61 protein-coding genes (1 of these 61 cut by a window edge) are annotated in these 53,947 nt (G+C 65.6%); 20 read left to right on the top strand and 41 right to left on the bottom strand.

What is annotated here, in order from left to right; genetic code table 11:
* From ACFOOR_RS05715 to ACFOOR_RS05705, 3 genes are all read left to right on the top strand, one after another.
* Positions 1-512, top strand: the end of a protein-coding gene (locus tag ACFOOR_RS05715) for a S41 family peptidase (protein ID WP_343165362.1). 793 nt of this gene lie to the left of the window's left edge; only the last 512 of its 1,305 coding nucleotides appear in the window; the start codon falls outside the window, past its left edge; the stop codon is at positions 510-512.
* 124 nt (positions 513-636) lie between these two features.
* Entirely contained in the window at positions 637-1,875 is a 1,239-nt protein-coding gene (locus ACFOOR_RS05710; protein WP_343165361.1) for a divergent polysaccharide deacetylase family protein, read from the top strand.
* Positions 1,872-2,366 carry an RNA pyrophosphohydrolase gene (locus ACFOOR_RS05705; protein ID WP_343165360.1) on the top strand — a complete coding sequence of 165 codons (495 nt, stop codon included), beginning with the start codon at positions 1,872-1,874 and terminating at the stop codon, positions 2,364-2,366. The genes ACFOOR_RS05710 and ACFOOR_RS05705 overlap by 4 nt, the downstream gene beginning before the upstream one ends.
* Positions 2,367-2,384: 18 nt before the next feature.
* Here ACFOOR_RS05705 and ACFOOR_RS05700 read toward each other — a convergent pair whose 3' ends face one another.
* Positions 2,385-4,304 (bottom strand): hypothetical protein, encoded by a 1,920-nt coding sequence (locus tag ACFOOR_RS05700; RefSeq protein WP_343165359.1) that lies wholly within the window; start codon positions 4,302-4,304, stop codon positions 2,385-2,387.
* A 222-nt stretch (positions 4,305-4,526) separates the two neighbouring features.
* Positions 4,527-6,026 carry an amidohydrolase family protein gene (locus tag ACFOOR_RS05695; protein WP_343165358.1) on the bottom strand — a complete coding sequence of 500 codons (1,500 nt, stop codon included), beginning with the start codon at positions 6,024-6,026 and terminating at the stop codon, positions 4,527-4,529.
* Positions 6,027-6,461: 435 nt separating this feature from the next.
* On the opposite strand from ACFOOR_RS05695, the gene ACFOOR_RS05690 reads away from it, so the two are divergent.
* Positions 6,462-7,169 carry a helix-turn-helix domain-containing protein gene (locus ACFOOR_RS05690; RefSeq protein WP_343165357.1) on the top strand — a complete coding sequence of 236 codons (708 nt, stop codon included), beginning with the start codon at positions 6,462-6,464 and terminating at the stop codon, positions 7,167-7,169.
* Here ACFOOR_RS05690 and ACFOOR_RS05685 read toward each other — a convergent pair.
* From ACFOOR_RS05685 to ACFOOR_RS05650, 8 genes are all read right to left on the bottom strand, one after another.
* Positions 7,120-7,371 (bottom strand): CBU_0592 family membrane protein, encoded by a 252-nt coding sequence (locus ACFOOR_RS05685; protein WP_343165356.1) that lies wholly within the window; start codon positions 7,369-7,371, stop codon positions 7,120-7,122. The two genes, ACFOOR_RS05690 and ACFOOR_RS05685, sit on opposite strands and share 50 nt — an antisense overlap.
* A 71-nt stretch (positions 7,372-7,442) precedes the next feature.
* Positions 7,443-7,847 (bottom strand): F0F1 ATP synthase subunit epsilon, encoded by a 405-nt coding sequence (locus ACFOOR_RS05680; protein ID WP_343165355.1) that lies wholly within the window; start codon positions 7,845-7,847, stop codon positions 7,443-7,445.
* Positions 7,848-7,916: 69 nt separating this feature from the next.
* Entirely contained in the window at positions 7,917-8,765 is an 849-nt protein-coding gene (locus ACFOOR_RS05675) for a hypothetical protein (RefSeq protein ID WP_343165354.1), read from the bottom strand.
* Between the two features lie 40 nt (positions 8,766-8,805).
* Entirely contained in the window at positions 8,806-9,045 is a 240-nt protein-coding gene (locus ACFOOR_RS05670) for a DUF7660 family protein (protein WP_343165353.1), read from the bottom strand.
* A gap of 122 nt (positions 9,046-9,167) precedes the next feature.
* Entirely contained in the window at positions 9,168-10,613 is a 1,446-nt protein-coding gene (gene atpD / locus ACFOOR_RS05665; protein ID WP_343165352.1) for a F0F1 ATP synthase subunit beta, read from the bottom strand.
* A gap of 28 nt (positions 10,614-10,641) precedes the next feature.
* Positions 10,642-11,529, bottom strand: a complete 888-nt coding sequence (locus ACFOOR_RS05660) for a F0F1 ATP synthase subunit gamma (protein WP_343165351.1) — start codon at positions 11,527-11,529, stop codon at positions 10,642-10,644.
* Between the two features lie 25 nt (positions 11,530-11,554).
* Entirely contained in the window at positions 11,555-13,087 is a 1,533-nt protein-coding gene (atpA, locus tag ACFOOR_RS05655; RefSeq protein ID WP_343165350.1) for a F0F1 ATP synthase subunit alpha, read from the bottom strand.
* A 6-nt stretch (positions 13,088-13,093) separates the two neighbouring features.
* Positions 13,094-13,639 carry a F0F1 ATP synthase subunit delta gene (locus tag ACFOOR_RS05650; RefSeq protein WP_343165349.1) on the bottom strand — a complete coding sequence of 182 codons (546 nt, stop codon included), beginning with the start codon at positions 13,637-13,639 and terminating at the stop codon, positions 13,094-13,096.
* Positions 13,640-13,909: 270 nt separating this feature from the next.
* Here ACFOOR_RS05650 and solA point away from each other — a divergent pair, with 270 nt between their 5' ends.
* A complete protein-coding gene (solA, locus tag ACFOOR_RS05645) occupies positions 13,910-15,028 on the top strand; it encodes an N-methyl-L-tryptophan oxidase (protein ID WP_343165348.1) in 1,119 nt (372 codons plus the stop codon).
* Here the strand turns inward: solA and ACFOOR_RS05640 are convergent.
* From ACFOOR_RS05640 to ACFOOR_RS05630, 3 genes are all read right to left on the bottom strand, one after another.
* The gene (locus tag ACFOOR_RS05640) at positions 14,999-15,745 is read right to left on the bottom strand and encodes a TerC family protein (RefSeq protein ID WP_343165347.1); all 747 of its coding nucleotides are present in this window, start codon (positions 15,743-15,745) and stop codon (positions 14,999-15,001) included. The genes solA and ACFOOR_RS05640 overlap by 30 nt on opposite strands.
* A gap of 25 nt (positions 15,746-15,770) precedes the next feature.
* Entirely contained in the window at positions 15,771-17,936 is a 2,166-nt protein-coding gene (locus tag ACFOOR_RS05635) for a primosomal protein N' (RefSeq protein WP_343165401.1), read from the bottom strand.
* Positions 17,937-18,019: 83 nt separating this feature from the next.
* Positions 18,020-18,583, bottom strand: a complete 564-nt coding sequence (locus ACFOOR_RS05630; protein WP_343165346.1) for a hypothetical protein — start codon at positions 18,581-18,583, stop codon at positions 18,020-18,022.
* Positions 18,584-18,816: 233 nt separating this feature from the next.
* Here ACFOOR_RS05630 and ACFOOR_RS05625 point away from each other — a divergent pair, with 233 nt between their 5' ends.
* The 5 genes from ACFOOR_RS05625 (at position 18,817) to ACFOOR_RS05605 (ending at position 22,045) form a co-directional block, all read left to right on the top strand.
* The gene (locus tag ACFOOR_RS05625) at positions 18,817-19,449 is read left to right on the top strand and encodes a DUF484 family protein (RefSeq protein ID WP_343165345.1); all 633 of its coding nucleotides are present in this window, start codon (positions 18,817-18,819) and stop codon (positions 19,447-19,449) included.
* A complete protein-coding gene (locus ACFOOR_RS05620; RefSeq protein ID WP_343165400.1) occupies positions 19,389-20,378 on the top strand; it encodes a tyrosine recombinase XerC in 990 nt (329 codons plus the stop codon). The genes ACFOOR_RS05625 and ACFOOR_RS05620 overlap by 61 nt, the downstream gene beginning before the upstream one ends.
* A gap of 68 nt (positions 20,379-20,446) precedes the next feature.
* Positions 20,447-21,055 carry a hypothetical protein gene (locus tag ACFOOR_RS05615; protein ID WP_343165344.1) on the top strand — a complete coding sequence of 203 codons (609 nt, stop codon included), beginning with the start codon at positions 20,447-20,449 and terminating at the stop codon, positions 21,053-21,055.
* A 70-nt stretch (positions 21,056-21,125) separates the two neighbouring features.
* On the top strand, positions 21,126-21,743 hold the full coding sequence (locus tag ACFOOR_RS05610; protein WP_343165343.1) for a hypothetical protein: 618 nt from the start codon (positions 21,126-21,128) through the stop codon (positions 21,741-21,743).
* Complete coding sequence (locus tag ACFOOR_RS05605; protein WP_343165342.1) at positions 21,740-22,045, top strand: winged helix-turn-helix domain-containing protein; 306 nt, start codon at positions 21,740-21,742, stop codon at positions 22,043-22,045. Before ACFOOR_RS05610 ends, ACFOOR_RS05605 begins: the two co-directional genes overlap by 4 nt.
* Here the strand turns inward: ACFOOR_RS05605 and ACFOOR_RS05600 are convergent, their stop codons facing one another.
* Both ACFOOR_RS05600 and lpdA read right to left on the bottom strand, forming a co-directional pair.
* Entirely contained in the window at positions 22,046-22,609 is a 564-nt protein-coding gene (locus ACFOOR_RS05600) for a GNAT family N-acetyltransferase (protein WP_343165341.1), read from the bottom strand.
* Positions 22,610-22,781: 172 nt separating this feature from the next.
* Positions 22,782-24,188 (bottom strand): dihydrolipoyl dehydrogenase, encoded by a 1,407-nt coding sequence (gene lpdA, locus ACFOOR_RS05595; RefSeq protein ID WP_343165340.1) that lies wholly within the window; start codon positions 24,186-24,188, stop codon positions 22,782-22,784.
* A gap of 143 nt (positions 24,189-24,331) precedes the next feature.
* Between lpdA and ACFOOR_RS05590 the strand changes: the two genes are divergently transcribed.
* Positions 24,332-24,589, top strand: a complete 258-nt coding sequence (locus ACFOOR_RS05590; RefSeq protein ID WP_343165339.1) for a hypothetical protein — start codon at positions 24,332-24,334, stop codon at positions 24,587-24,589.
* Here ACFOOR_RS05590 and ACFOOR_RS05585 read toward each other — a convergent pair.
* Positions 24,586-25,035, bottom strand: a complete 450-nt coding sequence (locus ACFOOR_RS05585; RefSeq protein WP_343165338.1) for a hypothetical protein — start codon at positions 25,033-25,035, stop codon at positions 24,586-24,588. The genes ACFOOR_RS05590 and ACFOOR_RS05585 overlap by 4 nt on opposite strands.
* A 227-nt stretch (positions 25,036-25,262) precedes the next feature.
* Here ACFOOR_RS05585 and ACFOOR_RS05580 point away from each other — a divergent pair, with 227 nt between their 5' ends.
* On the top strand, positions 25,263-26,396 hold the full coding sequence (locus ACFOOR_RS05580; RefSeq protein ID WP_343165337.1) for an Acg family FMN-binding oxidoreductase: 1,134 nt from the start codon (positions 25,263-25,265) through the stop codon (positions 26,394-26,396).
* Between the two features lie 19 nt (positions 26,397-26,415).
* Entirely contained in the window at positions 26,416-26,907 is a 492-nt protein-coding gene (locus ACFOOR_RS05575; protein WP_343165336.1) for a MarR family winged helix-turn-helix transcriptional regulator, read from the top strand.
* Here the strand turns inward: ACFOOR_RS05575 and odhB are convergent.
* The 7 genes from odhB to ACFOOR_RS05540 form a co-directional block, all read right to left on the bottom strand.
* On the bottom strand, positions 26,904-28,481 hold the full coding sequence (gene odhB / locus ACFOOR_RS05570; protein ID WP_343165335.1) for a 2-oxoglutarate dehydrogenase complex dihydrolipoyllysine-residue succinyltransferase: 1,578 nt from the start codon (positions 28,479-28,481) through the stop codon (positions 26,904-26,906). The genes ACFOOR_RS05575 and odhB overlap by 4 nt on opposite strands.
* Positions 28,482-28,527: 46 nt before the next feature.
* On the bottom strand, positions 28,528-31,500 hold the full coding sequence (locus ACFOOR_RS05565) for a 2-oxoglutarate dehydrogenase E1 component (protein ID WP_343165334.1): 2,973 nt from the start codon (positions 31,498-31,500) through the stop codon (positions 28,528-28,530).
* Positions 31,501-31,734: 234 nt separating this feature from the next.
* Positions 31,735-32,631, bottom strand: coding sequence for a succinate--CoA ligase subunit alpha (sucD, locus tag ACFOOR_RS05560; protein WP_343165333.1), 897 nt, complete (start codon positions 32,629-32,631; stop codon positions 31,735-31,737).
* A 13-nt stretch (positions 32,632-32,644) separates the two neighbouring features.
* On the bottom strand, positions 32,645-33,091 hold the full coding sequence (locus tag ACFOOR_RS05555) for an acyl-CoA thioesterase (RefSeq protein ID WP_343165332.1): 447 nt from the start codon (positions 33,089-33,091) through the stop codon (positions 32,645-32,647).
* Positions 33,088-33,417 (bottom strand): hypothetical protein, encoded by a 330-nt coding sequence (locus ACFOOR_RS05550; protein WP_343165331.1) that lies wholly within the window; start codon positions 33,415-33,417, stop codon positions 33,088-33,090. The genes ACFOOR_RS05555 and ACFOOR_RS05550 overlap by 4 nt, the downstream gene beginning before the upstream one ends.
* Before the next feature lie 9 nt (positions 33,418-33,426).
* A complete protein-coding gene (gene sucC, locus ACFOOR_RS05545; RefSeq protein ID WP_343165330.1) occupies positions 33,427-34,623 on the bottom strand; it encodes an ADP-forming succinate--CoA ligase subunit beta in 1,197 nt (398 codons plus the stop codon).
* A 118-nt stretch (positions 34,624-34,741) separates the two neighbouring features.
* Positions 34,742-36,016 carry an MFS transporter gene (locus ACFOOR_RS05540; protein ID WP_343165329.1) on the bottom strand — a complete coding sequence of 425 codons (1,275 nt, stop codon included), beginning with the start codon at positions 36,014-36,016 and terminating at the stop codon, positions 34,742-34,744.
* Between the two features lie 70 nt (positions 36,017-36,086).
* Between ACFOOR_RS05540 and ACFOOR_RS05535 the strand changes: the two genes are divergently transcribed.
* Positions 36,087-36,680 carry a YceI family protein gene (locus tag ACFOOR_RS05535; protein WP_343165328.1) on the top strand — a complete coding sequence of 198 codons (594 nt, stop codon included), beginning with the start codon at positions 36,087-36,089 and terminating at the stop codon, positions 36,678-36,680.
* Here the strand turns inward: ACFOOR_RS05535 and ACFOOR_RS05530 are convergent.
* From ACFOOR_RS05530 to ACFOOR_RS05515, 4 genes are read right to left on the bottom strand one after another with little or no spacing between them, the layout of a single operon-like run.
* Positions 36,668-37,246 carry a DoxX family protein gene (locus ACFOOR_RS05530; RefSeq protein ID WP_343165327.1) on the bottom strand — a complete coding sequence of 193 codons (579 nt, stop codon included), beginning with the start codon at positions 37,244-37,246 and terminating at the stop codon, positions 36,668-36,670. The genes ACFOOR_RS05535 and ACFOOR_RS05530 overlap by 13 nt on opposite strands.
* A gap of 3 nt (positions 37,247-37,249) precedes the next feature.
* Entirely contained in the window at positions 37,250-37,975 is a 726-nt protein-coding gene (locus ACFOOR_RS05525; RefSeq protein ID WP_343165326.1) for a DNA-binding domain-containing protein, read from the bottom strand.
* Positions 37,968-38,795, bottom strand: coding sequence for an MNIO family bufferin maturase (bufB, locus tag ACFOOR_RS05520; RefSeq protein WP_343165399.1), 828 nt, complete (start codon positions 38,793-38,795; stop codon positions 37,968-37,970). Before bufB ends, ACFOOR_RS05525 begins: the two co-directional genes overlap by 8 nt.
* Positions 38,796-38,851: 56 nt before the next feature.
* Positions 38,852-39,148, bottom strand: a complete 297-nt coding sequence (locus ACFOOR_RS05515; RefSeq protein ID WP_343165325.1) for a BufA1 family periplasmic bufferin-type metallophore — start codon at positions 39,146-39,148, stop codon at positions 38,852-38,854.
* Positions 39,149-39,458: 310 nt separating this feature from the next.
* Between ACFOOR_RS05515 and ACFOOR_RS05510 the strand changes: the two genes are divergently transcribed.
* Positions 39,459-40,010, top strand: a complete 552-nt coding sequence (locus ACFOOR_RS05510; RefSeq protein ID WP_343165324.1) for a sigma-70 family RNA polymerase sigma factor — start codon at positions 39,459-39,461, stop codon at positions 40,008-40,010.
* The gene (locus ACFOOR_RS05505) at positions 40,007-40,642 is read left to right on the top strand and encodes a DUF1109 domain-containing protein (RefSeq protein ID WP_343165323.1); all 636 of its coding nucleotides are present in this window, start codon (positions 40,007-40,009) and stop codon (positions 40,640-40,642) included. Before ACFOOR_RS05510 ends, ACFOOR_RS05505 begins: the two co-directional genes overlap by 4 nt.
* Positions 40,643-40,647: 5 nt before the next feature.
* On the opposite strand, the gene ACFOOR_RS05500 is transcribed toward ACFOOR_RS05505, so the two are convergent.
* The 4 genes from ACFOOR_RS05500 to ACFOOR_RS05485 form a co-directional block, all read right to left on the bottom strand.
* Positions 40,648-41,535: a DUF1036 domain-containing protein gene (locus tag ACFOOR_RS05500; protein WP_343165322.1), complete on the bottom strand. Its 888-nt coding sequence runs from the start codon at positions 41,533-41,535 to the stop codon at positions 40,648-40,650.
* Between the two features lie 45 nt (positions 41,536-41,580).
* Positions 41,581-42,312: a hypothetical protein gene (locus ACFOOR_RS05495; protein WP_343165321.1), complete on the bottom strand. Its 732-nt coding sequence runs from the start codon at positions 42,310-42,312 to the stop codon at positions 41,581-41,583.
* 105 nt (positions 42,313-42,417) lie between these two features.
* Entirely contained in the window at positions 42,418-42,876 is a 459-nt protein-coding gene (locus ACFOOR_RS05490) for a DUF2141 domain-containing protein (protein WP_343165320.1), read from the bottom strand.
* A 79-nt stretch (positions 42,877-42,955) separates the two neighbouring features.
* Positions 42,956-43,537 carry a DUF2306 domain-containing protein gene (locus tag ACFOOR_RS05485; protein ID WP_343165319.1) on the bottom strand — a complete coding sequence of 194 codons (582 nt, stop codon included), beginning with the start codon at positions 43,535-43,537 and terminating at the stop codon, positions 42,956-42,958.
* 176 nt (positions 43,538-43,713) lie between these two features.
* Between ACFOOR_RS05485 and ACFOOR_RS05480 the strand changes: the two genes are divergently transcribed.
* Together ACFOOR_RS05480 and ACFOOR_RS05475 are read left to right on the top strand one after the other, a co-directional pair.
* Positions 43,714-44,451, top strand: a complete 738-nt coding sequence (locus tag ACFOOR_RS05480) for a LytTR family DNA-binding domain-containing protein (protein ID WP_343165318.1) — start codon at positions 43,714-43,716, stop codon at positions 44,449-44,451.
* Between the two features lie 83 nt (positions 44,452-44,534).
* The gene (locus ACFOOR_RS05475) at positions 44,535-44,933 is read left to right on the top strand and encodes a hypothetical protein (protein ID WP_343165317.1); all 399 of its coding nucleotides are present in this window, start codon (positions 44,535-44,537) and stop codon (positions 44,931-44,933) included.
* 489 nt (positions 44,934-45,422) lie between these two features.
* Here the strand turns inward: ACFOOR_RS05475 and ACFOOR_RS05470 are convergent, their stop codons facing one another.
* Positions 45,423-45,977, bottom strand: a complete 555-nt coding sequence (locus ACFOOR_RS05470) for a GNAT family N-acetyltransferase (RefSeq protein WP_343165316.1) — start codon at positions 45,975-45,977, stop codon at positions 45,423-45,425.
* A gap of 91 nt (positions 45,978-46,068) precedes the next feature.
* Here ACFOOR_RS05470 and ACFOOR_RS05465 point away from each other — a divergent pair, with 91 nt between their 5' ends.
* The gene (locus tag ACFOOR_RS05465; RefSeq protein WP_343165315.1) at positions 46,069-46,641 is read left to right on the top strand and encodes a tryptophan-rich sensory protein; all 573 of its coding nucleotides are present in this window, start codon (positions 46,069-46,071) and stop codon (positions 46,639-46,641) included.
* 154 nt (positions 46,642-46,795) lie between these two features.
* Here ACFOOR_RS05465 and mdh read toward each other — a convergent pair whose 3' ends face one another.
* Positions 46,796-47,758, bottom strand: coding sequence for a malate dehydrogenase (gene mdh / locus ACFOOR_RS05460; protein WP_343165314.1), 963 nt, complete (start codon positions 47,756-47,758; stop codon positions 46,796-46,798).
* A 78-nt stretch (positions 47,759-47,836) separates the two neighbouring features.
* Positions 47,837-48,598, bottom strand: coding sequence for a helix-turn-helix domain-containing protein (locus ACFOOR_RS05455; protein WP_343165313.1), 762 nt, complete (start codon positions 48,596-48,598; stop codon positions 47,837-47,839).
* Positions 48,599-48,673: 75 nt separating this feature from the next.
* Here ACFOOR_RS05455 and ACFOOR_RS05450 point away from each other — a divergent pair, with 75 nt between their 5' ends.
* Positions 48,674-49,117, top strand: a complete 444-nt coding sequence (locus ACFOOR_RS05450; protein ID WP_343165312.1) for a DUF6265 family protein — start codon at positions 48,674-48,676, stop codon at positions 49,115-49,117.
* Here the strand turns inward: ACFOOR_RS05450 and ACFOOR_RS05445 are convergent.
* The 7 genes from ACFOOR_RS05445 to ACFOOR_RS05415 form a co-directional block, all read right to left on the bottom strand.
* Entirely contained in the window at positions 49,114-49,479 is a 366-nt protein-coding gene (locus ACFOOR_RS05445) for a TfoX/Sxy family protein (RefSeq protein WP_343165311.1), read from the bottom strand. The two genes, ACFOOR_RS05450 and ACFOOR_RS05445, sit on opposite strands and share 4 nt — an antisense overlap.
* Positions 49,476-49,952: a hypothetical protein gene (locus ACFOOR_RS05440; RefSeq protein WP_343165310.1), complete on the bottom strand. Its 477-nt coding sequence runs from the start codon at positions 49,950-49,952 to the stop codon at positions 49,476-49,478. The genes ACFOOR_RS05445 and ACFOOR_RS05440 overlap by 4 nt, the downstream gene beginning before the upstream one ends.
* A 6-nt stretch (positions 49,953-49,958) precedes the next feature.
* A complete protein-coding gene (locus tag ACFOOR_RS05435; protein WP_343165309.1) occupies positions 49,959-50,630 on the bottom strand; it encodes an O-methyltransferase in 672 nt (223 codons plus the stop codon).
* Positions 50,630-51,766, bottom strand: a complete 1,137-nt coding sequence (gene zapE / locus ACFOOR_RS05430; protein WP_343165308.1) for a cell division protein ZapE — start codon at positions 51,764-51,766, stop codon at positions 50,630-50,632. Before zapE ends, ACFOOR_RS05435 begins: the two co-directional genes overlap by 1 nt.
* Positions 51,767-51,926: 160 nt before the next feature.
* Positions 51,927-52,076 (bottom strand): hypothetical protein, encoded by a 150-nt coding sequence (locus tag ACFOOR_RS05425; RefSeq protein ID WP_343165307.1) that lies wholly within the window; start codon positions 52,074-52,076, stop codon positions 51,927-51,929.
* Positions 52,077-52,161: 85 nt separating this feature from the next.
* Complete coding sequence (locus ACFOOR_RS05420) at positions 52,162-52,593, bottom strand: acyl-CoA thioesterase (RefSeq protein WP_343165306.1); 432 nt, start codon at positions 52,591-52,593, stop codon at positions 52,162-52,164.
* On the bottom strand, positions 52,590-53,729 hold the full coding sequence (locus tag ACFOOR_RS05415) for an iron-containing alcohol dehydrogenase (RefSeq protein WP_343165305.1): 1,140 nt from the start codon (positions 53,727-53,729) through the stop codon (positions 52,590-52,592). The genes ACFOOR_RS05420 and ACFOOR_RS05415 overlap by 4 nt, the downstream gene beginning before the upstream one ends.
* Positions 53,730-53,947: the final 218 nt, after the last annotated feature.

Here is a 53,947-nt window from a genome sequence, read left to right as displayed (position 1 = left end):
AGAACCAGCGCTACAACGCCCGCCCGGGCGAGATGCTGCGCGGCGTTCCGATCGTCGTCCTGATCAATGAAGGCTCGGCCAGCGCGGCGGAAATCGTCGCCGGGGCGCTGCAGGACCGTGAGCGCGCCACGCTCGTCGGCATGACCAGCTTCGGCAAGGGCTCGGTTCAGACCATCATCCCGCTGCGCGGCGGCCGCGACGGCGCCCTGCGCCTGACGACGGGCCGCTACTACACCCCGTCGGGCCGCTCCATCCAGGCCACCGGCATCGAGCCGGACTGGCTGATCTCCTCGCGCCGCTTCGATGTCGAGGAGGCCGAGGACGAGCAGATGAGCGAAGCCGCCTTGCCGAACGCGCTGGAGAACGAGAATGGCGAGGATCGTCCCGTGATCGACTTCTCCGCGGTCGAGCAACCGCCCGAGGACTGGGAAGAGGGCGAGGACTATCAGCTGCACCGCGCGCTCGAAGTCCTGCGCACGATGACGGGCCGCGAACAGGCCTCGCTCAACTGATCGGCAGCGGGCTGAAAGCCCGCCTGATTAACCCTTTCTTTTCCGCAACGCGGCAGCGTCGGGAATGAGCGGAAAACCGGCGATTCGGGCCGGTTTTCCGTCATGACCGGACCACTGACGCACCATGGCCACGACCGCACGCAAGTCCAATGAGCTGGCACCGCTCCGAGCCCCGCTGATCGCGGGCGGCGGCACGGCGCTGCTGTTTGCCGCCGGTGTTGGCCTGATCGCCCTGTTCGGCGACCCGGCAGGCCGCCCGCCGCTGGCGCGCGGTGAGCTGGGCACCCTGCCGCAGCCGGAACTCCGCGCGGAGATCGAGCACCAGCCCGAAGACGCGCATGCCCGCCCCGTGCGGTTCGCCGGCGAAGACACCTCCGGCCCGGACGACAGTCACGAGGACGAAATCTCGCTCGCCGGCGTGACCGACGGCTTCGACCCGCCGCAGCCTTCCCACGGTTCCGACCCGGCCGACGCCGAGGCGCGTCACGCCGCCGCGGCCAATCCCTACGCCCTGACACCCGCCCCGATCTCCGGCCTGACCGAGGACGGCCCGTCCGGCCCCCTCCCCGTCATCGGCCCGGACGGCCAGCGCCCCGACAGCGCCTATGCGCGTCCCTTCCACGTTGACCCGGAAGCCCCGATCATCGCCGTCATCATCGGCGGCATGGGCCTCAATCGCGCGGTGACCGAGGAAGCCATCGACACGCTGCCGCCGGAAGTCTCCTTGAGCTTCGCGCCCTATTCCCGCGATCTTCAGACCTGGGTCGACCGTGCGCGCGCCGCCGGCCACGAAGTGCTCATCGAGATGCCGATGGAGCCCTATGACTATCCGAACAATGATCCGGGCCCGCACACCCTGCTGGCCGACGCGACCGAGACCGAGAATGCCCGCCGCCTCGCCTGGGTGATGAGCCAGACCACCGGCTATTTCGCGGTGATGAATTATCTCGGCGCACGCTTCTCCACCGCCGGTGCGCCCTTCGAGTCGACGCTCCGCCGGATCGAGGATCGCGGTGTTGCCTTCATCCATGACGGCAATGGCCGCCGCGCCGCGATCGAACAGGCCGGATACAATGCCGGAGCCCGCTTCACCGTCGCCGACCGCATTCTCGATGAAGACCCTTCGCCGCGTTCGATCGACGAACGCCTGCTGACGCTCGAAGCATTGGCGTTGCAGAACGGCTCAGCCCTGGGTTCCGGCTTTGCCTATCCCGCGACCGTCGAGGAAGTTGCCGACTGGGCGCGTTCGCTGGAGTCGCGCGGCTATGTCCTCGCCCCGGCTTCCGCCGTGCTGGCACGGCGCAATGGGCAGGACGGCGGCGAGACCGCCACGCATACCGCCGATGCGGGCGGGCATCATTGACCGGTCAGCCGGACCTTTCCCGCTACCGCCCCAATGCCGGGGCCGTCCTGTTCAACGCCGAGGGCAAGGTCTGGATCGGCCGCAGGGCCGATACGCCCCCGCCCTGGCAATGGCAATTCCCGCAAGGCGGCATCGATCCGGGCGAGAGCCCTGAAGCCGCCGGTCTGCGCGAACTTTACGAGGAAACCGGCATCCCGGCCGACAAGGTTGAACCCCTCGGTACGATCGAAGACTGGCTCACCTATGACTTCCCGCCGGAGGTCCGCGACCACCACAAGCATGCGAAACGCGGCAATCTGGGCCAGAGGCAGCGCTGGTTCGCCTATCGCTTTCTCGGCAGCGACGCAGACGTCGATCTGGAATGCCATGGCGAGGTCGAGTTTGACGCCTGGCGCTGGGAAGACCTCGCCGCCGTCCCGCCCCTCATCATCCCGTGGAAACGCCCAGTCTATAACGTGGTTGCCCGGGAGTTCGCACGGTTCGCGGACTGATCGGGGAAATCCCGTCAACTAGCGGGTTCTGATCGCCACGCTTGTGGAACCACGCAGCGCGCCCGTCGAGTCGCGGAACCCCACATTGATCCGGTTGACCGCAGCCTGGAGCGGGATCGCCCCCTGTGTCCGCGCGAATACGGCATAGGATTGAGACTGGTTCTGCAGGATCATCGCATCGATCGATTCCGCGCGTGGACTCGCGCAGGCACCGGTGGCGTCGGTCAGGCAGATTGTCAGGGTCGCCGGAAGGCCCGCATCCGAGAGAACCGGTCTCGCGGTGATCGTGTCGCCGGCGCCGAGATTGAACGTCCCCACCGCGAACGCACCCGCCTGGCCGGGGGCAGCGATCTCCAGAACCCCGTTCGATGTGGCCGTCGCCGCCAGCGCGATTATGTCGGGAATCGGATCGAGCGATGATGAGACGGTGAAGGTGTTTATCCCGCCGACCCGGCGCGCATATCCATTGTCGCCAGACACCGCATTCCCGTCGCATCGGAAACTGACATCCAGCTCGGCGGGCGCAAGCTCGTCAAAGAGTTCGATGCTGAACATGAAGGTCTGCGAGCCGCCCGGTTGAAGGGTCGCGGCGACGCCCGGTTCGCCGACAAGGGCGTTGGTGGCCGGATCAGTCGTCTGAAAGGCAAAACCCAACGGAGCGACGACCCGGTTGGACGGTGTGGGTCGGCAATTCTGCAGGGCACGGGTGGAGTTGTTGGTCATGGTCGCGAAGGCGGTCACGGTCGACCCCACCTGACCCGCGCGGCTGGTCGGAAGAATGGCTGCACCGAGACCGGCCACCTGCATCTGCCCGTCCCATGCCCCCCGAACCAGGGTGTCGGCCAGCGATACAAATGATTGGCGATTGAACACGCGAAATCCAAAGGACGGCGTATTCCAATCAAACGCGGCACCGTTGTTGTTGCGGTACTGGCTACGAAACGCCTCGAAGCGGCTGACGAGTTCCGTATTGCTGGTCGCATAGACATGCGCGCCGAGATCGGATTGCGGCGTCAGGTCATCGGCGTCGTCGACCAGACCGGCGTTGACGAAGCCCTCCATGAAGGCGCGGAAGCGTTGTAGGTCGTAGCCGGCCAATGATTGCCGGACGCTCTGGTTCTCCTGGCTTTCACTCCCTGTCTCCCAATAGGCGTGCCGCATCTCGACCGATGCGTTCAGGGCCTCCGCCTCGGTGTTCGCGCGGCTCCAGAACTGGTGCAGGTTGGCGTCATGCCCCCGAGCGATCCACTGATCGACCTGATCGGTGTCTGGTCCCCACCCGCCGACGGGGTGTTCCGACGCAAGCGCGAAATTGGCCACATCGTTGAACTGGACCATGAAGTCGAAATAGCCGACATCGCAATTGGTCGAGAAATCCATGATGAGCGGGCGAAAGCCGATCCGCTCCCTGAGATGCCATAGCAAGGTACGGCCTTCGTTGAGCGAGATCGCATTCTCGAAGAAGACCGAGGGACCGCCATGGCCGGCATAGGAGACGATGAGGCGGCGAATGTCCTCGGCATCAATGACCTCATCGAACAGGCTGACCAGTCCCGCCAGGGTCTCCGCTCCGTCTGCGCCTTGCGGGGACAGTTCGATCCGCCGCACCAGATGGGCGTCCCGGTAGGCAATCCATTCATTCTCGGGAAGCTGGGAGGTGTAGTTGCCGGGCGTCTCGTTCGAAAACGCATAGAGGGCCAGAAAGATGGGCTGCAGGCTCGCATTGCGGCCGATCTGAAGGTCGTACAGCCGGTACTGGGTTTCCTGTTTTACCGGCGCGGCGGTCTGCCATGCAGGCACGCCTTCCTGTCCCCAGCTGGGTGACGTCCCGACAACGCGGACGACCACCGAAGTGCCGAGAGGATCCGCGGCCGCCCCTCCGGACGTCCAGACAAGCGCGGTGAAAACCGCAATGAACCAGACCGGAAAGCGCATCATCTCACCCTGAAAGCCGTTCGTGGACAAATGCGGATGTAGTGCCCCGATGCACCCACAGGCATTGCCGGATGAGTACACATTACCGACTGGCTCGCTGCAGAGCAGCGGTTTTTTGTGAAGATTATTTGGAGCCGCCGTCCCGCCCCTCATCATCCCGTGGAAACGCCATGTCTATGACGTGGTTGCCCGGGAGTTCGCACGGTTCGCCCGCGGATGATGGCCTCAGGGTTCCTGACGGCGCGCTGACAATGCGGCCCGGTCGATCACTTCGCCGCGAACGATGACCAGTTCGATACGGTTCCAGGCCGCGATATCGTCCCACGGATTGGCCGCGAGCAGGACAAGGTTGGCCTGATAGCCGGGGGCGATCCGTCCCAGATCCGCGTCGACGCCGAGCAGTTCCGCGTTGCCGATCGTCGCGGCGCGGACGATGTCGCGTCCCGAGAGCCCGGCGGCCTGCCAGTCGAGCATTTCCCAATAGCCAGCCAGTCCCGGCGGGGACCCCCAGCCCAACCCGCCGACCGCGGTATCCGTGCCAAAACTCAGCTGGCCACCCTGGGCCGCAAAGCGCGCGATCAGATCGATATAGCGGTTGGTGAAATTGTCCTGCAGCGTCTCCATCGACGGTGTCGAGGGCAACCGGTCTGCAAAGCGGCGCAGAAAAGCCCGCTGCTGCTCCGGGGCAACGGCCCGCAAATAGGCGAGGAAGCCCGCCGGCACCACATCGGCCCAGGCCGGGTCGTCAAGAAGTCCCGGATTGAACAGGGACCGCGTATTCTGGATGGATCGGATCGTCGGCTGGACGCGGATTGGTGAGCGGGCGATCCGCGACATGATCGCCTCGACCTCGAGATCAGGTCCGGCTCCGGCAAAGCCCGATTGCGGCCACTCCCATGGGCCGTGCGCAAAGGCATCGACTCCGGCTTCATGCCCGGCTCGCATGCCATCGGGCGTGGTCGCATGAAGAAAGACCGGCATGCCGCGCGCATGCGCGGCTTCGACCACTTCCCGCAGGATCCGGACACTCGGCAGGGCGAAGTCGGGGCGCGGCTCGTCTGGCCACCACAGAGCTTCCTCGTAATACATTTTCACACAGGCGCCGCCGGCTTCCTCGATGGACGCGACCACGGCTTCCGGCGTGTGCGCGTCTCGATCTGCGCCCTCGGGCAAATGGCTGGTCCCGTAGGGGTCCGCCAGATAGTTTGGGAACGTGGCCAGAAATTCGTCGCGCCCATAGTCCAGCGACATGAAGCCGTCGGGCAGTACGACACCGCTTCCGCAATGAACAAGGTCCGGGCGCACAGGCGCGGCCTCGAACTGCGCGTTGATCTCAGCGTCAGCGTTCAGTTCGACCACGGTGGTGAATCCGAAATAGAGATAGCTGCGCGGCATCTGTTCGAAATACTCAGCGAACAGACGGTCAAAATCGTCTGTGAAGCGCCGGTTGAGTCCGGTCGCATGATAAAGGTGGACATGAGCGTCGATCAGACCGGGGCTGAGATAGCGCCCGGTGCCGTCGATGACAGTTCCGGCCTGGGAAACCTCCAGCTGATCGCCGATTGCGACAATCCTTCCGTTGGAAATGAGAACATCGACGCCCGGCAGGGCGGCAGCCCGATCGGGGCTGAGCACGGTCACATCCCGGATCAGGATTTCGTCGGCCATCGCTTGTGCCGAAGCACCGATCAGCGACAGCGCCATGATGGAAGCGGCGACTTGCATGGGAACTCCCTGGGATTGATGGGAGCACCCTGAATGCCCGGCCTGTTTGCGTGCGTCCTCAAACGCGATTCAGGACGCGCTTTGCCGCCGGGTCTCGCTTGGACTAACAAGTTGCATGGGTGCGCTTCATCTGACGATTGCCGGCTTTTCGGTCCTGTTCGCCGCCTACCTGGTCAGCCTGAAGGGCGGCCCGAGAACCGCGCGGCTATGCCTCGCCGCGGCCTTTGTCGCGCTTGCGCTGCAACAAGGCGCGCTCACCTTGTCGATGGAAACCGGTTGGCCCGCGCTCGTCTTCGTCCGCGTCTGCCTCGCCAGCGTCATCCTGCTTGGCTTCTTCGCCCACTTTCTGGCCTTGGCGGACCCGGCTGCATTCCGGCGGAGGTCGAACCAGATATGGCTGGCGGTCCCGGTGGTGCTCGCCGCCGGTGTCATCGGGTGGGGTGGGGTGCGGGGCCGTGGCTGGATCTGGCGCTCGCAGTGTTGGCGCTCGCGCTCGCCCTTCGTCTCGCCTGTCTGGGCGGGTTTCCCGATCGGAGACTCGCTGCGTGGAAATGGACCGGCTGCAGCATTCTCGCCCTGTTCGGTCTGGTCGACATGGCGACGGCTTTCGAACTCTGGCCGGTCGAAGTGCCCTCCCAGTCAAACGCGCTCGCGGCCGGTCTCGCGCTGCTTGTGGGAGGCCTTGTCTATCTCGCCTTCCTGAGCCTGCATCAGTCGGGTCCGCTTGCCTGGCTGTCCTTCGCGCACCGGGTCCAGCCCGTCACGGACGATACGGCCTTGCGCATCGAAGCCTTTATGCAGCGCGATCAACCCTGGAAGGACCCTGATCTCACCCTCGCTCGCCTAGCGCGCCGTCTGACGCTGACGCAACGCCAATTGTCCGGTTACATCAATATCCGGCACGCCATGGGCTTTCGCCAATGGTTGGGCACATATCGGATCGAGGAGGCCAAGCGCCTGATGCGCGTCGTTCCCCGCCGTCCGCTCGTTGAACTGATGCTGGATGCCGGTTTCCAGACACGGTCCAGCTTCAACAAGGTATTCAAGGACATCACGGGACAGACCCCGAGCGAATGGCGACGCCAGGCGTTAGCTACCCCTGCCGTGCCCGCAGCGCCCGCACCAGGCCGAGGATCGAGATGAGGAGCCAGAAGCCCTCGATCGCGATCGAGGCCGGGTTCGGGCGGTAGATCAGCGAATAGAGCAACAGGATCGCCCCCAGCCCGTTGATCGCGGGGTGGCGCCAGTCCGTGCGTTCCACGCCCGCCGTCTGCTGCCAGAAATAGCAGACGAGGATCATGGCGACGCCGACGAAGCCGACGAGATCGGGAAAGGTGAGGGTCATGGGTGCACCTGAAAAGCAAACCGGCGGACCGCATCGCGATCCGCCGGTCAGACTGTAGCATTTGAACCAGCCTACGCCGCCCGGGCCGCGTCGCGCAGGGCTTCGAGGCGGGCGAGCGCCGCCTCGGCGTGCGCGCGCTCATGGTCTTCCTTGGCCGCGGAGATGTCTTCGCGGGCATTCTGGATTTCCGCGTCGAGGCCCGAGGCGTCGAAGGTCGCGAGATCGATGGCTTCCTCGGCGAGCACCGAAAGGCCGGCCGGCGTCACCTCGGCGAAACCGCCGCGGATGAAGGTGCGCGTCACCTGCCCGCCATCATGCACCGCGATGGCGCCCATGCGGATCGCGCTCATCAGCGGGGCGTGGCCGGGAAGGACTCCGAAATCGCCCTCTTCGCCGGGCACGACGACCATGTCGACTTCGCCTTCGAACAGGCGCTGTTCCGGGGAAACGAGATCGAAATGAAGCTTGTCGGCCATTGTCCTGCCTTTCGTGTCGGGACGCTCTCTAGCAGGTGATTGCGGCTTTGTGAAACCCTCAAGTGCAAGTCAGTCCTGCGCCGCCTGGATGCAGGCATTGACCGGCCCGATGAGGCCGGACAGGAGCGCGTTCATCGACCCCGCGCCAGTGCTTTCGATCGTCACCGTCACGTCCATGTCGGGATAGAAGCCGACCGGAATGGTCAGCGTCTGACGGTCCCCCGAGGGCGGGGCCTGCGGCGGAGGCGGCGGCGTCCCGGCAGGCGGACCATAGGACGAGAGCGGCAGCGAAATGGCGGCCAGCGACTCGATCCCGTCGCGCACACCAGGGCAGACATCCTCGCGGATGTCGCGGGTCTGGATCATCGCGTCGAGCCGGGCGTGCACCTCGGCCGCCAGTCCGAAATCACTGCGGAAATCATGGCCGACCGCATCCGGCGCAACGCCCTGCTGCCTCAGACGTTCAGCAAAGACCGCCAGGTCGAACGTTTCATAGGCGATGGCGTGAACGTCCTGCGCCTGCGTCGTGAAGAAGGCCGAGCGGTAGCGCCAGAGACACCCTTCCGGGTTGTCGTATCCGGCGCTGACCGGGCAGACCTCCTCGAAGGCGAAGAGGTTGCCGTGCGGGATCCACCAGCTGATCGCGGCATAGGACGGGCCTTCCAGCTCCGTGCGCCAGGCGTCCGGATCGTCGCTCCAGCCGGGCAGGCGCAGCGCATCGAACGCCGCCTGCCGGCGCACCGCCGTCTCGCCGCGCACCCAGTAGAGATAGGCATACCAGAGCGCCTCGGTGGAATAGCCGTCATGGCTCTCCGGCAGCCCGTCGGGCGGCGGGGGCGGAGGTGGCGGCACGCTGGCGGAGGCCGGCACGGACAGGGCCAGAGTCAATGCGCTCGCAGCGAGAAATATGCGTTTCATTTCGGACCCCTCCCCCAAATTCTGAAAATGATACCTCAAATTACTCGTAGAATTTGCCCGCAAGGAAAATGTGCGCAATTTGCATCCACCCATGTTCGGGCAATGTGAAGTTTTCGCTGCTTTCAAGGAAGGCAGAAATGGATTCTAGATAGGCGTCTACCGAACCGTTTTCCCAGCGATCGGTCTCACGATCAAAGTCATCCGACAACGCCTTCAGAAAACGAGCAAGCTGCTCCTGACTGCGCACATTGTTCGCTAAATCGGAAACGTTCACTTTCATGATGCAGCTCGTTCGATTGTTCTCGATACGGTATCGCCCAATCGAACAAAGTTTCAATCGATCAAATGAAAAGGCCGGCCCCATCGGGACCGGCCTTGAACGTTCGCGGTTGATGCGAGGCCTTAGGCGGCTTCGGCGGCCAGTTCCTCGGCCTTCTTCACCGCGTCCTCGATCGTGCCGACCATGTAGAAGGCCGGTTCCGGCAGGTGGTCGTACTCGCCGTCGCACAGCGCCTTGAAGCTGCGGACCGTGTCGGCGACCGGCACCTGGATGCCCGGGAAGCCGGTGAAGACCTGCGCCACGTCAAACGGCTGCGACAGGAAGCGTTCGATCTTCCGGGCGCGCGCTACGATCAGCTTGTCCTCTTCCGACAGCTCGTCCATGCCCAGGATGGCGATGATGTCCTGCAGCGCCTTGTAGCGCTGGAGGATTTCCTGGACGCGGCGGGCGGTCTGGTAGTGCTCCTCGCCGACGATGCGCGGATCGAGGATCCGCGAGGTCGAGTCGAGCGGGTCCACGGCCGGATAGATGCCCTTTTCCGAGATCGAGCGGGACAGAACGGTCGTGGCGTCGAGGTGGGAGAAGGTCGTGGCCGGGGCCGGGTCGGTCAGGTCGTCGGCCGGCACGTAAACGGCCTGCACCGAGGTGATCGAACCCTTCTTGGTCGAGGTGATGCGCTCCTGCAGCGCGCCCATGTCGGTCGACAGGGTTGGCTGATAGCCCACGGCCGACGGGATACGGCCGAGCAGGGCCGACACTTCGGCGCCCGCCTGGGTGAAGCGGAAGATGTTGTCGACGAAGAACAGCACGTCCTTGCCTTCCTCGTCGCGGAAATATTCCGCCTGGGCGAGGCCGGACAGGGCGACGCGGGCACGCGCACCCGGCGGCTCGTTCATCTGGCCGAAGACCAGGGCGCAGCGGGACCCTTCCGTCGAACCATTGTTCTTCTTCGGATCGACGTTCACGCCCGACTCGATCATCTCGTGATAGAGGTCGTTGCCTTCGCGGGTCCGCTCGCCGACGCCGGCGAACACGGAATAACCGCCGAACAGCTTGGCGATGTTGTTGATCAGTTCCTGGATCAGAACCGTCTTGCCCACGCCGGCACCGCCGAACAGGCCGATTTTGCCGCCCTTCGCATAGGGGCAGAGCAGGTCGATGACCTTGATGCCCGTCGGCAGGATCTCCGCTTCCGTGGCCTGCTCGTCGAAAGCCGGCGCCGAGCGGTGGATCGCAGCGCGCTGCTCGTACTTCACCTCGCCCGCCTCATCGACCGGGTCGCCGGTCACGTTCAGGATGCGGCCGAGCGTGCCCGGGCCGACCGGAACGGTGATCGGGCTGCCCGTGTCGCGCACCGGCGTGCCGCGCTGCAGGCCTTCGGTCGCGTCCATCGCGATCGTGCGGACCGTGTTCTCGCCGAGGTGCTGGGCCACTTCCAGCACCAGCTTCTGACCGTTGTTCTCGGTCTCGAGCGCGTTCTGGATGTCCGGCAGCTTGCCGGTGAATTCCACGTCGATCACGGCGCCCGTGACCTGAACGATGCGGCCGGTGTGTTGCTGTTTCGCCATCTCGGTCATTCCTTCTAATCGATCAGCTCTACAGCGCTTCCGCGCCGGAAATGATCTCGGTCAATTCGGTGGTAATCTTGGCCTGGCGCGTGCGGTTGTAGACTAGGTTCAGCTTGTCGATCAGCTCGCCGGCATTGCGCGTGGCGCTGTCCATTGCTGCCATCCGCGCGCCCATCTCGCCGGCCGCATTCTCCAGCAGCGAGGACAGGATCACGGTGTCGACATAGCGCGGCAGCAGCACGTCGAGAATGCTTTCCTCGTCGGGCTCGTATTCATAGACCGCCCCGCCAAGGTCCGGGCGTTCGACAGTGTCCGGAATGGCGTCCATCGCCGGGATCAGCGTCTGCGCGCGCGGCTTCTGCGAGATCACCGAGACGAATTCCGAGGAGATCACTTCAAGCGTGTCGAACGCGCCTTCGGCGAATTGCTCACGGATCCACTGGCCGATCTGCGCCGCTTTCGCCGCGCCGATATCCTTGCCGCCGCCCAGTTCGAAGCGCTGGACGATCCTGTCGGCATAAAGCCGCTTCAGCGCGTCGAACGACTTCTTGCCGACGGAGACCATCTTCACCGTCTTGCCTTCGCCCTGCAGCTTCACGATGCGCTCGCGCGCCTTGCGGGCGATGTTCGTGTTGAAACCGCCGCACAGGCCACGATCCGCCGTCATCACCACGAGCATGCGGACATCGTCCTTGCCCGTGCCGACCAGCAGCGGGGACGCGCCCGGCGCGTCCTTCAGCGACGTCGACAGATTCGCCATGACCGCCGCCATCCGCTCCGCATACGGGCGTGCGGCTTCGGCCGCGTCCTGTGCGCGTCGCAGCTTCGCGGCTGCCACCATCTGCATCGCCTTGGTGATCTTCTGCGTGGATCTCACGCTGGCAATGCGATTGCGAAGTTCCTTGAGGCTCGCCATTCAGGCTCTCCCGGCGCCGTCCGCCTTAACCGAAATTCGCGGTGAAGGTTTCGAGCACGCTGCGCAGCTTCGCCTCGGTCTCGTCGGACAGCTTCTTCTCTTCGCGGATCGTCTTGAGGAGCTTGGCCTGGTCACCGTGCAGGAGACGCAGAAGCTCTTCCTCATACCGGCGGACCTTGGAAATCTCGAGCTTGTCGAGATAGCCGCGGGTACCGGCATAGATCACGCAGACCTGCTCTTCCATCGACAGCGGCGAGAATTGCGGCTGCTTCAGAAGCTCGGTCAGACGCGCACCACGATTGAGGAGGCGCTGCGTCGCGGCGTCGAGGTCGGAACCGAACTGCGCGAAGGCCGCCATTTCGCGGTACTGCGCGAGCTCGCCCTTCATCTTGCCGGCAACCGACTTCATCGCCTTCGTCTGGGCCGCAGAGCCCACGCGCGACACCGAGATACCGACGTTCACGGCCGGGCGGATGCCCTGGAAGAACAGGTCGGTTTCCAGGAAGATCTGGCCGTCAGTGATCGAGATCACATTGGTCGGGATATAGGCCGACACGTCATTGGCCTGGGTCTCGATGATCGGCAGCGCCGTCAGCGAACCCGAACCATTGTCGGCGTTGAGCTTAGCCGCGCGCTCCAGCAGGCGGGAGTGCAGGTAGAAGACGTCGCCCGGATAGGCTTCGCGGCCCGGCGGGCGGCGCAGCAGCAGGGACATCTGGCGGTAGGCCACGGCCTGCTTGGACAGGTCATCGTAAACGATCAGGGCGTGCATGCCGTTGTCGCGGAACCACTCGCCCATGGCGCAACCGGTGAACGGCGCCAGGAACTGCATCGGGGCCGGGTCGGAGGCCGTCGCGGCGACCACGATCGTGTAGTCGAGCGCGCCGTTTTCCTCGAGCGTCTTCACGATCTGGGCGACCGTGGAGCGCTTCTGGCCGACGGCGACATAGATGCAGTAGAGCTTCTGGCTCTCGTCGCCGCTCTCGTTGATCTGCTTCTGGTTCAGGATCGTGTCGATGCAGATCGCGGTCTTGCCGGTCTGGCGGTCGCCGATGACCAGCTCGCGCTGGCCGCGGCCGACCGGGATCATCGCGTCGATCGCCTTGATACCCGTCGCCATCGGCTCGTGAACCGACTGCCGGGGAATGATGCCCGGCGCCTTCACGTCGACGCGGCGGCGTTCGGCGACATCGGTCAGAGGACCCTTGCCGTCAATCGGCTCGCCGAGACCGTCAACCACACGGCCGAGCAGGCCGCGGCCGACCGACGTGTCGACGATCGAGCCCAGACGCTTGACGGTGTCGCCTTCCTTGATGCCCCGGTCGTCGCCGAAGATCACGCAGCCGACATTGTCGCGCTCGAGGTTCAGGGCCATGCCCTTCACCCCGCCCGGGAATTCGACCAGCTCGCCGGCACGGACCTCGTCGAGGCCGTAGACGCGGGCGATACCGTCACCGACGGACAGCACGCTGCCGACATCCGAGACTTTCGCCTCGGCGCCGTAATTCTTGATCTGCTCTTTAAGGATCGCGGAGATTTCCGCGGCGCGGATGTCCATGGCGGTCTAAGCCTCTTTCATCGCTGTGCGTAGTCCCTCGAGCTTCGTGCGGAGGGACGAATCGAACATGCGGGAGCCGACCTGAACGATCAGCCCGCCCAAAACAGCCGGATCGACGTCGGTCCGGATCTCAATTTCACGCCCGAGGGCGCGCTTCAGGGACGCCTTGAGGGCGTCGATCTCTTTTTGCGTCAGCTTCGCGGCGCTGGTGACATGCGCCTCGCTGATACCCCGTTCGGCCGCGGCCCGCGCTGAGAAACCGCGCGCCAGGTCACCGGCCAGTCCGGCGCGGCCATTTCGGGCCATCACGCCGAGCGTGCTTTTCGTCAGATCGTTGAAACCGGCCTTGTCGGCGATCGCGGCGAGCGCCGCGGCCTTGCCCTCGGCCTCGTAGAGCGGGCTCGACATGGCGTCGGCCAGTTCGGCACTTTCGGTCAACGCAGCCAGCAGGGCGTTGAGATCGGCTTCGACGGCATCGATGGCCTTGGCGTCTTTCGCCAGTTCGAAAAGGGCGGTCGCATAGCGTTCCGCCGCGCCACCGATTTTTGCCATCTTTCCGCTCATCGAACCCGTGCCGTTCCCGTTATGCCTGACCACGCGCGCGCACGTCTCAATCGGGACCGCGCAAGCGTTTGAAACTTCGGTGATTTTTTTGACGACCCGACCGTCGGGAAAACGGCCTTTTCATCAAATCGGCGCCGCTCTAGCACAGGGGGGAGAGGGCGGCAACCTCAACCGGCTGCGGCAATCGCGGCCCAGGCGCAAGGCTGACATCGCCCTCCGCATACGGCAGCTTCGCCGGGGCGAAGCGGAGGACTCGGCATGTACGACAGCATCGTCATCGGGCTGGGCGCAATGGGCAGCGCCGCGGCCTGGCAAATGGCTCGCCGCGGCGCATCCGTCCTGGGGCTCGAACAATTCGCGGAAGGCCATGGCAAGGGATCGAGTCACGGCCGCACGCGGGTGACCCGCCGCATCTATTCCGAAGGTTCGCTCTATATGCCGCTGCTGAACCGGGCCTATGCGCTCTGGGCAGAAATGGAAACTGAAAGCGGCGAAACCTTTCTGGTGCGCACCGGCGGGCTCGACATAGCCCCGGACGGCGCGCCCTCCCTGTTGAATTCGATCGCCTGCGCTGAAGCCGAGGGCATCGCGCACGAAGTGCTCGATACCGATTCGCTGCGCGCCCGCTGGCCGGAGATTCGCGTGCCGGACGGCTACATCGCCGTCTTCGCGCCCGAATCGGGCCAGCTGCGCTCCGACGCCGCCAATCGCTGGATACGTGAGGCCGCCCGGTCTTGCGGAGCAGAGCTTCGGTTCGAAACGCCCGTCCTCGACTGGCGGCGCGTCGGCGATCACATCGCCGTCGAGACCGCGTCCGGGACCGAAATCGCGAAACGCGTGGTCATCGCGGCCGGGGCCTGGGCCGGAACACTGCTGCCGGACATAGACCCGGCACTGACGGTCGAGCGGCAGGTCGTCGGCTGGTTCGCAGGCCTTGATGGCCGCTCCTTCAACAACACTCCGGTGTTCCAGGTCGAGCCGGACGATGACGGACGTTTCTACATCCAGCCCGGACGCAACGGCGAGGCCACCAAGATTGGTCTCTATGGACATCTGGGCGAGCGTGGGCCGGAGATGCGGCAGGGCCGCGCACCGGATTCCCGCGATGAAGCCGTGCTGCGCGGCGGGCTCGCCCGCTGGCTGCCGGCCGCGAACGGCCCCCTCGAAACGCTGCAGGAATGCCGCTTCACCCGCACGGCGGACGACCGCTTCATCATCGGGCAGTGGCCGGAAGACGAAGCTGTCACCCTGCTCTCCCCCTGTTCCGGGCATGGCTACAAGTTCGCCCCGGCAATCGGCGAGGCCGCGGCGCAGCTCGCGCTCGGCGAAACGCCGGCGGTAGACCTGTCACCCTTCGCCGTGACCCGCTTTCTCTAAACGGTCCTTCGTCCGCGCCCGGCGGTAGAGGATGTTGAACACCTCGACCAGCAGCGAGAAGGCGATCGCGAAGTAGATGTAGCCGCGCGGAATGTGGAAACCGAGCCCGTCGGCGATCAGCGCCACACCGATCAGGAGGAGGAAGCTCAGCGCCAGCATCTTGGTCGTCGGATGCTTCTGGATGAATTCGCCGACCGTCTTGGCGGCCAGCAGCATCACGCCGATCGCGATCACCACGGCGGTGATCATCACCGGCAGAACGTCGGTCATGCCCACGGCGGTGATGATGGAATCGATCGAGAACACCGCATCGATCACGGCAATCTGGGCCACTGCAGCGGCGAACGCCATCTGCGCCGCGCCGCCAGTGCTGTGCTCCTCACCCTCGATATTCTCGTGGATTTCCCACGTCCCCTTGGCCAGCAGGAACAGCCCGCCCCCCATCAGGATCAGGTCGCGCCACGAGAAGTCATGGCCAAAGAGCGAGAACAGGCTGGCGTCAAGACGCGTCAGCCAGACGAGGCTGAACAGCAGGATGATCCGCATGCCGAGCGCGAGCGCCAGACCCAGCCGCCGCGCTTGCGCGCGCTGGTGCGCCGGCAGCTTGTCGGCGATCACCGCGATGAAGACGACATTGTCGATGCCCAGGACGATTTCGAGGAAGGTCAGGGTGGCCAGTGCCATCCAGATTTCCGGCGAGGTCAGGGCTTCGATCATGCTTGCAGTCTCCGGCGGCGGGGGGTCAGACGAAACTGTAGGGTTCGACGTCGAATGTCACGCGCACGGACGGCGGCTGCTTCACACGTGCCCGCCACGCGCCGAGATAAGCCGACAGGTCGACACTTCGTTCCGCCCGGACGAGCAGACGCCGCCGCCAGCGGCCGCGGATCACGCCGTAGCGCGGCTCCGCCGGACCCCAGATCGTGATGCCGTCGGCATTCGGCGCGCAGCGCGCCACCTCGGCGGCCGCCCGTTCGGCCCGGTCCTCCGACTGCGCGGAAATCATCACCGAGGCCAGCCGGCCATAGGGCGGCAATTGCAGCATCTCCCGGGACGCCCGTTCGACATCGAGAAAGGCATCCCGGTCGCCCGCGACCAGTGCGGCGATGGCTTCATGTTCGGGGTCGTGGGTCTGCAGCAGCGCCCGTCCCGGCTTGTCGGCGCGGCCCGCCCGGCCCGCGACCTGCACCAGTGTCTGATAGGTCCGCTCCCCTGCGCGCGGGTCGCCGCCAGCCAGACCGAGATCGGCATCGACCACGCCGACCAGGGTCAGGTGCGGGAAGTTGTGACCCTTGGCGGCGATCTGCGTGCCGACGAGGATGTCGATCTCGCCGCGCTCCATGCGGTCGACCAGCTGTCGCACCGCTTCGGCGCCGCCCGCCATGTCGGACGAGAAGAGCTCGATCTTCGCACCCGGAAAATGCGCCGCGGCCTCTTCCGCGATCCGCTCGACACCCGGACCGACACTGGTCAGCGAATCCCGCGCCCCGCAATTCGGACAGACGTCGGGCTTCGGCATCGAAAAGCCAGTCAGATGGCACACCAGCATGCCGGTGAACCGGTGCTCGACCAGCATGGTCTGCGTGTCCGGCGCGGTCATGCGGTGTCCGCAGTCCCGGCACAGCACCAGGGGCGCATAGCCCCGGCGGTTGAGGAAGAGCAGCACCTGCTCCCCGGCGGCCAGCGTGTCCTTCATGGCTGCGACCAGCGGATCGGACAGCCAGCGCCCGGAAGGCGGCGCATGCTGGCGCAAATCGATGGTCTCGATCCGCGGCAGGACCGCCGTCCCCACGCGCGACGGCAGCGGCACATGGACATAGCGGCCCGAGCGCGCATTCACGAGGCTTTCCAGAGACGGTGTTGCCGAGGCCAGCACCACCGCTGCCCCGTCGATCTTCGCCCGCGCCACGGCGAGGTCGCGCGCCTGGTAGATCAGCCCGTCGGATTGCTTGTAAGTCGGGTCGTGTTCCTCATCGACCACTGCGAGGCGCAGATTCCGGAACGGCAGGAAGACGCTCGACCGCGCCCCGATCACGATGCGCGCGCGGCCTTCATTGATCTCGCGCCACACCCGGCGGCGTTCCTTCGGCGGCAGGCCGGAATGCCAGACCGCCGGATCTGCGCCGAAGCGGTCGGTGAAGCGTTTCAGGATCGACTGCGTCAGCGCGATTTCCGGCAGCAGCACCAGCACCTGGCCATTGGCCGCGCTCTTCAGCGCTTCGGCGATCGCCTCGAAATACACCTCGGTCTTGCCCGACCCCGTTACCCCGTCGAGCAGGGCGCACTGGAAGCCGCCCGCGCGGACCAGGCGTTTGAGCGTGTCGGCCGCGCCCGCCTGCAATTCCGACAGGTCGAGGCCCGGCCGTTCTGGATCGGGGTCCGGGAAGGGCGGATCTTTTGGAAGGTCGAAGCCTTCGAGCGCCCCGGCCTCGACCAGTCCCTTGACGACGCCGGAACTGACACCCGCCTCGCGGGCAATCTCGGCCGCGGTCGGCGCCTCGAGCGCGGACATCGCGTCCAGCACCTTTTCCCGCGCCGGCGTCATCCGCGCCGGCGGGCGGCCCGTCAGCCGGTAGACCGTGTCGGTCGGCGAGGGCATCAGCGAGTCCTCGCCGCGCAGGATGGTGCGCAGCACCATGCCCGGCGACTGGACGAGATAGCGCGCCGCCCAATCGACGAAACGCACCGTTGTGTGGCTGAGCCCCGCCGCATCGTAGCGCTGCGCGACCATCTTCAGCGCCCGCTTGCCGTCATCCTGTTTCAGGTCCCAGACCACTCCGCGCGCTGCCCGCGAGCCCAGCGGAGCCACGACATGGTCGCCGATCGACAAATCCATCCCCTCCGGCACCGCATAGTCGAAGGCTTCCGGCAGCGGCAGCGGAAACAGGATCGACGCGCAGACTTTCAGCGTGGGCACGGCAGCGGGTCCGTTCGGAGGTGACTCGGCCGTCAGTCTAGACCCGGCCGGCCCCTTGAACGAAGCCCTGTCGGTCATCCTTCGACGAGTTCGCGCACCCAGGTGTAGGTCCGGCCCGGCATCCATTCGCCATCGCCCACACGCCGCTCCGTGCGGGTCACATGCTCGTCCTGCCCGGTGATGATGAAGATGTGAGCCTCGGTTCGCACTTGGCCGCCCGGTGAGGAGAAGACCTGCTCGCTGCGGATCGTGGTCTCGTCGACCTGCCGGGTCGGCCCGACACCCAAGCCGCCGCCCCAACCCGTTTGCATGAGCATCGCTTCGTGAGCGACGGGATCCCAGAACCCGTTGAAATGCCAGAAATCGACGCTCTCTTCGCCGCCGGTCACTCCGAATAGGCGTGCCGACATTGACGTCCCGCCGAATTCCGGCCGGAAGACGATGACATAAGCATCTGCGGTTTCTTCATCCGACCTGTACTCCGAATTGTCGGCGACCCAGCGACCGCCATCGCGCGTCATGTAGTCGACGTGTTCGAGATACCAGTCGGGAACAGCCGCGCCGGTCGGCGTGTCATCCTGGGCTTCGGCAACGCTGCCGAACGCAAGAGCTGCCAATGCTGCAATCAGAGTTTTCATGTCCGCCTCCGGCATATCCTGTCGCCAGGATAGCGGCCTGCATCCGCCGTGAATTGTACAATCCGGACAGCAATGTCACGCCTGCGTGATGCGGTCTGCAATCCGATAGGCCGCGTTAGGGGAATCCCAACCCCCGGGCGCTAGCGTTTCCGCACAACAATCGGAAAACCGATGGTGGGGAAATGGAAGCAAACTCGAACGCGCGCGGCCAAGCCGCGAACGGCGGATACGACATGGCAGCCATCCGTCAGGCCCTGATGGACAATCCGGACTGGGTCCGTCACGACCCCGAGCTGATGCAGCGCATCGCCGGAGCCGGGCTCGGCGGCAATGTCGTCGATTTCAACGCCGTGGTGCGTGACCGCCTGCTTGCGGAGAACCGCCGCCTCAGGGCATCGCGGGAGTATATGGCCGAGACAGCTCGCGCCAATCTCGCCCTGATGGGGCGGACCCAGGTTGCAGCCCTGTCCGTGATGGATTGCGCCGATCTCCCCGATCTCGACACCTTGCTTGCCACGACCTTGCCGGTCTCGCTTGGCGTCGATGCCGTCGCGGTTCTGACCGAGGGCGTCACACCCCTCGCCGGTTCGCTGGCGATCCGCCCCGCAGCGCCGGGTTTCGCCGATCAGCTTCTGGGTGACGACAACGACTATACCGGAGAGATCTCCGGGCCGACCGCCCAGGCGGTGTTCGGCCGGCCGATGGGGTCGCAAGCGCTCGCCCGCCTCGATTTCGAGGGCGTGGCGGGCCTGCTCGCACTCGGCAGCCGCGACGCGGACATGTTCGAACCCGGTCAGGGAACGGAATTCCTCAGCTTCCTGGCCCGCGCGATGGAAAGGCGGATGACGCCCTGGCTGAAGGACTGACCATTTCCGCCGCGTCCGCGCTGGCGCTCTATCTCGATCACCTCGCCGGTGAGCGCCGGGCAAGCGCACGCACGATCGAGGCCTATGGCCGGGATCTGGGCGGCTTTCTGACATTCATGACCGATCACCTCGCGGAGATGCCGGACCTGCGCGCCCTTTGCGCGCTCAAGGCTGCCGACTATCGCGCCTGGATGGCGGCGCGGCGGCGCAATGGCCTGTCCGCCCGCTCCCTGGCCCGTGAGCTGTCGGCCGTGCGCGGCTTCTTCCGCTACGTTCAGCGGCGCTGGGGTCTCGACGCGCCCGGCCTCCTCGTCGTCGAGGGGCCGAAGCTGCCGCGCTCGAAGCCGAAGCCGGTCTCCGAGGAGGCGGCAGCGCGATTGCTTGACGAGGCCGGTCTGTGCGGCGGCGAAGCCTGGGTTGAGGCGCGCGACGCTGCGCTGGTCGCCCTCCTCTATGGCTGCGGCCTGCGGCTGTCTGAAGCCTTGTCGCTGACCGGGGCGGACACGCCCTTGCCGCAGAGCCTGCGGATCACCGGAAAGGGGAGCAAGACGCGGATCGTGCCGGTGCTTCCCGCCGTCCGCGCGGCAGTCGAGACCTATACCAGCCTCTGCCCCTTTGAACGGACGAAGGACGCCCCGCTCTTTCGCGCCGCGCGCGGCGGTCCGCTCGGGCCTCGCGCGGTCCAGAAACTCATGCAGACATTGCGCTCGCGGCTGGGGCTTGGCCCGTCGGCGACGCCGCATGCCCTGCGCCACGCTTTCGCAACGCATCTTCTTGCCCATGGCGCGGATTTGCGGTCGATACAGGAATTGCTCGGCCATGCCAGCCTGTCGACAACACAGGTCTATGCCGACATCGAGCCAGCCCGCCTGATGGCGGTCCATGCCGCTGCGCACCCGCGATCCCGCGGCAGGGCGCGCACCATCTGAACGCCTTCATGCGCAGTTCATGGCGACACGCCATAGTTCGCCGAAACCCAGCAACAGGACGCTGATCCATGCTCTCGCTTGTCTCCGCCCTTCTCCTCGCCGCTTCGTTGAACGTGCAGCAGGCGAGTCCCCAGGCGGCCGACGAAATCGCCGGTAATTTCGATGACGGAGTCGAATCCCCTGAATCCTGGGCGGATGGCCTGGTCGGATCGCTGATCGACATCGCGGACATCGCCTCGCCCGAAGGCCGGATCACGATCGACGATCCGGCGGGCATGGCCGACGACCTGGCCGACATCATGAGCGCCATCTGGCCCACCCTGCAGCAGGGCGACGGCAATAACGGCGAATTCGGACTCAGCTTCGATCTGCACGCCTACGCGGCCGGCGAAGCCCGGGCCGGTGACGAGATGTGTCCGGCCGGCAGCGAAGGCGTGGCCTATGAAGGCCCGTTCGAGGATGCCGGCCCTGGCACGACGGTGCGGGTCTGCCGCGGATTCGAGGAAACGCCGGAAGGCGACTTCTACGGCCAGGCCATCGTGCTGAACAACGGACCGCACGAAGGTGTCTTCATCTTCACCCTGCTCACGACCAATGACGAAACCGCCGAACCGATCGCCGATGCCGGTGCCCTGATCAGCGAGCGGCTCGCCGCTTCTGTCCGGTTTACGCGCTGACCGCGCCTTGTGGGCTTGCCAACCGCGCGGAATCCAGTAGCTTTGATTTATAAAGTTATTGGAGGGCATCATGTCGACGCATGCCGAACAGGATATCGCCTGGCTGAAATCGCTCGCTGAGTCGGGTGCGACTGCGCCCCTGATCGGCGGCCGGTACCTCTTGTTGTGGGGCGGCCTCTCGGCGATCGCCTGCATCCTGCACGGCAGCGTCTACGCCGGATGGCTGCCGCTGCAGGGAGACCGCGTCGGACTGATCTGGCTGGTCTATGGCATGCTGGGCGGCACAGCCTCCGCCTTCATCGGGCGGGGCCTGGCGGCAAAGCCGGGGGCCACGTCCGCAGGCAACCGCGTGTCGCGGGCGGCATGGACGGCCGTGGGCCTGGGCATATTCGCTTATGTGATGGCCATTCTGGCCTGGACGCTCTTCTTCGGCGCACCCGTCACCCTGTTCGACTCGATCCTGACCATCGCCTTCTTCGGCTATGCCTTTGCCTTCGCCGTCACGGCCGCGCTCGCGGCGCAAAGATGGCTTTACCTCCCGGCCCTTGTCTCCGGCGCCGCCGCAGCCGTGACCCCGCTGCTCTACGGCACCTCCTGGCTCTATTTCATGGCGGCGGCAGTGATCGTGGCAACCGCAGTCCTGCCGGGTCTGGCCATGGTTGCGCGGGAGCCGAAGGCGATTTCATGAAGGCCGGAGAATTCGATGCCGGCGCGCTCGACGACGTCATTCATTCCAAGCTGAGGCTGGGCATCATGGCCTATCTCTCGGGCGTGGAGTCCGCGACATTCGGCGAGCTGAAGGAGCGGACGGGGGCCACCGACGGCAATCTTTCGGTCAGCCTCCGAAAGCTCGAAGACGCGGGCTATATCGTGATCGACAAGCGTTTTGTCGGCCGCCGCCCGCAGACCCGGGCCTGCCTCTCAGGTGCCGGCCGCGACGCGTGGCTGGCCTATCTCGACCAGATGCGCAGCCTGCTCGGCGGCGGCTGATCAGGCCGCCGCAGCCCGGCGCGGACGCTCGTAACGCACGACGGTTTCACCCTCGCTCGCGTCTTCGAACGACTCAGTCTCGACAAAACCGGTCTTCTCCAGAACGCGCTGCGACGCGGTCAGGTGCGGCAAGGTATGCGCGATGATCCGCTTCACGCGAGGATCGGACTCGGCCCACTCAAGCAGGCCCTCGACAGCTTCGGTCGCCAATCCCTGCTCGCGGAAGGACAGCAGCATGGAATAGCCGACTTCGACGCAGCCCTTGTCGTCGGGGGCACCCTTGAACCCGCCGGCCCCGACCAGCCGGTCGGGCTGTCCGGCCACGCCAGGCCAGATGAAGACCCAGGTCAGCCACCCCGCCTGGCGCGGATCGGCTGACAGGCGGTCATTCAGCCAGTCGAGGGTCTCGCCATCCATCAGTTCGGGAGGCCAGACCGCTTCATGACGCACGTGCAAGGCGTCGAAGAAGGCCGCGCGATCTTCGATCTGCAGCCGCGACAGCGACGCATTCAGCGCCACCAGTTTCAGCCGCTTGGTCCGGATCTCGAAATGCCGCTCGGTCATTCTGCCTTCCGCAATTCAGATGCCGCCGCATCCGGTGGAAACGTACAGCCAGACATCCGGGTTCGGTGATCCACCTCATGCCGGCACGTTTGGCCAACTTGGCCAATTTAGCACGGAACAGACCTGATTCTCGTGTAAATTGTTTGTCAGAGAGCCGGGAAATCGCCTGCCGTCAGGCCTGCATCGTCCAGCCTTCAACGCCCATGGCCGCCTGACGAATCGCTTCCGTCATGGTCGGGTGCGGGTGGCTGGTCCGGGCGATATCCTCGGAGGCGGCGCGGAATTCGAGCGCCAGCGCAGCCTCGGCGATCATTTCGCCGACGCCCTTGCCGATCATGTGAACGCCGAGCACCTCGTCCGTCTTCGCATCGGCGAGGACCTTGACCAGACCGTCAGTCTCGTGATTGGCCCGGGCGCGCGAATTCGCCAGGAAGGGGAATTTCCCGACCTTGTATGCGCGGCCTGCCGCTTTCAGTTGCTCCTCGGTCTGTCCGACCGAAGCGATCTCGGGATTGGTGTACACCACGCCCGGAATGGCGTTGTAGTTGACGTGCCCGGCCTTGCCCGCGATGCGCTCGGCACAGGCGACGCCCTCGTCCTCGGCCTTGTGCGCCAGCATGGCGCCATGCGTGCAGTCGCCGACAACCCAGACATTCTCCGCGCCCGTCTGCCAGTGATCGTTGGCGATGAAGCCGCGCCTGTCGGTCTCGATCCCGACCGTCTCCAGTCCGAGGCCCTCCGTATACGGACGGCGACCGATGCAGACGAGTACCGTATCGGCTTCGAGCACCTCTTCCGATCCGCCCGCGGCGGCCTCGGTCGCGACGGACAACTGGCCGCCCGCGCCTTCGCTCACGCCGGTCACCTTGCGGCCGAGCTTGAAGCTCATCCCCTGCTTGGCGAAGATCTTCTGGGCCTGCTTGGCGATCTCGCCGTCCATGCCTGGCAGGATGCGGTCGAGATATTCCACGACGGTTACCTCGGCGCCGAGACGCCGCCAGACCGAACCGAGTTCGAGGCCGATCACGCCGGCGCCGATCAGAACCAGCTTGCCCGGCACCTTTTCCAGTGACAGCGCACCGGTCGAGGAAACCACGCGCTTCTCGTCGATCTCCACGCCCGGCAGCGGCGTCACTTCCGATCCGGTCGCGATGACGATGTGTTTCGTCTTCAGGGTTTGCGTCTTTCCGTCCGCATCCTCGACCACGACCTCGCCCTTGCCGGCGATCCGTCCCTTGCCGCGGATATGGTCGACCTTGTTCTTCTTCAGCAGGCCCGCCACGCCCTTGGTCAGGCCGGCGACCGCCTCGTCCTTGCGGCCCATCATGGTTTTGAGGTCGAACGACAATTCACCGGTTCGGATCCCGAAACCCTCGAAATCCTTCGCCGCCGTCTCGTAGAGTTCCGAAGCGTGCAGCAGGGCCTTGGACGGTATGCAACCGACATTGAGACAGGTGCCGCCGAGCGTTTCCCGCATCTCGACACAGGCCGTCTTCAGCCCCAGCTGACCCGCCCGGATGGCACAGTTATAGCCGCCGGGACCACCCCCGATGATGACGACGTCGTAGCTCTCGGACATGGCGGATTTCCCTTGCGGCAGGCGGGTGGGGGTGCGTTTGCGCGCACCCTACTCCGGAGCGCGCCTTCGTCAATGCACCGGCGCGCCGCGGAACGCTCGCGCGGGCTTGGCGGTTATGAACGCAAGCGATGAAGGAGACACCCATGGCTGTCACCACCCATCCCCCGCAAGCCAAACGCCCGAGGCGAACCCTGTCGCGCGGTATCATCAAGGGCAGCCTGATCGGGGCCGTGCTCGGCCTGCTGGCCGCGGCTGTCCTCGTGCTCTCGCTCGGCGCGGTGCGCCCGATGGAGCAACTGGCCGTGGAGGCCTTCCTCTATCTCGGCTTCGAGGCCGGACTTGCCGGCGCCGTCATCGGCGGACTACTGGCCGGCCTGAGCCGTTTGAGGAATACGCGCTAGCGCAGGATCCCCTTCCCGGCCGCCCAGCGCGCGAACAGGAACTGCACGATCAGAACCGCGAGGATGAAGAGCGAGAATGCCAGTGCGCCCACGCCGCTGATCGCCAGCGCGCCCGCCATGGCGTAGTGATATATCAGCGACACGAGGAAGAGCGCGATCGACAGTCCGGCGAGATGCATCGCCCATTTCATCCGGGCGAGGAACAGGATCGCGCCGATGAACGCCGCAAACACCGCCGCTGCCCACACGCCCGTGAGCCAGGCCGGTAACGCCGTCATATAGGCCTGCTGTTCTGCGCCCATCGCCGCGAGATAGGTCTCGGTCATCAGCCGGTACGAGACGTAGTCGATCACGCCGACGATGTTCCACAATACGAAAAGCACTGAAACGATCCAGAACCAGACCGGAACTCTCGCGCCGGTCGGCGCGGTTTGCATATCAGTCATGGGTCCCTCCCCTTCTGTAGAGGGGGGAGTCTAGGCCAAAAAGGCCGGTAAGCGCACCTTAAACAGACGATTCGGGTCCAATTCCGGCGCTCACATGCGCGTGATCGCTGGCGGCCAGCCGGGTATCGCGGGCATCGCGCGTCCCGGGCAGGGGGCACGAAAAATCACTTGCCAATAAGTTTATCATTAAACTATATATCATTTAACGCTCAACTAATAGGTGGCCCATGCCGTCGCGCCGCACCTTTCTGCTTGTCGCCGGATCATCCGCCGTCATCCTCGCCGCCGGGGCCGCCGGCTTCGCCTTGACCCGCGATCCGCTTCGAGCCCGTCGGCCCTGGCACGAAGCCGGCACCTATCCCGACCCGATGCGCCGGGCCTTGTCCTGGGCCCTGCTCGCGCCCAATCCCCACAACCGCCAGCCCTGGCTGGTCGACATCATCAGCGCGCACGAGGCAGTCCTGCATTGCCAACTCGACCGCCGCCTGCCCGAAACAGACCCGTTCGACCGGCAGATCACGATCGGGCTCGGCGCCTTTCTCGAACTCTTCCGGATGGCGGCGGCCGAAGACGGATTGTCGGCGCAATTCGACCTGTTTCCCGACGGGTCGGGACAGGATGGACTGGATGCGCGCCCGGTGGCCCGTTTGCGGCTGGAGCCGGGTGGCCGGTCCGATCCGCTTTTCGTTCACGCTCCCGGTCGCCGCACGAACCGGACGGCTTACGACCTCGCCCGGCCGGTCCCCGCTGCCGTCCTGGACGCGATCGCTGCGGCGCCGGACGGACGGGTGGAAAGCGGCTGCATCGACGACCCGGCCGAAGTCCAGACTCTGCGTGATCTGTGCTGGCAGGCCAGCGAGATCGAGCAGCGCACGCCCCACACCTGGCAGGAAACGGTGGATCTGATGCGGATCGGCAAGGCCGAGATCAACCGAAATCCCGACGGGATCGCCCTTCCCGGGGCGATGCCCGACCTCCTGCGCATGACCGGCCTGATGACCCGGGAGACGATGTCCGACCAGGGCAGTCTCGCCTACCAGCAATCCCTTGATCTCGTTGAAAGCTGGGCGCGCACCGCCATGGCTTTCATCTGGCTGCGCACTGCGGGCAATACGCGTGAGGAGCAGATCCGGTCGGGAGCCGCCTATTTGCGTGTGGCGCTTGCCGCCGAACGTGAAGGCATCGCAATCCAGCCCATGAGCCAGGCGCTTCAGGAGTTCCCGGAAATGGCGGAACCCTATGCCGAGATTCATCGCCGGCTCGCCCCTGAGGGCGGCACGGTGCAGATGTTCGCCCGGCTGGGCTATGCCGCGCCCGTCCCGTCCGCCCCCCGCTGGGGTCTGGAGACACGGCTGCGTTGACCGCGCTAGGGTCGTCATCATGACCGATTCCCCCGCCACGCCAGGTACGGTCTACGAAGCGCTGGTGCAGATCGGGATCATCGACCAGCTGGCTTCCAGTGCGCTTGAACGTGTTTTGCCCGACGGACTGCGGCTGGCGCATTTCACGCTGTTGACCCACCTGTCGCGGCGGGGCGGCGCCTGGAGTCCGGCGCGGCTGGCCAACGCCCTTCAGGTCACGCGCGGCGCCATCACCAATACCGTGGCGCGCCTCGAAAGCCGCGGACTGGTCAAGGTGACGCCCGACCCCGATGACGGGCGCGGCAAGATGGTCCGCCTCACCGGGGCCGGTGCCGAATTGCATGCCCGGGCCATCGCGGCGGCCGTTGAACGGCTCTCCGTCCTTTCGGACCGCTTCACCCAGAGCGAGTTCGAGGCGGTCTTGCCCTTCCTCAATGCGTTGCGCGACCTGCTCGACCGCGAACGCCCGCAGTGGAATGAGGCGTCAGGCCGGGCCGAGCCGGAACGCTAGAGGTCCAGCACCAGGCGCGCCGGGTCTTCCAGCGCGTCCTTCACCTTGACGAGGAAGGTGACCGCCTCGCGGCCGTCGACAATGCGGTGATCATAGCTCAGCGCCAGATACATCATCGGACGGACCACGACCTGACCCTTTTCCGCGACCGGGCGGTCCTGGATCTTGTGCATGCCGAGAATGCCGGATTGCGGCGCGTTGAGGATCGGCGTCGACAGGAGCGAGCCGAAAATCCCGCCATTGGAGAGCGTGAAGGTCGCGCCCTGCATGTCATCGATGCCGAGCTTGCCGTCGCGGGCGCGCTTGCCGAGATCGATGATCTCCTTTTCGATATCGGCCAGCGACTTGGTATCGCAGTCGCGCAGCACCGGCACGACGAGGCCGCGCTCGGTCGAGACCGCCACGCCGATGTCGTAGTAATTCTTGTAGATGATGTCCTCGCCGTCGATCTCGGCATTGACCGCCGGGAGTTCCTTGAGGGCATTCACGCAGGCCTTCACGAAGAAGCTCATGAAGCCGAGCTTCACGCCGTGCTTTTCCACGAAGGCGTCCTGGTGCGTCTTGCGCATCGACATGATCGCGCTCATGTCGGCCTCGTTGAACGTGGTCAGCATCGCCGCCGTGTTCTGGGCATCCTTGAGACGGCGCGCGATTGTCTGGCGCAGACGTGTCATCTTCACCCGCTCCTCGCGCGGACCGGTTTCGCGCGCAGCCGGCTTCGGCTTCTCGGCGGCCGGTTCGCGCTTGGCTTCCGCCGAGGACGGAGCCGTCGCGCCGGATTCCAGCGCCTTCAGCACATCGCCCTTGGTCACGCGGCCATCCTTGCCGGAGCCCTCGACCTCACCAAGGTCGACATTCTTTTCCTCGGCCATGCGCGTCGCGGACGGCATCGCCTTGACCTCTTCGGCGGCGGGCGCCTCGGCCTTGGCCTCCTGCTTCGGTGCGGCCTCGGCGGGAGCCGGCTCTGCCGGCGCCTCGCCGGTGCGAATCCGCGCGATCACGTCGCCGGGGGTCACGACATCGCCTTCGTCGGCAAGCCGCTCGGCGAGGATGCCGTCAGCCGGGCAGGGCACTTCGACCGCAACCTTGTCGGTCTCGATCTCGACCAGCGCCTGGTCCTTCTTCACCGCCGCGCCGGCATCCACCAGCCAGGCCCCGACCGTGCCCTCCGACACGCTCTCGCCCATTTCGGGGATGGTCGCATCGACCATGTCGCCATTGCCGGTTTCTGCCTTCGACATCGCGTTGTCCGCCTTCTTCTGTTCGGGCTGCGCGCTCGATTGCGGCGCGGCGTCATTTTTGGTTTCGGTCTTCTCTTCTGCCTTTGCGGGCGCAGCGCTTCCGCCGCCCAGTTCGGCCAGCTTGGCACCGATTTCGACGGTTTCGCCTTCCCGCGCGACGATTTTCGTCAGCGTGCCGTCTTCATCGGCGCGGACCTCGATCGACACCTTGTCGGTTTCGAGCTCGACGAGGATGTCGTCCTTCTTCACCGCGTCGCCCTCGGCAAAATTCCAGCTGCCCACCGTGGCTTCGGAGACGGATTCGCCCAGCTGGGGTACGGTGATGTCGGTCATGTCGTGCGTCCTTCGGGTTCGGGGCAGGCGTGTTCGGATGTCGGGGTCAGAGTGTCAGCGCGTCATCGATCAGCGCGTCCTGCTCTTCCTTGTGTTTCTGGACCGAGCCAGCCGCGGTCGAGGCCGAGGCCGGGCGGCCGGCATAGCGCGGGCGCGTACTGGCCGCCTCGGCCTGCTGCAGCACCCATTCGATGTTCGGCTCCATGAAACTCCAGGCGCCCATATTCTGCGGCTCTTCCTGGCACCACACCATGTCGGCCTGGGGAAAGCGTTTCAGCTCGTTCAGCATCGACCGCGCCGGCACCGGGTAGAATTGCTCGACGCGCAACAGGTAGATGTCGTCGATGCCGCGTTCCTCGCGGGCTTCGAGCAGGTCGTAATAGACCTTGCCCGAGCACATCACGACGCGCTTGATCTTGTCGTCCGTCACCAGCTGCGTGGTGGTGACCGCGGACCGGCCTTCGTCGCGCGAGGAATGATCCGCATCGTCCCACAGCACGCGGTGGAAGGACGACCCCTCGCCCATCGCCTTGAGGTTCGACACGCAGCGCTTGTGCCGCAGCAGCGATTTCGGCGTCATGATCACCAGCGGCTTGCGGAAATTGCGGTGAATTTGCCGCCGCAGGATGTGGAAGTAGTTGGCCGGCGTGGAGCAGTTGGCGACCTGCATATTGTCCTGCGCGCATTGCTGCAGGAAGCGTTCAAGCCGTGCCGAGGAGTGTTCCGGACCCTGACCTTCATAGCCATGCGGCAACAACATGACGAGGCCGGACATGCGCAGCCACTTGCGTTCGCCGGCGGCGAGGAACTGGTCCACGATCACCTGCGCGCCATTGTAGAAGTCGCCGAACTGCGCCTCCCACATGACGAGCGTGTTCGGGGCCGACAGCGAATAGCCGTATTCGAAGCCGAGCACGGCTTCTTCCGACAGCATGGAATCGATCACCTCGTAGCGGGCCTGTCCCTCGGAGAGGTGGTTGAGCAGCGTATAGCGCTCCTCGGTCTGCTGATCGATGATGTGGGAATGGCGCTGCGAGAAGGTGCCGCGGCCGCAGTCCTGACCCGACAGGCGCACCGGAAAGCCCTCGTCGAGCAGGCTGGCGAAGGCAAGATGTTCCGCCGTCGCCCAGTCGATACCCTCGCCCGCCTCGATCGCCGAGCGGCGATTGTCGATCACCCGCTTCAGCGTCTTGTGGACGTCATACCCGTCCGGGATTTCGGTGAAGGCGCGGCCCAGCGCCTGCAGCTTGGCTTCCGGCACCGCCGTTTCGCCGCGGCGTTCATCCTCCTCAGGCAGGCCAAGTCCCGACCAGACGCCGTCCAGCCAGTCGGCCTGCGCCGGCTCGAAGGCCTTGCCGGCCTCGAACTCGGTGTCGAGGAAGTCGGCAAATTCCTGCGTCCAGGCGTCGAAATCGGCCTGGGTGATCACGCCCTCCTCGATCAGGCGCCTGGAATAGAGCGCGATCGTGGACGGGTGTTCCTTGATCTTCCGGTACATGATCGGCTGGGTGAAAGACGGGTCGTCGCCTTCATTGTGGCCGAAGCGGCGGTAGCAGAACATGTCGATGACCGCGTCCTTGCCGAACAGCTGGCGGTATTCCGTCGCCATCTTCGCGGCATAGACCGTCGCTTCCGGGTCATCCCCGTTCACATGGAAGATCGGCGCCTGCACCATCAGCGCCACGTCCGAGGGATAGGGCGAGGAGCGCGAATCCTTCGGGCTGGTGGTGAAGCCGATCTGGTTATTGACGATGAAATGGATCGCCCCGCCGGTGCGGTGGCCGCGCAGGCCTGAAAGGCCGAGACATTCCGCCACGATGCCCTGGCCGGCGAAGGCCGCATCGCCATGCAGCAGCAATGGCAGGACTTTCGGGGCCTGGTTGGTGTCGAAACCGTGCTCGCGGCGCAGCTTGGTCTGCTTGGCGCGCGCCTTGCCCAGCACGACCGGGTCGACCGCTTCGAGGTGGGACGGGTTGGCGGTCAGCGACAGATGGACATTGTTGCCATCGAACTCGCGGTCCGACGACGCGCCGAGGTGATATTTCACATCGCCCGATCCGAACTCGCCCGAGGACGTGCCGGACTGGAATTCGTGGAAAATCTGATGATAGGGCTTGCCCATCACCGCCGCGAGCACATTCAGGCGGCCACGGTGCGGCATGCCGACGATGATGTCCTCGACCCCCATCGCCCCGCCGCGCTTGATGATCTGTTCCAGCGCCGGGACCATCGCCTCGCCGCCATCGAGGCCGAAGCGCTTCGTGCCCGGATAGCGCTTCTGCAGGAATTGTTCGAAGCCTTCCGTCTCGATCAGCTTCTTCAGAATGGCGATCTTGCCTTCCGGCGTGAAGTTGATGCCTTTCTCCGGGCCTTCGAACCGCTCCTGCAACCAGGCCTTCTCCGCCGGATTGGAGATGTGCATGAATTCGACGCCGAGCGGGCCGCAATAGGTCCGCTGCAATATGTCGAGCATTTCACGCGGCGTCGCCGTCTCGAGGCCGAGATAGCCGTCGATGAAGATTTCGCGGTCCATGTCCGCGTCGGTGAAGCCGTAGGTTTCCGGATCCAGCTCCGGCTGTTCGCCGAACGTCGTCAGCTTCAGCGGGTCGAGATCCGCCGCGAGATGGCCGCGCATGCGGTAGGCGCGGATCATCATGATGGCGCGGATCGAATCCTGCGTCGCCTTGCGGATGTCCGCCGCCGAAGCCCCGTCATGGCGTTCGGCGACCTTCTCGATCAGTGACGGCGTGACCGCCCCGTCGATGACGCCCAGCGCCTCGCCGAACGCGTCGGCCCGGCCCAGCCGGCCCTTGCCCCAGGCCGGACCGCGCGCGGCATGCCCCGCCTCGGCGGCATCGTCCCCGACCTCGGCGAAGAAATCGCGCCATTCCGCCGGAACCGAGGACGGGTCCCGGGCATGGGCGGCGGCCATGTCTTCGAGATAGCGGGCATTGCCGCCATAGAGGAAGGAGGTGTCGAGGAAGGTCTGGTTACGCGGGCTGCGCGAGCGTTCGGACATAGGGCGTTTTCCTGTGGCCGCGCGACCTTCGCCCGGCCTCATGTCAGCGGTATGGCGGTGCGCGTCTTAACGCCCCGTTGCCTTCCCATTTACGCTCTTCTGCATAGGAAAAAAGGGCCCTGACACATACTGACAGAAATGCTGCGTCCGGTTCCCGTATCGGGCAAGCGGTCAAAGCAAAGGCGCGGCCCCGTCCGGCGCCGCGCCTTCAACCGCAAATCCTGACGGAGGCGTCTAGCCCTTCACGATCTCGGCCAGCGTCACGCCGATGCGCGCCGGACTGTCGGAGACCACGATCCCGGCCGACTTCATCGCCTCGATCTTGTCTTCCGCGCCGCCCTTGCCGCCGGAAACGACCGCGCCGGCATGGCCCATCGTGCGGCCCTTCGGTGCCGTGCGGCCTGCGATGAAGCCGACCATCGGCTTCTTGCGGCCCTTCTTCGCCTCGGCCTTCAGGAATTCCGCCGCCTCTTCCTCCGCCGAGCCGCCGATCTCGCCGATCATCACGATCGATTGGGTCTCGTCATCGCCGAGGAAGAGCTCCAGGCAATCGATGAAATTGGTGCCGTTCACCGGGTCGCCGCCAATGCCGATACAGGTCGTCTGGCCGAGACCGGCATCGGTCGTCTGCTTCACCGCCTCATAGGTCAGCGTGCCCGAACGCGACACGATCCCGACCGAACCGCGGGTGTGGATATGGCCCGGCATGATGCCGATCTTGCACTCGCCCGGCGTGATCACGCCCGGGCAGTTCGGCCCGACGAGCCGCGACTTCGAACCGGTCAGCGCCCGCTTCACCTTGACCATGTCGGCCACCGGCACGCCCTCGGTGATCGTCACGATCAGCTCGATCCCGGCGTCGATGGCTTCGAGGATCGCGTCCGCCGCGAAGGGGGGCGGCACGTAGATGACGGTCGCATTCGCGCCCGTCGCGTCCTTGGCCTCACCGACCGTGTCGAAGATCGGCAGCTTGGCGCCGGCGCCTTCCCAGTCCTGACCGCCCTTGCCCGGCGTCACGCCGGCGACCATGGCGGTGCCGTATTCGATCGCCTGCTCGGTGTGGAAGGTGCCGTTCTTGCCGGTGATGCCCTGGCAGATGACCTTGGTATGCTTGTTCACGAGTACGGACATGGGCGTTCCTTGTTCAGGCAGCTTGCCGCTGTTCCGGCGGCGTTTTCTCGAATGTGAGGACGGCGTCGGTATAGACGGCCGGCAGCGGAATCGGTCGGCGGGTTTCCACGTCGGCGCAGACATAGGTCATAGACCCGTCGGCCAGCAATTCCGCGTCACGGTAGATGGCGAATTCGTATTCGACCGAACTGGTCCCGAAGCGCTTGCAGCGGAAGCCGATCTCGATCAGCTCGTCGAGCCGCGCCGGGCTGCGGAAATTGCAGCTGGCATTGACCGTGAAGAAGTCGAAACCCTGCTCTTTTGTCTGCTGCCACATCATGCCCGTGGCGCGGAAATACTCGGTCACGGCGTGATCGACGAAGACGAAGTAGTTGGCGTTGAACACGATGGCCTGGGGATCGACCTCGGACCAGCGCACCCGGTGAGTGTGAAAGAAGGTGAAACGCGAGCGGTCGGTCATCCCTCGCTCCCCGTGAACTTGAAGCCCAGCGCGCCGCAGAACCAGCCCGCGCCCGCTGCGATCCCGGCGATCAGCGGCAGGATCAGCCACTGGGTCGGCGTGTTGCAGTCGACCCCGCCGCCGGCCGCGCGGCAGTCATTGATGCTGGCCTCCACCCCGCCCGACACCATCAGCGCGATCAGCTGACCCGCGAACATCGGCGCGAGCAGTCCCATCATCAAAAGCGCAGCGAACACATTCCATCGCCATGACCGGATGCGCTCGCGCAGCCACCAAGCCGCGGCGATCCCGGCACCCGACATGAGGATGAAAAGGACGAGCATCATGCTGCCCGCCTACTTCCCTTGAACCGCCGCGACGATCTTCTGCGCGGCATCGTCGAGATCGTCGGCCGGGATCACGTCGAGACCGGACTGGGCGAGGATCTGCTTGCCCTTCTCCACATTCGTGCCTTCGAGACGCACGACCAGCGGAACCTTGAGGCCGACTTCCTTGACCGCCGCGATCACGCCCTCGGCGATCACGTCGCATTTCATGATGCCGCCGAAGATGTTGACCAGGATGCCCTTCACATTGGGATCGGCGGTGATGATCTTGAACGCCGCCGTGACCTTTTCCTTCGACGCGCCGCCACCGACATCAAGGAAGTTCGCCGGCTCGGCGCCGTAGAGCTTGATGATGTCCATGGTCGACATGGCGAGGCCCGCCCCGTTGACCATGCAGCCGATCGTGCCGTCGAGCGCGATATAGGCGAGGTCGTATTTCGACGCCTCGATTTCCTTCTCGTCTTCCTCGCTCAGGTCGCGCAGGTCGACAATGTCCGGGTGCCGGTAGAGCGCGTTGTTGTCGAAGCCGACCTTGGCGTCGAGCACGTGCAGATTGCCCTGCGCGGTGACGATCAGCGGGTTGATCTCCAGAAGGCTCATATCCTTCTCGGTGAAGGCCTTGTAGATCTGGCCCATCAGCTTGACGCACTGCTTGACCTGGTCACCCTCGAGCTTCAGCGCCGCGGCGATCTTGCGGCCGACATAGGGCGCATAGCCCGCCGCCGGGTCGACATGGATGGTGTGGATCTTTTCCGGCGTCTCTTCGGCGACCGCCTCGATGTCCATCCCGCCCTCGGTCGAGCAGACGAAGGCGACGCGGCCATTGGCCCGGTCGACGAGGACCGACAGGTAGAGCTCGCGGGCAATGTCGGCCCCGTCCTCGATATAGAGGCGGTTGACCTGTTTGCCCTGGTCGCCGGTCTGCTTGGTGACCAGCGTGTTGCCGAGCATCTGGCTGGCGAATTCGCGAACCTCGGCGACCGACCTGGCGAGGCGGACACCGCCCTTTTCGCCCGCTTCGGCTTCCTTGAACTTGCCCTTGCCACGGCCGCCGGCATGGATCTGCGCCTTCACGACCCACAGCGGGCCAGGCAGCATTTTCGCGGCGGCTTCGGCCTCGGCCGGGGTCATCGCGGCAGCGCCTTCGGCGACCGGCGCACCATAGGATTTCAGCAGGGCCTTGGCCTGGTATTCATGGATGTTCATGGGAAGCGAGCCTTTAGTCCGGAATGGGAATCGGTCGGCGAACGGCCGGAAATTAGCTTCCGCTTATAACACCGCGATGATGCGGTGCAACGCGAGCGGCCATACGCGCAGTCGGCGCCTATTCCGGCTCGCCCGCATCGTATCCGGCGGTCTCGTCGGCTTCCGCCAGAACCGGCGAGGTCGCGCGGATATCCTTGAAATCGTCGCGCTCGTCCTTCGCCGGGGCGGGCTTGACCCGGCTGCGGATGAACATCAGGGCGGTCAGCGCGAACAGGCAGACCGCGGCATAGAGGAAGACGCCGCGCATCCCCATCGGACTGGCGTAGAAGGCGCCCGCCACGATCGGACCGATCACCGACCCGATCGCCCAGGTCAGAAGCAGCGACGACGCCAGCCCCGGAAGGTCTTCCGGCTCGGCGCGGTCATTCGCATGCGCCACGCCGATCCCGTAATGGATCAGCGCCGTCCCGCCCCACAGCGCGATCAGGATCAGGCCGAGGGTCAGCCCCGGATCGACAAACACCATCAGCAGAAGCGTGATCGCGCCGGCCGTCCCCGAAAGCCCGGCAATCACCAGGCGCCGATCGACCCGGTCGGACAGCTTGCCGGCCGGCCACTGGCTGGTCATCGCCGCGACATAGATGGCCGCCATGACGAGCGGCGCGGCCCCCAGCCCCATGCCGGAGGTCAGCGCCTCGCCCTCGGGCAGGCCGAGCCGTTCCGCCCAGATCGGCACGAAGGCGAGCAGGCCGGAATTGACCATGCCGGCCGCGAACACGCTGGCAGCAGCGGCCGGCGCGATCCGGATCAGCTTGGTCGGCATGATCATCACCGGGCGCGGCGCCCGCGGCTGATCCTTGCGCGTCGCCGTGATCGGCACCAGCGCCAGCGCCATGAACACTCCGATGAGAAGGAAGGCGCGCGTCAGATCCATGCCCGGCACCGCCAGCAGGAAGGGTCCCAGCACCAGGCCGGCGCGCCCGGCAATCTGGTAGATCGAAAACACCGAGCCGCGCCGGTTGGCCGGCGTCACATCGGCGATCCAGCTGTCCGCGACCGCGAACATCACCGCCGTCGAACACCCGAACGCAAAGCGCGCGAGAAACCAGAGCAGTGCCTGGGTGTCGAGCCCGAGCACGAGCGTGACCGCTGCCGCCACCCCGGCCGACGCGGCAAAGGCGCGGATATGCCCGACCCGGGCGATGAAGCGCGGCGCATAGATCGCCCCGGCCATGAAACCGCCGGCATAGGCCGCAGCGACCGCACCGATGGCGAGGCCCGACCACTGGTCCGCCGCCATCGCGACCGGCAGCACCACGGCCAGCCCGCCGGTCGCGACGTGCAGCAGCGCCATCGAGATCATCAGGACCAGAACATTGCGGTAGAAGGCCAAGGCGCGCGTCCTAACTCATGCTATGAAAGTGAGACCGGTAACCCTTTGCAACCCATCACGGAGCGTTCCCATGTTCAAGCCGCGGGCCCTGTTAATCGCGATTCTCGGCAGCCTTGTGGCAGTGTCGGCCTGTTCGCAGCCGTCCGGCAGCTGGATGCTGAACGCGGACCATTCGTCGCTCAGCTTTGTCTCGGTGAAGAATGAAAGCGTGCTGGAGGCCAGCCATTTTGCGACCCTGACCGGATCGGTCAGCGAAGACGGCAACGCCCATGTCGCGGCCCAGACTGAGACCCTCGAATCCTGGGTCGACGTGCGCAATGAACGGATGGTCGAACACTTCTTCCAGAGCGCCCAGCACCCGCAGCTTTCGGTCGACACACAAATCGACCTTGCCGCCTATGAGGACATGGAGATCGGCGAGACCCGCCGCGCCGAGCTGACCCTGACGGTCACGATCGTGTCGACGCCGCGCACGGTCTATGGCGACGTCTTCGTCACCCGCGCCGGGACGGACACCGTCATCATCGCCACCGCCGAACCGGTCATGGTCGATGCGCGCGACTTCGGCCTCGGCAATGCAGTGGAATTGCTGGAATCCCTCGCCGGGCTCGACTCGGTGTCACCCGTCGCCGCGGTCAGCGTCTTTCTCGTCTACGAACGTTGATCCGTCAGACGGCGCGGGGCGAACCGCCCGGCCAGGCCGTCCAGTGACCACGCCCCGCCACCGCGCATGATAAGATAGATCAGCAGCGCGGCCCAGAGCGCGTGCGCGCTCCACCAGGCGCCAGGGAAGACGAAGATCTGGATCACCAGCGTCATCGCGAGCAGACCCAGCGCGGACAGGCGGGTGAACACGCCGAGCACGATCAGGATCGGCAGGGTGAATTCCGCCAGCGTCGCCAGCCACGCCGCGACCTCGCCGGGGATCAGCGGCAGGGCGAAATCATTCTCGAACTGGCCGATCACAGCCGGCCGCAGATCGAGCGGCAGCACCGGCAGTTTCACGTGATAGCGCTGGACCGGGAAGTCGTTGATCAGCTCGGTATAGCCGAGCAGGCCGAAGGTCTGGACCTTGGTGAGGAGCGAGCGCCAGAACACGCCGGCAATGGTCAGCCGGAAAAAGAAAGCGATCGCGTCGTGCGACACGATCCGCTCGGCGGCGGCGAAAACCATGGTGTGAAGCCGTGCGGCCGGGCCGATCAGCGGCAGGCTGGACAGGGGGGTGGTCATGGGTCAGTCCCTCGCGAAAACGCCGTCATTCAGAAGGCGGATGAATGTTTCGATGCCGCATGCTGCGCGCTCCGCCGCCAGCGCCAGCGCCGCGCCGGCCGCAAGTTGATTGAGAAGCGCGGCCTCGACCGGCTCGAGCGTCCGGTGACGCACCTCGTGGTGCGGCCGCCAGACCAGCACGGTCTCGTCTGCGACCGGTCCGGCCGGAATCATCCGTCCCTCGAAGCGGGCCGCGGCCCAACAGGCGTGTACTGCCCGGCGGAATAGGGGCAGCCGCACGCTCGGATGCAGGCGCAGCGACCGGGCGGCGAGCCGATCGGGGTCGATCCCGGCCAGATCGCCGGGAGACAGGGTCGCTGCGTTGGCAGCAAGATGCGCTTCGCTCCACGCGCGGTCGAGCCGGGCGATGTCAGGCAGGATGGACGGCATGCCCGGCGGGGCGTGCACCGTCATGAAGTCGGCAAAGCCGGACCCGTAGCGCGCCATCACCCCGTCGCGGGGTGGATGCGCCGTCCAATAGGCCTTGGCGAGCGCGGCGAAGTTGCCGTCGCCGGACATCGCCCGGACGGCGGGATAATTGTCACCCAGAACATCGATCGCCGCGCGCACGACGGAATTGCGGTAGACCGGCAGTCCGGTGAGATTACCGCCCGTGAAGCGGGCGACCGTCTGCACCTCGCCGCCGCGCAGCATCGCCGCGAACTGGTCGTGAAACCCGGCGTCACGCATCGGCGAGCGCGGCTTCGTCCGCCCGTTCGAGGATCGCCTGCGCCCTGTCCCGTTCAGCCATCAGCGCGTGGAAGTCCGGAAGATCGTTGTCGCGTTCGATGAGCGTCGGCACCGGACCGGTGCGCGCGATCGTTTCGCGGTAGAGGGTCCACACGGCCTCCGCGACCGGCGCGCCATGCGTGTCGATCAGCAGGCCGCCCTCCGGATCCGCCTCATGCCCCGCGAGATGGATCTCGCCGACCGCGTCGAGCGGAAAGGCGTCCAGATACGAGACGGCATCGCGCTTGAGATTGACGGCCGTGACGAAGACATTGTTGAGATCGAGCAGCAGGCCGCATCCGGTCCGGTGCACGGCTTCGGCGAGGAAGTCGGTCTCGCTCATCTCGCCGGTCAGCGTCGCATAGAGCGACGGGTTCTCGATCAGGATCGCCCGTCCCAGCGCGGTCTGCGTCTCGTCGACATGTTCGCAGAAGCGGTCCAGCGCCGCGCCGGTATAGGGCAAGGGCAGAAGCTCGCCGTAATACACGCCGTCATGCCGGCACCAGGCGAGATGCTCGGACACCAGCGCCGGCCGGTAGCGGTCGACCAGTCCGCGCAGGGCGTTCAGATGATCCCGGTCCGGCCGGTCTGCGCCGCCCAGCGACAGCGAAACGCCGTGCAGGGAAACAGGGCGCCGTGTCGCAATGGCCTCGAGCCAGGGCAGGCGCGGACCGCCGGGAAGCATGTAGTTTTCCGGATGCACCTCCACCCAGAGGCCGGGAGCGTCGGACTCCAGCACGGCGCGGTAATGCGCCGGCTTGAGTCCGAGCCCGGCCCCCATGGCACGGGGAGGGGGGCGGGTGGAGGTGATCACCACGGAAACGCTCCGTAACCGGATTACGGACGCTCGACCGGCGTCAGCGAACCCGGACCATAGGGGGTCGCGATGTCTTCGCAGGTGCCTTCGTCGACATATTTCCAAGCATTGCCGTCATAATCGACGGTCGACGTACCGGCGCAGGAATTGTTGCCGGTCGAGGCACAATCGTTTTCACCGGCGAGCGAAACGCCATAGCAGCGCTCCTGGCCGTCGGGAGCCATGTGGCCATCTTCCTGGGCGTGCGCGACGGAAGCGGCGAGCGACAGGGCGAAGGCAGACGCCGTCAGGGCGGCGAGTTTGGTTCGGGTATTCATGGGAGAGTCTCCGTTCGAGTGCGTATGGTCCCTCGTGAGCCCCGCTCATCGGGGTCACACCGGGCTTTTCGAACGGGCCGGGCGGATCGTTACAGCGGCGAACGCATTTTCTTTCCGCAACCCCAGCGGGGCTTGCTCAAACATAAGATAATATTCAAGTTTTCCCGGGCATCACATGTCGATCACGGGGCCGTGACCGGGTCCGGGCAGGTGTGATTGCCGGTTTTGCGTCCGGATCAGGCAAGACGGATCGCAGCGCGGCGTGTAACCATTCCGCGATCCTGTGCGAAAGGCCTTGATAGAGACGGTCATGTCCCGGACGGATGTCACCCTCGCGGCGCTCATGCTGCTGGCCCAGTCGGGCGACCGGCAGGCCTATCGCGCCGTGCTCGAAACGGCGCGGGTCCGGTTGGTCGGCTATTTCAGACGGCGCCTCTCGGCAGACCCGGGCAGTGCCGAGGACCTGGTGCAGGACACGCTGATGGCAGTGCATGAGAAGCGCGCGACCTTTGATCCCTCCCTGTCCTTCGGGGCATGGCTGCACGGGATTGCGCGCTACAAGCTCATTGATCATTACCGGCGCCACAAGCGCCGCGAGACGATCCCGCTCGGGGAGGACGATTTCGCGGCGGATACCGATGACGCCGCAGCCACGCTTGCCCGTATCGATGTCGAGGCCATGCTGGCGCGCCTCCCGGCGAAGCAGGCGGCAGCCATCCGGCTGATTCATCTCGAGGGCCACACCGCCCGCGAAGCCGCCGACCGGCTGGGCGCGAACGAATCCGCGGTGAAGGTCAGCGCCCATCGCGGCCTGAAGGCCGCCGCCGCGAACGCCGGAGCAAGCGAAGGGGAGAGATCATGACGGATCCTCTCGACGATCTCGTCGACGCGCTCGAGCCGGTTCGCCCGGTTCGCCCGGCCAATCTCGCCCTGCGCTTCGTTTTCCCGGCGCTGCTCCTGTCCGCGGCCGGCATGGCGATTCTGATCGGCGTCCGGCCGGACATGCCCGGCGCGCTCGCTTTGCCCTCCTTCTGGGTAAAGCTCGCTGCCATGCTGGCGATCGCCGGAGCCGGCTGGTTCGCCCTCGCCGCCGCGTCGCGTCCGGGCGGGTCGCCCGCGCCGGGCCTGATCGCCGGAGGCGTGCTGGTCGGGATTCTGCTCCTCGCGGGCCTCGCAAACCTCCTGCTGGCCGAACCCGGCAACCGGATGGACGCGTTGATGGGACATTCGGTGCAGCAATGCCTGCCGCGCGTCATACTGGTGGCACTGCCGGTGCTGGCCGGGAGTCTCATCCTGCTTCGCCGCATGGCACCGACCCGCCTGCACCTCGCGGGTCTGGCCGCCGGCCTGTTCGCCGGCGCAGCAGGCGCGGCGGTCTATTCGGTCAGCTGCACCGAATCCAGCCTGACCTTCCTCGCGGTCTGGTATCAGCTCGCCATGCTCGCGGTTGCCGCAATTGGCGCCCTCGCCGGGCCGCGCCTGCTGCGCTGGTAACCGGCTCAGCGCCGTCTGACGAAAGCCTGAAAATGCGAGACATTGCGCGCGAAGCGATAGCTCGTGAAGCCGGTCGCGTACGGGGCTTCCGGGGGGCAGTACATCTCGTCCGAGATCCGGTCGGACGTCGCCGTGACGGTGAACGGGCCTTCGGCGACACAGAAGGCCGAGTCGTCAAAGCCTTGGGGGTCATCCTCGGCCAGCGGATATTCCGGAATCCGCGTCATCCAGTGAACCAGGCTGTCGGCCGGGAAGCCGCGCCAGATCGGTGCGCACGTCTCGTTCTCGACGTGCGTCCAGCCGGACACAAGCCAGAACCCGCTCGCCTCGCGCGCGGCGGTGGCGACCTCCGCCCCGCCGGGTGCAAAGACGCAGAGTTCGACCGTCCGCAGCGGCTCGGCCATGCCGTCGATCGCGGCCGGAGTGGCGGCGCACAGATCGGCGTCCGCGCCGAGATCGCCGCAGCCGATGCGCCAGTCGACGACGCCCCATTCCTGGCGGAAATGACGAATGCCCTGGGTCGCGAAACCGACCCGCCGGGCCGCATTTCCGCAGGGTGGGCTGTCGAGTATCCCGGTATTGAATCCCTCGGCCGGAAGGCAATGCGCGAAATCGCCCTCCCCGGCCGGCCACTGCCAGGTGCCGGAAAACGCCGCCAGCGCCATGCGGTCTCCGACAACGCCGTGCAGCGCACCTTCCAGGCACGCATTCGCCTCGACCCGGAACCAGCCCTCGGCACGCCGACCGCCGGACGGATTGGTGTCGTAGGCCGCCGCGACGCCGACCGCGAACGGCGCGTCATTGCATAGCCGCATCAGCACGGGACGGCCCTGCGCCTCGGCGGCGGAACCGCCGAAGACGAGCAGGGACAGAAGGAACAGCACGCGCATCATGCCGGGCAGTAAGCCACAACGTGCAGTGGTTGTCAGCCGGTTCGACTATTGCGCCACCGGCTGCGGGTCCGGGCGCCGCAGGAAGGTCATGTCGCGGCCAACCACATCGATCCTCACGACTTCGCCATTCGCCACGAAGATGTCGTTCTCCGGCTGTGTGCCCCGCACTTCGAGCCGCAACGTGTCCTCGTATCGGCCGGCCGGCGTGTCGACCACACCGCCCTCGAACGCCGTGACGGTGACGGTCGCCACCGAATTGGCCAGCACCGCATACCAGTCATAGGAGACGGACTCGCCGGGTTCGAGCCCCATGAATGGGGCCAGCACGAAGGTCGCCGCCCGCGGCATCACACCGTCCGGCAGGTCGAGTTCGATCGGCGCGCTCTGTTCCCCGCTCAGTGGCCGCAATATGGTCTGCGTCCCGGTGACCCGGCCGTCGCTGGCGACCGTGTCGAGCGTCATGACCGCCGATTCCTGGTGCCACAGGATGACGGTTTCCAGCGGCGCGAAATCGCCGTCGGTCATGGCGGCGGTCATGGATTCGAAGATGTCGGCGCTCATCATCATCGACCGGTCGAACATCTCGATCCGGCCATCATTGCGGCGCCAGCCGAGCCGCATATAGCCGTCGACTTCGCCGGCATTGAGCATCTGCAGATTCATTTCGCCCGTATCGGGCAGACGGGCGGCCGCCGCGGCGCGCCAGTCACCGTCCTGGGCCAGGGCCGAGCCGCCGAACAGCACCGCAGCGGCCACCATCATCGTCATCTTCAACATTAACTCTCCCCCGGACATTCAGATCCGGGGGAGAGCATGACACGCGCCAGTGAGGAAGGGGCTGACAAGCGCGTCATCCGCTTCACGTCTGCGTGACGTAGCGGCTTACCAGTATCCGCCGCCCATCAGTTCGACGGTCTCTTCGCGGGTCTCGCCGGCCGCGACGGTAAAGACCGCCTCGTCGAATCGTGCTCCGCGGAAACGCGGGAAAGGGTTGTTGGAGAAACCATAGCCCTCGGTGGGAATGCCCATGAAGTTCATGTTGAAACTGCCGTCGGCATTTTCGTCGTGATAGAGGCGGATCGCATATTCGCCCGGCTCCAGCCCGTCGAACGTGATCTCGACACGCCCGCTTGCGGTGTCGGCGCGGCCCGACGCGACCGGTCCGGTCTCGTCCCAGCCTTCGGCGGAGACGAACAGCGCCGCGTCGATCGTGCCTTCGGGTCTCACATTCTCGACCACGATGGTGATGCTGGCGTCCTGGGCCAGGGCGGGGGAGGTGACAGCGGTCGCGGACAGGGCGGTGGTGGTCGCAAGGATCAGGGAAGACATCAGGGTTTTCATCGCAGTTCTCCTTTGGTCGCCGGACGGACCTTCCGGCCGGCGTGTGTGTGCGGGTTGAGGTTTGGATTGCGGGGTTGGATCAGCCGCCGAAGACCATGACGTGCATCAGGCGGCCGGGCATGAAGGCGAACAGGCCGGGGACGACCAGTGCGCCGAAGAAGGCGCCGTAAACGGCATTGCGGTGCTTGTTGATCAGGCCGCGGCGGGCATTGGCGATCATGCCGTAGACCGCCATCAGCGTGATCGGCACGAAGATGTGGATGAAGCTGAACCCGCCGTCATTGATCTGCCGGATGAAGATCGCCGAGACCGCCGTCGTCACCATCAGCACGGCCCAGACATAACCGACCGTGCGGTGCGGGATCGTGCCCTTGGGCGCGAACATCTGCACCGTACCGAGCACGAGCGCGCCGATCGCCGTCGAGGCATGAAGCTGGATCACCCAGGACGCCTTGGCAAAGGCGCCGAGATCGGGATTGATCGACCAGTCGACGCCGCCGAACGCATCCGCGACCAGCGAGAGATTGCCGTCCGTCGCCTGCCAGTAGACCAGCAGCAGCACGACCGAGAGTGCGGCGAAGCCGCCACCGAGATTGATGAGGGTCGAGCGCATGCCGCTGGCGGGCCTGTCGTCGCGATCGGTTCGGACCTGGGTATTCATTTCACTTCCTCCAACTTGCGCCGGCACCCGGTTGACCGGGCCGGCCGTGTTCGACGAGGCAAGCGATGCCCGGCGGCGGCGGGCGGGAAAACACCATCTTCGCAAGCGGGCTGTCTCCCGACGCGAATGGCGCTAGTTTTCCGTTCGCGTATCGCGAATGGAGGGGGCTGACAGGCATGACGTGGACCGAGCGGGTGAAACAGCTTCTGCCGGGCGCCGGATTCATTCTCGGCGTCGGCACGTTTCTGGCCTTTCTCGCCCCTTACCAGACCCACCATCTGGGTTGGCCCCTCGTCTGGTTCTACTGGACCGGCCTGATCGCCTGGGGCGCGCTTTGCGGCGAGATCGGCGGGCGGTTGCTGCAGCGTTTCGTGCCGGGCTGGCCCGACTGGATCAGCTATCCGCTGATCTCGCTGGCCATCTCCGTGCCCGTTACCGCCGCCGTCCTCACCCTGCAGGCCCTGCTGGGCGACCCGCACCCGCTCGATGGCTGGCCGGTCGTGCTGTTCTTCGTCTGGGTCGTCTCCGCGGGAATCACCTTCCTGACCTGGCTGATCGACCGGACCAAACGGACCGGTCAGACCGCCGAGCCCGTCATCGCCCGCACCCTGACCGACAAGCTGCCCGTGCGCCTGAGGACGGCGGAGCTGCACGCCCTGCAGTCGGAGGATCATTATCTGCGGGTCCACACCTCGGCGGGCGATGCCCTGATCCTGATGCGGCTGTCGGACGCCATCGCCGCGGCGTCCGCGCTTGAAGGCGAACAGACCCACCGCTCCTGGTGGGTGGCGCGCTCCGCCATCACCGACGCCCGCCGCGACGGATCGCAGGCCGTGCTGACGCTGAAGGGCGGGATCGAAGCCCCGGTCAGCCGGGCGAATGTTCCGAAACTGCGCGAGAAGGGCTGGCTATAAGCGGCGGCATGGATGCAACGAGCAACATGAGAAGCATCTCCAGAATCATAGGCTTGGCAATCGGTCCGTGGCGACCGCCATTCATGGATTTAGCATTCACGTTCAAACTCAGAGACGTTCGGTTTCCCTACCTTTTTGTTTTGGTGAAAATTTCGATCATACTAGCCATCATCATCAATGGACTTATCAATTATTATTTATCGACTGAAACAATGGAGAAAATACTGATAGGGGCTGCTCTGATCATTTTTATGTCTGGGTATATAGATTATGGCTTCTCGAGACATATTGAATCCCGTTTGATTTGCAGCAGCGCGGCAATCGCCTCGTCCATCCTGTTCGTCTACTTGATTCAAACAGTGGCACCCAGCTTGGATTCGGATCGTCCAGTAGTGCTGATTTTCGCCCCCGCGATTATTTTGGTCGTGATTCCAGCCTTTTTCGCTTGGGCCTACAATGGGAAGCGACGCCCGGGCGAGTAGCGCGTAAGGGGTGCAATTGCGAAAGAGAAGCTGGCTGTAAGCGGCTTCACCCTCCCCTTGAAGGGGAGGGACGCGAGCGGCTTGCGCTAGCAAGACGGGAGCGGGGTGGGTTGAGCGTGAAGTAATGACCGCCGGGGTTCCCGCGAAAGCGGGAACCTGAAACCGGGGACCAACTTCAGGTCCCCATTTTCATGGGAACCCTATGACTTCAAAAATGACGTTTCCCGGACGGCGGAGCCGGTCCGGGATCCATGATCTAAGATTTGTGGACCCCGGTCTTCGTTTTCCCCGCGCATGCGGGGACCCCGAAACCGGGGAGCGTCAGCATTGTCGATTCGAATGTTGGGATTCCCGCGAAAGCGGGAATCCGAAGCGAGGTGGCTGCTTCAGGTCCCCATTTCATGGGGACCCCAGAGACCCCCACCCCGGCCGGCTGGCCGACGCTCAGCTTCCCGGCCCGCCCCTCAAGGGGGAGGGCGAGGCGCAGCACTAACCCCGCCGCCCCCGCCATTCCTCGCGCGTCTGGCCCCAGACACCGACGATCATGCCGAAGCCGGCGACTTCGGCCTGCCGGCCGGTATGGTAGGAGCCGAGCTTCTTCGCCACGCCGATCGAGCCGGTATTCCGTTCGTCGATCAGATGGATGACCTCGCTCCAGCCCAGCGTATCGAACGCCCAGTCGATCGAGGCCGCCGCCGCCTCGCTCGCATAGCCCTTGCCCCAGTGGGCGCGGGCGATCGTCCAGCCGACTTCGGGCTGCACCCAGCCATGCGGATTCCACGGGCCCACCCGGCCGACCCATTGGCCGGTGTCTTTTTCCAGCACCGAGAAGAAGCCATAGCCGCGCACCGCCCAGTGGCCGATGATCGACATCAGCCCGCGCCAGGCCTGGGGCGGATTCTGCACGCCGCCGATATAACGGGTGTTTTCCTCGTCCTGCATCGCCGCCGCGAGCGGTTCGAAATCGGCCTCGACCGGCGGACGCAGGATGAGCCGTTCGGTCTCCAGCCTCGGTCCGAATGTCGATGTGTCGATGGCGCTCATCTGGATCTCCCGTCCTGCTCTCGAAGCCGGACCTGATCCGAGCGGGCACGGCCATGCAAGTGAAATGACCGACAGGTGAACTGCAATGTACATGTTCCGCCCCATTGCGGCCCGGCAATTGCACCGCCCTCATGTCAAACGCGTACGCATGATGAAGGAGCACGCCTTGTCCGGTCGCGAACGTCCCACCGTGGGACGCCTGGCTGTCTATCTCGTCCTGACCGCGGCCTTTACCGGGCTGATCGCGGGCGGCGCGAATGCGGCCGGCGCCTATGACTGGGTCTACCGGGACCTCGACCGGCCCGTCTGGCTTTTGCCGGGCGGCCTGCTCACGATGTTCTGGGTCGGCAAGACGATGCTGCTCGCCTTCGCGCTGTGGAGCGTCGAGCGCTTCGGCCGCGAAGGCTGGCGCTGGCTTGGCGCGGCCGGCGTGCTGGGGACGATCGCCAGCGGCGTGGCCTGGACGATCGTCTTCTTCTTCATGCGCGACCTGTCGCTTGGCCTGCTCGCCGTTCTGGCGTCCTGGGTAACGACCGTGTTCGCGGCATGGGCCGTCGGGCGCGCCAGCGTCGGTTCCGGCGCCTTCCTTTGGCTGCCCCTCATATTCCAGTGTTACGCCCTTGCCGCCAGTTTCGAACTGATGCGGCTGAATACGGGTCTCTAAATCCTGCCGATGGGCAAAGAAGAAGGCCGCACCTTTGCGGGTGCGGCCAGTTTCTCTCGGATAAGAGTGAGACGCTGAAACGGCGTCTCGCCCCTCGCCCTAGGCGTTCTCCGTGACGGCGCAACGACAGGCGAATTAATTCGCGGCAACGTGATCAGGCGAGGCTCGGCTCCAGACCCTTGCAGGCTTCCACCAGGCCCTTCACGGAATCGACCGAGTTGTCGAACATGGTTTGTTCGTCGGCATTGAGCGAAATCTCGACGATCTTCTCAACGCCGCCCGCGCCGATCACGACCGGAACGCCGACATAGAGGTCGTCGACGCCGAACTGGCCGGTGAGATGTGCCGCGCAGGGCAGGATGCGCTTCTTGTCGTTGAGATAGGACTTCGCCATCGCAATCGCGCTTTCCGCCGGCGCGTAATAGGCCGAACCGGTGCCCAGCAGCTGGACGATCTCGCCGCCGCCCGACCGCGTGCGCTGGACGATGGCGTCCATCGTCTCGGTGGTGGACCAGCCCATTTCGACCATGTCCGGCACCGGGATGCCCGCAACCGTGGAATAGCGCAGCAGCGGCACCATCGTGTCGCCATGCCCGCCCATCACGAAGGCGGTGACATCTTCCACCGACACGCCGAATTCCTCGGCGAGGAACCAGCGGAAGCGCGCCGAATCGAGCACGCCCGCCATGCCGACCACCTTGTTGTGCGGCAGGCCGGAAAACTCGCGCAGCGCCCAGACCATCGCGTCGAGCGGATTGGTGATGCAGATCACGAAGGCGTCCGGCGCGTGCTTCTTGATGCCCTCGCCCACGGCCTTCATGACTTTGAGGTTGATGCCCAGAAGATCGTCGCGGCTCATGCCCGGCTTGCGCGGCACGCCGGCGGTGACGATGCAGACATCGGCGCCCGCGATCGCGGCATAGTCGGCTGCGCCCTTGAGGTTCGAATCCTTTCCGAACACCGGGCTGGCTTCGGCAATGTCCAGCGCCTTGCCCTTGGCAACGCCCTCGGCGATGTCGAACAGGACGACGTCGCCCATCTCCTCGCGCGCGGCGATGTGGGCGAGCGTGCCCCCGATCATGCCGGAACCGATAAGGGCGATCTTCTTGCGGGCCATGGGCGCGTCTCCTTCGCAATTGCGGAAATTCTTGCGCGCCGGTTTAGCGCCGCGCCGATGGCGCGGCAAGGCGGGTTGCTAGCGGTAAAGTGGATCGAAGACCGCGGGCTGTCGGACCAGTTTCGGCGTCTCACCGGCAAAACGGCGGAAATCCCGCGTCATATGCGCCTGGTCGGCATAGCCGGCCTCGGCCGCAACATCGCTCAGGCGCTCCGCGCCAATTTTGATCGCGTCCCTTGCCCGGTGAAAGCGGACCAGCCGCAGATACATTGCCGCCGTCAGCCCGGTCGCCCGCTCGAAACGCCGGTCGAGCGTGCGCATCGTGATTCCCGATGCCTCGGCAGCCTCATCGAGGGAGTCCAGCGACCCCGATTCCATCAAGGCAATGGTGGACCGGACTGTCTCCGCCGCATCGGGAAGCTGAAACGAAGCGAGTTCCGTCCCGGCTTGCGCGGCGAAAGCGTCGAACGTATCCGCAGACAGGAACACGCCCAGCTCGGACAGCTCCACCAGCCGGTCGCGCCAGGCCGCCGGTCTCGCGCCGAACGCCCCGGCCGCCCACGGGTGCAGCCTGACGGCGAAAACCTCCATGTCGGCATCCTGCTCAATCCGCAGAACCCGGGTGAGCGGGCCATAGAGGAAGGCCTTTGGCTGGCGCGAGGAGAATCCATCAGCACGGTGCTCGATGGGCGACGCGCCGCGATGCACGATGATCTCGCAGCGCCCGTCGGGGGCGATCACTTGCGTGCCGCGCGCATCGGACCGCAAATGCCAGACGCCTTCGGCCATGCCCGCGAGCGCGCCCGTCGCGGGGCGGAAATCGTAATGCGGCTCGGTCATCACCTGTCCGAATTGTTCAAGACGGGATCAGAAAAGCCGGTCTAGCGTGCAGGTACAACTCGAACGGAGCTTTCCATGCGCGTCACCCTTGTGGCCTTTGCCCTCGCCACCACCCTTGCTGCCCCAGCGACCGCCGGCGATCTCGACTTTCTGACCGGCCACTGGCGGTCCGCGCCGGGCGGCCGGGTCACCGAGGAAATCTGGACCGACGGCAATGGCGGCCTTTTCCTCGGCGTCAACCGCACCCTCGTCGATGGCGAGGCGCGCGCCTTCGAATTCCTTCGCATCGTCTGGAACGAAGAGGGCGAGGGCGAGTACTGCGCCCAGCCGAATGGCGGGCCGGCCACCTGCTTCCGCCTGGTCGAGACCGGCGACAGCCATGCCGTGTTCGAGAATGCCGAACACGATTTCCCGCAGCGCATCGGCTACGCCCGTGAGGGCGACACGCTGACCGCCACCATCTCCGACATGTCGGGCGAGCAGAGCTTCAGCTTTGTCTGGACGCGGGTGACGGACTAACCGGTGAACTTCCGCTTCGCGGGCGGCTTTTTCAGATCGGCGCGCATCGCGACGGCGAAGGCCTTGCGCGCCCAGACGGTGAATGCGTCCGGTTCGTCATGGAGCCGCTCGGGCGCCTGCCGGTAGCCCGTCATCGCCTTGTAAGGGTCGGTGGAATAGACGAAGGGTCCGCAATCCTCGTTGTCGAAATCGGCAAACGTCGTTTCATCGGCTTTGAAATAGAGCGTGTCGTCCGCGACGATCGCGAAATTCAGCCCCTGATGGAACACGCCCGCCCCGCCGAACATCTTGCGGAAGCGCACCCCGCCCATCGGCTCGAATAACTCGGACAGGAAATCCTGATACTCGCGTGACAGGCTCATCCCCGCCCCTCCAGCACCATGCGGAAGGAGATGAAGACGCCGGTGAGGCCGGCGCCCGAGACAATCACGCAGAACACCGAGACGACCCAGGCGAGATAATCGAACAACACCCAGCCCGCGGGATAAAGCGCGTCGTCGGTGACGCGCACGCGGATCTCCGTGCCCGGCGCGTAGACCGTTTCCAGGGACTCGAGCCGGGCAGGCGTAAGCGAGCGGAACGCGTCGGAGATCAGCCGTCGACCGGGCGCGAAGCTTCCCTCTTCCGCCGCGACGAGCCAGACCAGCAGGTTCGACCCGCCGCGAGAGCCCGGCACCGCCTCGGTCTCGATCCGCGCGACCACCGCATCGGCGCGCGGTGCGAACTGGGTGCGTGCTGGCGGCTCGCCGAAACTCCAGAAATTCACCGCGACGAACCACGGGATCGCGGTGAACATCAATGCGATCAAACCGAGGATCAGGGCCGGCCGGATCATCCGCGCCTAGCGCTTCATCGCGATGAGCAGGCCGTCCCCGATCGCGGTGAAGACCTGATCGACCCGGTCATCGTCGCGGACCCGTTTCGCCAGCGCTCGCAGCGCCTCGGTGTCGGCGTCTGTCTTGGCCGGGTCGGCGACGCTGCCGCCCCAGAGCACATTGTCGAACAGGACGATGCCGCCGGGACGCAGCAGGGTCAGCGCCGCGGCGTAGTAGTCGCCATAGCCGGTCTTGTCGGCATCGACGAACATGAAATCGACACTCTCCGCCAGCCCTTCAGCCGCGAGTTCGGACAGCGTGCGGCGGGCGTCACCGATGATCGGCTGGATCACGTCATCGACATCGCCATCGGCCCAATAGCCTTCGGCCAGAGCGATCAGGCCGGGATCGCGGTCGAGCGCGTAGAGCCGCGCCTGCTCGCCGTGGCGGTGCTTCATCGCCATCGCGACGGCCATCGCCGAATAGCCGGTGAAGACGCCGACCTCGACCGCAACCTTCGCGTCCGAAAGCCCGGCGAGAAACGCCATGAACGCCCCCTGCTCCGGGCTGATCTGCATCCGCGCATCGCCGCGCTCCTGCGTATCCTCGCGGCAGCGCTTGAGCGCCGGATGCTCCTCCGGATTCATCGACCGCAGATAGTCGGTCAGTGTCTCGTTCAGTCCGATGGATCGCGACATCAGCTGCCTGCCTCCGCTTCCAGTTTCGCCTCATGCGCCGCGGCCAGGAAGTCCTCCGACCGCATCTCGATCAGGCGCGAGGCCGTGCGCTCGAACTCGAACGCCCCGTCGCCCGCCGGGTAGAGCGCGTCCGGCGCCGCCGCCGCGCTCATCACCAGCTTGGTTTTCGCCTCGTAGAGCGCATCGATCAATGTGACGAAACGCTTCGCCTCATTGCGCTTGTCGGGGGACAGCTGCGGCACGTCGTCGATCAGCACGGTGTGGAACCGCGCCGCGATGGCGAGATAATCCGCCGCGCCGAGCGGCCGGGCGCACAATTCCGGGAAGGTGAAGCGCGCCACGCCCGCCGCCTCGCGCGGCACCGGCACGGCCCGGCCCTGGACCGTCAACGTGCACGATTGCGGCTCCGCGCCGGAGGTCAGCCTGTCCCAGGCCGCATCCATCGCGGCCGGGTCGGGCGGAGAATAATAGACCGGCGCGGCGGTCAGCTGGCGCAATCGATGGTCCGCGCCGCCATCGATCTGCATCACCTGCAGCCTGTCCTTCAGCATCGCGATGAAGGGCAGGAAGAGCTGGCGGTTGAGACCATTCGTATAAAGATCGTCCGGTTCACGGTTCGAGGTCGCGACGACGACGGTGCCGCGCGCGAAGAGCTGTTCGAACAGCCGCCCGAGGATCATCGCATCGGCAATGTCGGTGACCTGAAACTCGTCGAAGCACAGAAGCCGCGCCCTGTCCGCGATCGCCCTGGCGACCGGCGGGATCGGATCATCGCCCGCCCCGCGGACATGCTCGGGCCGCTTGCGCCGCTCGGAAGCGTCCAGCTTGCGCCACGCCCCGATCCTTGCGTGCACGTCCTGCATGAATTCGTGGAAATGGACCCGGCGCTTCGGGCTGACCGGCGCGTGCGCGCAGAACAGATCCATCAGCATCGACTTGCCGCGCCCGACCCCGCCCCAGAGATAGAGGCCTTTCGGCGCCGGCTCGGCCTTGCGGAACAGCCCGCCTTCGGGCCGCCAGCTCGCGAGGCGTTGGTGCAGCGCGGTCAGCGCCCGGGCCGCGTCTTCCTGCCCGGCATCATGGGCGAGCGATCCGGCCTCAACGCGGGCCTGCCAGCGGTCGAGCGGTGTCGTCATCGGAATAGAGCCGGAAGGGCTTGCTCCCCTCCCTCCCCTTGATGGGGAGGGTCGATGCGCAGCATCGGGGTGGGGTGAACTTCCTCTCCACCCCCTCCGCCCCGGATCAAGTCCGGGGCACCTCCCCCATAAAAGGGGGAGGAGGGATAAGACGACGCTCTCAAAGCCCGCCCGGCATCATGACCAGGGCCAGCGCCGCGCCGGTCAGCACCAGCGTGATGGCGACAGCGGCAATCAGGAAGGCGGGGCGTTGAATCTCGCGCATGTCCGCGTCATGCCAGCGGTGTGCGCCGGACGCAAGTGACCCCACCCTGCCCCTCCCCTGGAAGGGGAGGGAAAAGCGGTGTCCGACCCCTCCCTCCCCCAGCTGGGGAGGGTTGGGGTGGGGGAGAAAATCAGATTGAAATGCGCTCCAGCCCCGCGCGCATCTCCGCCGGCAGCGGAACCGGGCGGCGGGTCTGCCGGTCGACATAGACATGGGTGAAGCGGCCCTCCGCAGCGGCGGACCCCGAATTTTCGGAATAAAGCCCGATCTCGTAGGTCACGGAGGAAGTGCCGATCCGTGCCACCCGCACCCCGGCCTCGACGGTTTCGGGATAGGCGAGCGCCGCGAAATACTGGCAGCCCGTCTCCACGACGAGGCCGATCACCCCGCCGCCATGAATGTCGAGCCCGGCCTCGGTGATCAGATACCGGTTCACCGCCGTGTCGAAGAGCGCATAGTGGACGACATTGTTCATGTGTCCGTAGACGTCATTGTCGTTCCAGCGCGTCGCGATCCGGTCCCACCAGCGATAATCGCCGCGCGTGCGCTGCGGTCCGCTCACAGGATTTCCTCATACATCGCGACGATGTCGTCATAGCCCATCTCGCGCGGATTGTTGGGCAGGAGGCGGTCATTCGCCGCCACGTCCTCGGCCATGCGCGGCACGTCATTGTGGCTAATGCCAAGCTGGCTTAGCCGCCGCTCGATCCCGACGGCCTCGGCGATCCGTTCCATCTCGTCGATCAGCGCGGCAGAGGAGGGCTTGAGACCGATATGACCGGCAATCTCCGAATACTGACTTTCCGCCGCCGGCGCGTTGAAGCGGAGGACGGGCGGCAGCACGACCGAGTTCGACAGCCCGTGCGGCACGTGGAATATCCCGCCCAGGGGATAGGCCATCGCATGCACCCCGCCGACCGGCGAGTTGGAGAAGGCCTGCCCGGCCAGCATCGCACCGAGCAGCATGTCGCCCCGCGCCGCCATGTCATTCCCATTGGCGCAGGCGCGCTCGATCGCGCCCTGCAGAAGCTTCATCGCGGTCAGCGCCAGCGCGTCCGACACCGGATTTTTCGACCGTTTGTTCGTATACGCCTCGATGGCGTGGACCATGGCGTCGATACCGGTCGCCGCCGTGGCATGCTTCGGCAGGCCGCGCGTCAGTTCGGGGTCCAGCAGCGCCATCTGGCCGTAGAGCGCGCCCGAGGCGATACCGCGTTTCGACGTCTCGCCGGTCGTGATCACGGCGACGCTCGTCACCTCGCTGCCCGTCCCCGCCGTCGTCGGCACCAGGATCAGCGGCAGGCCGGTCACCCGCACCTTGTCGACACCGTACATCTCCGACAGGGGCTGATCCCCGGCGGCCAGCAGCGCGACGATCTTCGCCGTATCCATCGGACTGCCGCCGCCAAAGCCCAGCACCGCTTCCGCGCCGAACACCTTCGCCCGCTCGGAGGCTTCCAGCACCATCGCCTCGGGCGGATCGGCGACCACGTCGTCATAGGTTTCGAGCGTGAAGCCGGCGGCCTCGAGCGCGGCCAGCGGCGCATCGATCAGCCCGGCCCCTCTAACGCCCTTGTCGGTGACGACAAACAGCCGGCGCGCGGATTTCAGGACCGGCGCGGCCTTTTCGGCCAGCTGCCGGCTGGTCCCTTCACCGAAGACGATGTGCGGGACGGTGCGGAATTCGAAAGCGGACATGCCCGGAACGCTAGTGCGCGCGGGAAGAAAGGAAAAGAGGGTATGGCGCTCCTCGTGCTTCGAGGCTCCCCCGGACACAGTCCGGGGTCGCACCTCAGCATGAGGGTTTCAGTTATCCCCTCATCCTTGTATGTGCGGATTGCGGCATGATGGTTTCCGCTGCCGGAGGTTTTTGAGGACCTGCGGGAGCACGGCGGAGAACCGTGTCATCCTTGGGC

The organism is Hyphobacterium vulgare, assembly GCF_042643335.1.
GTDB lineage: Bacteria > Pseudomonadota > Alphaproteobacteria > Caulobacterales > Maricaulaceae > Hyphobacterium > Hyphobacterium vulgare.
Note: the sequence above shows the minus strand (reverse complement) of the source record. Positions and strands in the feature narration are given on the sequence as shown.

Bases quoted from the DNA above. Each gene is read 5' to 3' on its own strand.
- ACFOOR_RS05710 (WP_343165361.1), top strand. From the start codon at position 637: ATGGCCACGACCGCACGCAAGTCCAATGAGCTGGCACCGCTCCGAGCC.
- ACFOOR_RS05700 (WP_343165359.1), bottom strand. From the start codon at position 4,304: ATGATGCGCTTTCCGGTCTGGTTCATTGCGGTTTTCACCGCGCTTGTC.
- ACFOOR_RS05695 (WP_343165358.1), bottom strand. From the start codon at position 6,026: ATGCAAGTCGCCGCTTCCATCATGGCGCTGTCGCTGATCGGTGCTTCG.
- ACFOOR_RS05685 (WP_343165356.1), bottom strand. From the start codon at position 7,371: ATGACCCTCACCTTTCCCGATCTCGTCGGCTTCGTCGGCGTCGCCATG.
- ACFOOR_RS05680 (WP_343165355.1), bottom strand. From the start codon at position 7,847: ATGGCCGACAAGCTTCATTTCGATCTCGTTTCCCCGGAACAGCGCCTG.
- ACFOOR_RS05675 (WP_343165354.1), bottom strand. From the start codon at position 8,765: ATGAAACGCATATTTCTCGCTGCGAGCGCATTGACTCTGGCCCTGTCC.
- ACFOOR_RS05670 (WP_343165353.1), bottom strand. From the start codon at position 9,045: ATGAAAGTGAACGTTTCCGATTTAGCGAACAATGTGCGCAGTCAGGAG.
- atpD (WP_343165352.1), bottom strand. From the start codon at position 10,613: ATGGCGAAACAGCAACACACCGGCCGCATCGTTCAGGTCACGGGCGCC.
- ACFOOR_RS05660 (WP_343165351.1), bottom strand. From the start codon at position 11,529: ATGGCGAGCCTCAAGGAACTTCGCAATCGCATTGCCAGCGTGAGATCC.
- atpA (WP_343165350.1), bottom strand. From the start codon at position 13,087: ATGGACATCCGCGCCGCGGAAATCTCCGCGATCCTTAAAGAGCAGATC.
- ACFOOR_RS05650 (WP_343165349.1), bottom strand. From the start codon at position 13,639: ATGGCAAAAATCGGTGGCGCGGCGGAACGCTATGCGACCGCCCTTTTC.
- solA (WP_343165348.1), top strand. From the start codon at position 13,910: ATGTACGACAGCATCGTCATCGGGCTGGGCGCAATGGGCAGCGCCGCG.
- ACFOOR_RS05640 (WP_343165347.1), bottom strand. From the start codon at position 15,745: ATGATCGAAGCCCTGACCTCGCCGGAAATCTGGATGGCACTGGCCACC.
- ACFOOR_RS05630 (WP_343165346.1), bottom strand. From the start codon at position 18,583: ATGAAAACTCTGATTGCAGCATTGGCAGCTCTTGCGTTCGGCAGCGTT.
- ACFOOR_RS05625 (WP_343165345.1), top strand. From the start codon at position 18,817: ATGGCAGCCATCCGTCAGGCCCTGATGGACAATCCGGACTGGGTCCGT.
- ACFOOR_RS05615 (WP_343165344.1), top strand. From the start codon at position 20,447: ATGCTCTCGCTTGTCTCCGCCCTTCTCCTCGCCGCTTCGTTGAACGTG.
- ACFOOR_RS05610 (WP_343165343.1), top strand. From the start codon at position 21,126: ATGTCGACGCATGCCGAACAGGATATCGCCTGGCTGAAATCGCTCGCT.
- ACFOOR_RS05605 (WP_343165342.1), top strand. From the start codon at position 21,740: ATGAAGGCCGGAGAATTCGATGCCGGCGCGCTCGACGACGTCATTCAT.
- ACFOOR_RS05600 (WP_343165341.1), bottom strand. From the start codon at position 22,609: ATGACCGAGCGGCATTTCGAGATCCGGACCAAGCGGCTGAAACTGGTG.
- lpdA (WP_343165340.1), bottom strand. From the start codon at position 24,188: ATGTCCGAGAGCTACGACGTCGTCATCATCGGGGGTGGTCCCGGCGGC.
- ACFOOR_RS05590 (WP_343165339.1), top strand. From the start codon at position 24,332: ATGGCTGTCACCACCCATCCCCCGCAAGCCAAACGCCCGAGGCGAACC.
- ACFOOR_RS05585 (WP_343165338.1), bottom strand. From the start codon at position 25,035: ATGACTGATATGCAAACCGCGCCGACCGGCGCGAGAGTTCCGGTCTGG.
- ACFOOR_RS05580 (WP_343165337.1), top strand. From the start codon at position 25,263: ATGCCGTCGCGCCGCACCTTTCTGCTTGTCGCCGGATCATCCGCCGTC.
- ACFOOR_RS05575 (WP_343165336.1), top strand. From the start codon at position 26,416: ATGACCGATTCCCCCGCCACGCCAGGTACGGTCTACGAAGCGCTGGTG.
- odhB (WP_343165335.1), bottom strand. From the start codon at position 28,481: ATGACCGACATCACCGTACCCCAGCTGGGCGAATCCGTCTCCGAAGCC.
- ACFOOR_RS05565 (WP_343165334.1), bottom strand. From the start codon at position 31,500: ATGTCCGAACGCTCGCGCAGCCCGCGTAACCAGACCTTCCTCGACACC.
- sucD (WP_343165333.1), bottom strand. From the start codon at position 32,631: ATGTCCGTACTCGTGAACAAGCATACCAAGGTCATCTGCCAGGGCATC.
- ACFOOR_RS05555 (WP_343165332.1), bottom strand. From the start codon at position 33,091: ATGACCGACCGCTCGCGTTTCACCTTCTTTCACACTCACCGGGTGCGC.
- ACFOOR_RS05550 (WP_343165331.1), bottom strand. From the start codon at position 33,417: ATGATGCTCGTCCTTTTCATCCTCATGTCGGGTGCCGGGATCGCCGCG.
- sucC (WP_343165330.1), bottom strand. From the start codon at position 34,623: ATGAACATCCATGAATACCAGGCCAAGGCCCTGCTGAAATCCTATGGT.
- ACFOOR_RS05535 (WP_343165328.1), top strand. From the start codon at position 36,087: ATGTTCAAGCCGCGGGCCCTGTTAATCGCGATTCTCGGCAGCCTTGTG.
- ACFOOR_RS05530 (WP_343165327.1), bottom strand. From the start codon at position 37,246: ATGACCACCCCCCTGTCCAGCCTGCCGCTGATCGGCCCGGCCGCACGG.
- ACFOOR_RS05525 (WP_343165326.1), bottom strand. From the start codon at position 37,975: ATGCGTGACGCCGGGTTTCACGACCAGTTCGCGGCGATGCTGCGCGGC.
- bufB (WP_343165399.1), bottom strand. From the start codon at position 38,795: ATGGGGGCCGGGCTCGGACTCAAGCCGGCGCATTACCGCGCCGTGCTG.
- ACFOOR_RS05515 (WP_343165325.1), bottom strand. From the start codon at position 39,148: ATGAATACCCGAACCAAACTCGCCGCCCTGACGGCGTCTGCCTTCGCC.
- ACFOOR_RS05510 (WP_343165324.1), top strand. From the start codon at position 39,459: ATGTCCCGGACGGATGTCACCCTCGCGGCGCTCATGCTGCTGGCCCAG.
- ACFOOR_RS05505 (WP_343165323.1), top strand. From the start codon at position 40,007: ATGACGGATCCTCTCGACGATCTCGTCGACGCGCTCGAGCCGGTTCGC.
- ACFOOR_RS05500 (WP_343165322.1), bottom strand. From the start codon at position 41,535: ATGATGCGCGTGCTGTTCCTTCTGTCCCTGCTCGTCTTCGGCGGTTCC.
- ACFOOR_RS05495 (WP_343165321.1), bottom strand. From the start codon at position 42,312: ATGTTGAAGATGACGATGATGGTGGCCGCTGCGGTGCTGTTCGGCGGC.
- ACFOOR_RS05490 (WP_343165320.1), bottom strand. From the start codon at position 42,876: ATGAAAACCCTGATGTCTTCCCTGATCCTTGCGACCACCACCGCCCTG.
- ACFOOR_RS05485 (WP_343165319.1), bottom strand. From the start codon at position 43,537: ATGAATACCCAGGTCCGAACCGATCGCGACGACAGGCCCGCCAGCGGC.
- ACFOOR_RS05480 (WP_343165318.1), top strand. From the start codon at position 43,714: ATGACGTGGACCGAGCGGGTGAAACAGCTTCTGCCGGGCGCCGGATTC.
- ACFOOR_RS05475 (WP_343165317.1), top strand. From the start codon at position 44,535: ATGGATTTAGCATTCACGTTCAAACTCAGAGACGTTCGGTTTCCCTAC.
- ACFOOR_RS05470 (WP_343165316.1), bottom strand. From the start codon at position 45,977: ATGAGCGCCATCGACACATCGACATTCGGACCGAGGCTGGAGACCGAA.
- ACFOOR_RS05465 (WP_343165315.1), top strand. From the start codon at position 46,069: ATGTTCCGCCCCATTGCGGCCCGGCAATTGCACCGCCCTCATGTCAAA.
- mdh (WP_343165314.1), bottom strand. From the start codon at position 47,758: ATGGCCCGCAAGAAGATCGCCCTTATCGGTTCCGGCATGATCGGGGGC.
- ACFOOR_RS05455 (WP_343165313.1), bottom strand. From the start codon at position 48,598: ATGACCGAGCCGCATTACGATTTCCGCCCCGCGACGGGCGCGCTCGCG.
- ACFOOR_RS05450 (WP_343165312.1), top strand. From the start codon at position 48,674: ATGCGCGTCACCCTTGTGGCCTTTGCCCTCGCCACCACCCTTGCTGCC.
- ACFOOR_RS05445 (WP_343165311.1), bottom strand. From the start codon at position 49,479: ATGAGCCTGTCACGCGAGTATCAGGATTTCCTGTCCGAGTTATTCGAG.
- ACFOOR_RS05440 (WP_343165310.1), bottom strand. From the start codon at position 49,952: ATGATCCGGCCGGCCCTGATCCTCGGTTTGATCGCATTGATGTTCACC.
- ACFOOR_RS05435 (WP_343165309.1), bottom strand. From the start codon at position 50,630: ATGTCGCGATCCATCGGACTGAACGAGACACTGACCGACTATCTGCGG.
- zapE (WP_343165308.1), bottom strand. From the start codon at position 51,766: ATGACGACACCGCTCGACCGCTGGCAGGCCCGCGTTGAGGCCGGATCG.
- ACFOOR_RS05415 (WP_343165305.1), bottom strand. From the start codon at position 53,729: ATGTCCGCTTTCGAATTCCGCACCGTCCCGCACATCGTCTTCGGTGAA.